Here is a 57,671-nt window from a genome sequence, read left to right as displayed (position 1 = left end):
GACGTGACGATACCGGCGAGCCACTTCGCCGTGTGCAGTACAGCGTTGAATGCGGGCGCAAACGTATTTGGGGAAAAGCCGATGGCCGAGACGATGGAAGCGGCGCGCGAGCTGATCGGGATCGCGGACCGGACGGGCGGGTCGTACGCCGTCATGCAGAACCGGCGCTACGATGCCAACATTCGCGCGCTGCGCGGACTCGTGCAGGGCGGCGCGATGGGCAAGACGGGATACGTCGGCGCGGACTTCTTTATCGGCGCGCACTTCGGCGGCTTCCGTGACGCGATGGACAGCCCGCTTATATTGGACATGGCGATCCATACGTTCGACCAGGCCCGGTTCATCACCGGCGCGGATCCGGTATCGGTCTACTGCCACGAATTCAATCCTCCGGGCTCCTGGTACGCGGGCAACGCGTCGGCGATCTGCGTGTTCGAGATGTCCGACGGCTCCACGTTCTGCTACAGAGGATCCTGGTGCGCGGAGGGCGCCCCGACCTCTTGGGAGTCCCAGTGGCGGATCGGCGGAGAGCGCGGCACGGCCATATGGGACGGCGCCGGGGCCCCCTATGCCGAAGTCGTCGCGGGCGGCGATCAATCGGATAAGTTTAACCGGGATTACGAGCGGGTCGAAGCGGTCTTCGATTGGCAGGGGCGGTCCGGACACCACGGCTGCCTCGACGAGATGTTCGCTTCCCTCGCGGAGGGACGCCGGGCGGAGACCGATTGCCGCGACAACGTCAAGAGCATGGCGATGGTGCTCGGCGCGATCGACAGCGCGCGGACGGGCGCGAAGGTGGACCTGCGCGGCTACTATTAAGCGCGGCGGCGCTTCTTGCGGCGAAGGCGGCAATCTTCTACTATGTAAAAGATAGAGGCTGATATCCGCAGGAGGCGAGAGAGTCGATGGCACTAATTCAATGCGGTTTTTTTGCGCAAACGCTCGGTCTGTCCATGAGCATGAACGTCGTGATTCCGGAGCGCAGCTACGGGATCGGCGTAGAGGCGAGCGGCGCGCCGGCGGGGGGCAAGTATCCGGTGCTGTACCTGCTGCACGGCCTGTCCGACGACCATTCGATCTGGCTGCGGCGCACGTCCGTAGAGCGCTATGCGGCGGAATACGGCATCGCCGTCGTCATGCCGGAGGTGCACAGAAGCTTTTACACGAATATGAAAAGCGGGCTTGACTACTGGACGTTCATCAGCGAGGAATTGCCGCACGTCGCGCAGTCGCTGTTCCCGATCTCGGGCAAGCGGGAGGACAGCTTCGCCGCGGGCCTCTCGATGGGCGGGTACGGCGCGATGAAGCTCGGGCTGCGCGCGCCCGATAAGTTCGCGGCCGTCGCGAGCCTGTCTGGCGCCATGGATATTCTGGCATTGAATTATGAAGGGGCCCCGCTTTCTCAGAAGGAATATAGCTGGATCTTCGGCAGCGTAGAGGAGGCGACCGGCTCCGACGACGACCTGTTAGCGCTCGCCGAGCGCGCCTTTTCGGCAGGCGTTACGCTGCCCAAGCTCTATCAGTGGTGCGGCACCGAGGATTTCCTGTACGCGGACAATATCCGGTTCCGCGATCATGTCCGCTCGCTGGGCATCGACCTCGATTACGAGGAAGGTCCGGGCGATCACGGCTGGGGCTACTGGGACACGTATATTCAGCGCGTGCTGGCCTGGCTGCCGCTGCAAGGCCGGGCCTGATCGCGGCGGAAAAGGATTGACGGAGTCGCCGAGCCGTGATAATTTAGACGTATATTCAAACGTTCGGCATGCGGAAGCACCGCTAATTTCGATGAGATTCATCGGAATTGGCGGTGCTTTTTTGTCGTTGCCGGCGAAGGGAGGATCAAGATCATGGGAAGACGTCTGGCGGTAGCGGCGCCGCAGCCGGGGTACGCGAGCCGGCTCGCGCTCTACCTGAAGGAGCGGGAGCCGGAGACGGAGGTCGCGGCGTTCACGCATGCGGACACGCTGACGCTTTATCTGCAGGACAGTCCGGGGGCCGACCTCCTCGTCGTCCAGCAGTCGATGCTGGACGACGTCAGGCGGGCGCTGCCGAGCGGTACGCGCATCGTCGTGCTGGTCGAAGGCGGCGCTTCGGGCGAGTATGAGGGATTGCCCGCCATCGGGCAGTACCAGCCGCTGCCGCGGCTTGCCGCCGAGATTCGCAGGTATACCGCGGCCGCTCCCGCAGTACAGAGGGAAGGCGCGGAGGTGTGGACGGTCTATTCGGCCGGCGGAGGCGCGGGCAAGACGACGCTCGCGCTGAATCTGGCCCGTCAAGCGGCCGAGCGCGGATACAGCGTCATGTATCTGAATCTTGAAGCGCTGAGCGGCGCGGGCTTACTGTTCGGCGCCGGCGAGACGGACGGGCTGTCCAGGCTGCTGTACGAGCTGACGGCGCATCCGGCTTCGGCGGAGACGCGCATACGCGGCCTTGGCGCCAGAAGCTCGGCGATCGGCGCCGGCTATCTCGACGCGGCCGACCATCCGGCGGAGCTGCTCGCGATGACGCCCGAGCGGCTCGAGGCGCTTATTGACGCGCTGCGCCGTCACGGCGGCTTCGATCTTATCGTCGCCGATCCCGACGGGGGCTTCGCCGGCTGGCAGCAGCGATTGCTCGAGCTCAGCGCCAGGATCTGCTGGATCGCGGCGGACGACGCCCAGCTGCTGCGCAAGACCGATCTCATGCTTCGCGAGTGGGACGGCAGGCTGACGGATCTGCCGGCCAGGTCGACGCTCGTGCTGAACAAGTCGCTCGCCGAGCCGTCCGCCGACGCGACGCGGCTCTCGGGCGGGGCGCCGTGGCATACGCTGCCCTTCGTTCCGCAGTGGAAGCGCGTCGCCGACATGAGCGCGCTGCTCGGGGCTCCCGCGTTCTCCGGCGGCGTGGACCGGCTGCTCGACCGGCTGGGCTATGCGCGGCCGGGGGAGCGGACAGAGCCCCGGAATCCGTCGCAGCGGGAGATCGGTTACCCCTCGAGCCGTTCCTCCGGGAGAAGCCCGGGGGACGGCGAGCTTCGCGAGCGTCCGATTGCCGCCGGAGGCGGCTATCGATGATCGGCGCGGAGCTTACGGCCGACGAGATCGCCGCGGTGCGCGAGCGCGTGAGGGCGAGACTGGATTGGGACTCCGCCGTGACGGACCCGGAGCTCAGAACGCTCATCGAGGCCGAGCTGTTCGCGGTTCCGCGCATGGGGCGAATGACGTCCGAGGAGCGGGGGGCGGCCGTGAGCAGGCTGTTCCACTCCTTCAGAGGGTTGGATGCGCTGCAGCCGCTGCTCGAGGATCCGGAGGTTACCGAGATCATGATCGTCGGGCACGAGCGTATCTTTATCGAAAAAAGCGGCAGGCTGCAGCTCGCTCCGCTTGGCTTCGAGAGCCGCGAACGGCTGGAGGACCTGATCCAATCCATCGTCGGCCAGGTCAACCGCATCGTGAATGAGGCGTCGCCGATCGTGGACGCCCGGCTCCCGGACGGCTCCCGCGTGCATGTGGTCCTGCCGCCCGTCGCGCTGCAGGGACCAACCGTCACGATCAGACGGTTTCCCGCGCGCCCGCTGGGAATGGACGACCTGGTGAAGCTGGGGGCGCTCGAACCGGAGGCCGCGCACTTGCTTAGGCGGCTCGTGCGGGCCAAGTACAACCTCTTCATCAGCGGCGGCACCGGTTCCGGCAAGACGACGTTCCTGAACGCGCTTGCCCAGTGGATTCCGTCCGACGAGCGGGTCATCACCATCGAGGACGCGGCCGAGCTGCAGATCCGGGGCATTCCGAACCTCGTGTCGCTGGAGACGCGCAATGCCAACACTGAAGGCAAAGGCCGGATCGGCATGCGCGACCTGATCCGCGCCTCGCTGAGAATGCGTCCCAACCGGATCATCGTCGGAGAGGTGCGGGGAGAGGAAGCGCTGGACATGCTGCAGGCGATGAACACCGGGCACGAGGGGAGCTTGTCCACAGGCCACAGCAACACCGCCCGCGACATGCTCTCCCGGCTGGAGACGATGGTGCTGGGAGGCTCGGACCTGCCGGTCGCGGTCGTAAGGCGGCAGATCGCTTCGGCGCTGGACGTCATCGTGCATCTGAGCCGTTACCGGGACGGCAGCAGGCGCGTCGTGGAGATCAGCGAGGTCGCGGGGCTTCGGGACGGCGAAGTGGATTTGCATCCGCTGTATCTCCGCGAGGGGGGAGGCGAGTCCGGAGGCGGGCTGCGCCGGGCAGGAGAATTGAGGGACTGCCGCAAGTGGGATGCGGCTGAGCCTGCGGGAGAGGAGGAAGATCGTCGATGATGGATTACCGCGTGTACGAGCTGGACCGGGCGCAGCGGATCTATGCGGCGGCCGGCGCCGCCTGCATCGGATTCGCCGCCGTATGGCTGCTGTACCGGCAGCCGCTGATCGCCCTGCTGGCGACGCCTCTCGGTTGGTACGGGCCCAAGTTTCTGGCGAGGTTCTTGCAGCGGCGCAGGCAGGAGCGGCTCCGGCTGCAGTTCAAGGAGATGCTGCAGACGCTGTCGTCGCTGCTCTCCGCCGGCCGCTCCGTGGAGACCGCGTTCGGCGCGCTCGAGGGGGATATGGCGATGCTCATCGGGGACCCCGAGGCGCCGCTGCTCCGGGAGATCCGCGCGGTCGTCAACCGGCTGCGCAACGGCGAGCCGCTGGAGGTATCGCTCAGCGATCTTGCCGTGCGGAGCGGCATCGAGGAGATCGGGAACTTCGCCGAGGCGTTCCGCATCTGCAAGCGCTCGGGCGGCGATCTCGTGGAGGTGATGCGGCGCACCTCGGGACTGATCGGGGAGAAGCTGGAGGTGGAGCTCGAGGTCGGCGTCATGATCGCCCAGAAGAAGTTCGAATCCAAACTGATGATGGTTATGCCATTCGGCTTCGTGGGCTTGCTCGGCTCCTTCGCGGCCGACTACATGCAGCCTCTGTATCGGGGCGGAGGGCTCCTCGTGCTGACCTTGTGCCTGGGTGCGCTGGCGGGCGTGTGTCTGTGGATGTCGCGGATCATGGACATTCGCTTATGATACGGATCGCGCTCGGATCGCTCGTAATGCTGCTGTTGGCCGGGTATGCCGTGTTGCTCGCGGAGACGTATCGAACCAAGGCTTGGGGCCGTCCCCGTCACGTCCTGCTGGACCCGATGTCCACGCTGCTCGGCCGCCGTTCCGTATGGACGAGGCTCGCCCCCAAGCTGCATCGGGAGCAGGCCGCGCTGTCCGTACTGTCCGGCGACAGGGACGTGCCGGCGCGTCTGCTGCGACACGCTGCGGAGTCTGCCGGCTACGCGTACTGCGCGCTGCTGGCCGGCTCGGCGCTGGGGTGGCTGTCCGGCAGCGGCGCGCTGACAGGGCTGGGCGCGCTAGTAGCGGCACTCTTGCCGCTCATGAAAAGAAAAGAGCTGTTCGGCAAGCTGGACGATCGCAGACATCGGATCGTGATGGAACTGCCCGAGCTGTTGAACCGCCTCCTGCTCATGGTCAACGCGGGCGAAAACGTGCTTCGCGCGTTAGAGCGCTGTCTGGATAGGCCCGCAGGGGGCAGGGACGTCGGCGGCCATCCGCTGTATGCGGAGCTCGAGGCGGCGGTGACGGCGGTGAAGAGAGGGGAATCGTTCGTCTTTGCCTGGGAGGAGTTCGGCCGCCGGTGCGCCGTGCCGGAAGCGAGGTTGTTCGCCACGACGCTGTTGATCAACGCCAGGCACGGGGGCGTTACGTTCGTAGCCGCGCTGCGCGAGCTGTCCCGCACGTTGTGGGAGAAGCGCAAGGCGGCAGCCAAGACGCTCGGCGAAAGGGCATCCTCGAGGCTCGCTTTTCCGCTGGCCGTCATTTTTCTGGTCATATTGGTGCTGGTGGGCACGCCGTCGATCTTGCTGATGGCAAACGGATAAATTTTAAGGGGGACTCATTAATGAACATTCAACGTCTTTATATCGGTTTTGGCAGGTTCGTTTCGATTAGGCTGACATCCGGCAGTTTGGCATCCAAGCTTACAGCTAAGCTAACCGCGTTTTGGAGAAATAAAGAAGGCCTCGGCACGCTGGAGATCGTACTCATCGCAGCCGTGATCATCGCGATCGCGGTGCTGTTCAGGGATTGGATTCTTGATTTTCTGGAGCGTCTGTTCGGCAAGGTGGAAGACAAATCCGACTCGTTCTTCGGTTAAGGCCAAATGGTCTATCTCTATCGTCGCGAAGCCCCTGCCGGCCCGGTTTCGTATCGCATTCGCGGCTGCTTCGTCGCTTTATGGCGGCAGCGGTCCGGATCTTATTCGCTCGAAGCGAGCATGCTGATGCCCATGCTGCTGATCGTGACGTTTTTGCTTCTCTTTTACGCGCTGTACACCGCTCAGAACGCGATCGTTCGTTACAAAGCCTCCGTGACGACCGAGCGCGCGGCGTTTAACTGGGGCCACGCGGGCAGCGAGTTCGGGACAGGCGCTTATGCGGACGGGCGGTATGACGGGTTGTATTGGCGCCTGACGGACGACGCGCTGCTCCAAGGCTTGTTCGGCTGGCAGGCAGACGAGTCCGCGGATACGCTCGGCTACCCCGATACGGAGGATCCGGGCGAACGACTGACGCTGCGCAAGCTGTATCCCGCGGCCGAGGCGCTCGGCACCAACTGGCGGGGCAGCATCGGCTACGAGCGGGGGGCATTGTCGCGGGAGATTCGGACATCCGCCGCGGATCCCGGCGAACTCAGTCCGCTGGCGTCGCTGCGGGGGTCCGCCGTAGCATCCGCGGAGGCATCGTCCCCGGTCACGGAGCCGGCCGAGTGGTTGCGTACCTTCGACCTCGCGCGTTATTACACGGCGAGGGCCGCAGGACAGAGCGGCGGATCGAAGCCGTATCTCGATAAGGCCGGCGCGATATTGAGCAGAAAAAGCGGCTGACGACTACGCCGCTATGCGGCAGGTTAGAGGAGGGTGGGGTGGTGAGCGGCATGCTCGGATCAATATATCGGCGCCTTGTCCGCGGATCCTCGGGGACCGTTACCATATACCTTGCGGCAGTGATGGCGGGGATGATTTTCCTCACAGGAACGCTTATCGACTTCGGCCGGATCGCGGCCTTCCGCAACCAGGCGGAGTTGGCAGTCAAAGCAGGTTCGAGAGCGGTGTTGTCGGCTTACGACCCGCTGCTGTACCAACGCTACGGCTTATTCGGGACGGGGGGCAGCACGTCCGAGGCCCTGCTCTCCGAAGTGCTGGCGGGACATACGGAGACCGAAGACGCGGACGCGCTGAGGCTGCTGGATACGGAATGGAGCGAGGCGGAGGTGCTGGAGAGCAGGCCGCTCGCCGCTCACGGTATTTTCAGGCGGCAGGTGCTCGAGGAAATGAAGTATAAGGCGCCGATCGATCTGACGATCGATTTGGCTTCCCGATTCAGAGGATTGCCCGCGTTGATGAAGGAGGCCCGCAAAACCTCGGATCTGCTGGAGGATATGCGAACGGCATACGAGAAGCGGGAGAAGGCTCTCGACCGTGCGCTTCGTCGCCAGAAGGAAGCGGGAGACAGCTTCGCCGGGAGCTTGCGGGGACTCGTCCCGCAGCCGCCTACATCGCTGACCGGCAGCAAGCAGGCAGGAGATGTTCGAGATACTGCGGACGCCGCCCTCATGTACGGGGATTATGCAGCGAAGCGGGCGGAGGACGCGGCCCGAGCGGAGGCGCGGCGCCTGCGGGAAGCGGAGTCGGCGCAGCATTCGCCCGCTCCGACCGCTTCGCCGCGGCCGCGGCCGAGTCCGACGCCCGAGCCCGACGACGGTCCGCGATACGGCGCTCAGATCGCCGCCTACGAACAAGGCGTCCAGCGCTTGTCGGGCCAGCTCTCGGCCAAGGCGTCGCAGGCGTCGGCCGCAATGGAAGAGGCGCTTGCAGCGGCCTTGCGCGACATCGAGGAAGCCGGGTCCGCGAACCGCGAGATGGCCCGGATCGCGGAGACTGCCGAAACGGCGGCGCAGACGCCGGCGGAATGGCCCGCGGAGACGGGAGCAGGCGGATTCGACGGCGGAGAAGCGGGTTCGCTACGCGAGCTCAGGCGTACGACGGCAGACATGGTGCTGACGGACGCTTACTGGACCCGTTACCGGGACGAGCTGGCCGGCCTGCGAGAGTCAGGCGGCGAATTAAAGGCAGCCGCGACGTCGTTCGCGGGCACGCTTGGCGCGGCGCCGGGATCGTCCGGCATGGACGGCGCGCTGCGCCAAGGCGCCGAACGCCTTCAATCGCTCCTCTCCGTCTTTTCGGGCAGGTACGGCGCCTCCGGAAGCGTCACCGCCGGGCGGATCGACGCGCTCCGTTCCCAGCGGGCGGGCGACGAGGAGCGCAAGGCGCTGGAGGAGCGTTCGAGGAGTGCCTGGTCCGGGGCTGCCGCCTTTTTAGGCACGCTGTCCGGTCTCCGTTCGTCGCCCGAGGAAAGGCAGGCGTTCGACAGGGTACGCGGTCTCTATGAACGCAACCTTTCCTGGAACAAAGTCCAGGTAGAAGCGGCTGCGTCGGCGCGGCTACCCGTCGATGCTTCGGAAGGGCGCAAGGCAGCGTTCTCGTCCGCCGACGGTTGGATGGATGCGTTGGGAGACGGCGTCGGCGGATTAAGAGACGCGGTCTATTTCGCCGAATACTCGTACGCGCGATTTACGATGGCCGAGCCGTCCGCTGTGAGGTCGATGCTCAACGGGGGCGGAGCAGGCCTGCTTATGCCGCATGCGCAGGAGAACGAATACATCTTGTACGGACTCGGCAATCCAGCGGCGAACATTTCGGCTGCGTACGGCGAGATATTCTCGCTGCGCCTTGCGGTCCGGACGATGGAGGGGCTTATTGAATGCCGTTCGTACGGTCATCCGCTGGTCGTATTGGCCGCAGCAGCTCTCTACGGCATTTCCGAGGCGGTCAAGGATATACAGGGGCTGCTCGATAAGGGCGTGATCCCGTTGTCCAAGTATGCGAAGATCGACACCTATTACAAAGATTACATCCGATTGTTTCTGCTGCTGCACGGCGGCTCGGACGCGCAGACGGCCCGGCGTATCGCCTTGATCGAGGACGGGCTGGACGTCGATCTTCAGGAGGCGTATACCTATGCGAGCGTGCGCGGCGTTTCCTCGATTCGCTTGTGGTTTCTGCCTGGCGCGGCCAGGCTGGCGGGGAAGACGGCATCGTGGAAAGGGACGGTGAAGGGAAGCCGTTATGAGGCGACGTATGCGGCGAATTATGGATACCAGTAGGCGGCGGTCCGGCAACGAAGGGAGCCTGACGCTTGAGGCCGCGCTCACCATGCCGATCGTCATGATATGCGTACTGTTTCTCATCTATCTGATTCACGCATCGATCGTCTCGATGGCCCTCCAGGGTGCGCTCTCCCAGACGGCAAGGCAGACGGCCGCAGTCTGGTATCCGTTGGCGGAGAGCATCGCCGAAGCGCAAGCTGCGACCGGCAGCGAACCCGGCTCGGCTTGGAAAGACAGGCTGGCGGGTACGCAGGAGACCGTCGGCAAGATCGCGCCCTATCTGCCCGAACCGCTTTCGACGTGGGCCGGCCATTTTGCGGACGGAAGCTGGTATCCGGACGCGCTGGCGGCCAAGCTGGCGCTGGAGCCTCGCGTTGCGGAACGACTGCGGAAGTCCATGGTGCAGCCGTCCAGGATGAAGTTGACGAAGGTCGAGCTGCCCGATGCGGAGGACAGTTCCCGGGCGTTTCTCGTGCTCGAGGCCGAGTACAGGCTGCCTTTCTCGTTTCCCTGGTCGGGCCGGCCGCTCATCCTCCGGGCGTCCGTCCGCGAGCGGGTATGGACCGGCGGCGAACGCTTGGCTTCCGCCGCTCCGACGGACGGTCAAGATTCGGGCTCGCTAGCCTTTGTCTCGCTCGAGCCGAGTCCCGTTCAGCGCGGACGCCGCATAACCTTGGTTCTGCGCGCGGAACCGGGCGCCTCGGTCGATCTTAAGGTGGTCTACAAGAGCGGCCTGAGCCAGGCGCGGCATTTGGGGACGGCCACGGCGGATGCCGCCGGAAACGTGTCCTGGACATGGCTCGTCTCCGGCAATACGACACCGGGGGAGTGGGCCTGGGTGGCCTCCTACGAAGGCGGGAGTCTGCAGCAGACGTTTCAAGTTCAATCTAAAACCGTAGGGAAAGGAGGCTAGCCGTGCATGCGTTCGTAACGACGGCGACGGCCGTACTGTTGCTCTGCGCTTGTTGGACCGATATTCGGCGCATGGAAATACCCAATATACTGTGCCTCGTATTTGCCGCCGGGGGCTTCGTCTTTCAGTTAGCCGCAGCCGGCTCGGGCGGCGTATGGTTTGCGTTGGGAGGCTTTGCCACGGGCTTGGTTCCGTTATGGCTGCTTCATGCCGCGAAGGGACTAGGCGCAGGCGACGTCAAATGGTTCGCCGCCTTTGGCGTCTGGGCCGGAGCATCCGCGGTCCTGCAGCTGGCGGCAGCGTCTATGCTGATCGCCGGAGCAATCGCGGTAGTCCTGCTGTCGTGCCGAATCCCCCTCGTCCGCCCTTGGGCCCTCAAGCTGAGATGGCCGTGGGGCATTCATCCGGCGCATGCCGGAAAAGGCGCGAAGTTCCCGTTCATGCTGGCGGTCGCGCCGGCGTACGCGCTGCTCGCGTGGAACGGCGGTTGAAAAGATGAGGCGGGGAAGCAGAATCGACAGCTCACGGACAAGTAAAGGAGGGATGACATGACGGAACTGAATACGAAATTCGAGCAAAGACGCGGCCTATGGATGGTTCTCCGGCGGCACTCGCCTTGGCGCCGGGAGGAGCTTGACCGGGTGCAGGTCGGCATGCTTCAGGCCTGCTCGATTCCCGGCATCCTGCCGATGGCCGTAGAGGAGCTTGACGGCGAGATTCGGCTGCGATACCGGCTCACGGGCTGCAAGATGCTCAGCCAAGCGCTGCGTACCGAACGTTGGACGATGACCGACGCGATGGCCGCGCTGTGCAAGCTGGCGGAGACCGCCGAGCAATGCCATGATCATATGCTGGATTTTAGAAGTCTTCTTCTCAAGGACGATTATATTTTCGTAGGGGACGGTTGGCACGATCTGCGCTTCGCGTACTTGCCAATCGCAGCCAGCGGGGAGGACGACGATGGAGCGGATATAGAACGATTGATCGTCCGGTGGCTGATGCGCACGGAAGATCCGGACGGCAAGACGATGCAACGATTGCTGGAGATGACGGCTTCCAAGAAATTCGTCCCTTCGGCACTGAGAGACTTCGCGCGCCGGTATTTATGCGAAAGGGCGGAGGAGCGTGCGGGCAGCATCGGCGCCATCACCCATCCGGGCATCGGATTCGGGCATTTGCGAGAATCGCAGGTGCCGGTCGCTTCCGCCATACATGCGAATAACGATCCGCGAGCAGATCAGCCCGGCATTAACCCGCGCGATTCATGGGCTGCTTCAAGTCCGGCAAAGCCGACGATTCGAAAAAGGGACGAAGCGGACGGTTCTTCCTGGCATCGTCTCGGCGCAGAGCCGGCTGCAAGCGTTCAGAGACAGGGAAGCAGCGACGCGGTACGGGAGGAGGAGCCCCGGCGAATCTATGGAATACCGGCAGGCATGAGCGTGGTTAGATGGCGGGTCTGGCTGGCCGCGCTGGCTGCCGTCGCGGCCGGCATCGCATGGAAGATTTTGTACGTCGACGCTTCCGGAACCCCAGGTCTGGCGCTATCCCTCGGCGCTACCGCAGCATGCGTCGGCTTGTGCTTGTATTTGTGGAACGGCTGGCCGCCTAAAGGGGGCGGGGAAGCAAAGCGCGATATGGAGATCCCGCCGGCAGTGCCTTCCGCGATTCAGGCTCCGGCGATATCCGCCCAGGACGAGCTCCCGGCTTGGCCGGTTCGTTTGAATCAAAGGGACGAGGGCGGGAGCGTAAGGGAAGCAGGCGCGTCGGCAAGATTCGAGCCTTTTGGTGGTACGGCGCGGCAGGATGGGGGGGACGAAGAAGCACAGATCGGGGAAGAGGGGGAACCTCGGCCGCAAACGGAGTGGCTGCCCGCGAGGCGGGACGCGACGGAGCTGCTCCAGGCCGCGATGCCGGCTAAACCCGTAGAGTGCTACCTCGAATGGGAATCCGCGGATCGTCCGTGCCGGGTCGCGCTTCAGGCCGACTCGGTGATCATCGGCCGTTCGCGCGAGGCGGCGCAGCACGTCGACGAATCCAGCGGCGTATCGCGTGCGCATCTGGAGATGCTCCGGCAGCAGGGAGGATGGGCGGCCAAGGACCTGGGCTCGCGCAACGGCAGTTGGTTGAACGGTCAACCAATGGCGCCCTACGAGGCCTATCCGCTCGCCGCCGGCGATTGTCTTCAAATGGCCGGATCGATCTACCGCTTCCACGCGTCCGGTTGAGTTAAGCTTGGCCTTCTATATCCCTAAGCGCCTCGGCGAGCCGAGGGAAACGAAATTCGTAGCCGTGCCCCAGCGCCTTGCGCGGCACCGCGAACTGTCCGGTGAGCAGCAGCGCGGACATCTCGCCGAGCGCGGCGCGGATCGCCCAGGCCGGCGCGTGAAGCCAATAAGGGCGGCGTAGGACCTTGGCTAAGACTCTGCCGAAGGCGTCATTATCGACCGTCTCCGGCGCGACCGCGTTGACAGGACCGGATATGGCTGGCGTATCCAGGCAGAGCAGGATGAGGCCGACGATGTCGTCGATATGAATCCAGGGCATGCCCTGCCTGCCTGAACCGAGCCGGCCGCCCGCGTACAGCTTGGTAGGCAGGCTGAGCATCGGGTAGGATCCGCCGCTTTTCCCCAAGGCGAGCCCGATTCGCAGCTTGACGATCCGGCCGACGGGGATGCGGTCGGCTGCATTTTCCCATTGCACGATCGTCTCGCTCAAAAAGTCGGAGCGGGACGCCGGTGCGCCCTCGTCCGATGGAGCCGGGTACCGTCCGCCGCTCGACTCTGCATGACCGTATACCGAGATGGCCGAGGCGTTGACGAGCGTTGCAGGAGCATGCTGCATGCGGCCGACGATGCCCGCGATGCGCGCGGCCGCATCCTGTCGGGAGGATACGATGCGCCGCTTGGCCTCGCGCGTCCATCTGCGGCCGATGCTCTCTCCGCTCAGGTTGACGATCGCGTCGAGCGGGCCCGTCAGATCCGGCGCGGCTTGCCACTCGTCCCAAGTCGCATAAAGCAAGCCTGCGGCAGGTGCCGCAGGCTTGCTCCGGGTAATGATCCATACTTCGTCTCCGCGCGCGGAGAGAGCTTCGGCCAACGCCGAACCGATAAATCCGGTGCCGCCGCAAAGCGCTGTTCGCATGGTCTCACCTCTTCATTAGGCTTATTGCTTGTCGATCGAGGTAATGACGTACTGCTCGATCGTCTCGTTATCGCCTTTGATCTCATTGATCTTGTACTTGAACTTTACCTTGATGCTGTCGTCCCAGGATGATAGCTTGTCCGATATCTCATCGTCGATCTGATACGCCCGCACGCCGTCGGCGCTCTCGATCTCGATCGAATGATTGTCGATCTGGCCGTTGTACGTGCCGGTCGACTCTTTTTCCTGCTGCTCTCCCGATGGAGTCGCCGTAGGCGATGCAGCCGCGCTGCCTTCAGGCTGTGCCGAAGAAGAGGGAGAGGCTTCGGGCGACGTTGATGGAGACGCAGAAGCCGATGCGGATACGCTGGACGCAGGGGAAGATTCGCTTCCGTTTTTGTCGTTGCTGCAGCCAGCGCCCGTGAGCAGCATGGCCAACACGGCGACGGCCCAGGCCGAATTTTTTCCGTATCGATTCAGTTGATTGAACATACCGAGACCACCTCCGAACTGAAGTGCGGCTCCCTGTCTGGAAGTTCCGCTACTTAGGTTAGACGACAGGAGGTGCCAAAGGTTTCGTTTTTTCCGTATCGAGCAGATGCTTGTAGGGCGCGTAATCGATGCCGTTGCTGTCCAGGAAGCTGATCAGAAAGGCGTGATCGCGCTTCGGCGTCGCCAAAATATAGCCTTTGATGCAGTGCTCCTGCGTCACTTTCCCTTCGCCGCTCTCGACGGCCAGCTGTCCGATCTTCGCCGCGATCGAATGCTTGGCGATATCGCGGAAGGCGTTCGGGACGGGAGAGGCAAGCTTGTCCAGCATCGCCTTGGATTCCTCGTTCCACAGCGGACGGCTGAGCTCCACCCAATGGTTCTGCCAGTCGAGCTTGGATTTGCCGTCCGCCTTGGGCAGCACCTTCAGAAACTTGCGAAACATGAAAAAGCCGCCGATGCTCATGAAAACGACCAGGACGATGCCCCAAAACGCAATAAAGTACATAAACCAATCGGGACTGGATTTCATCATAAAAGTCACCTCGCTTACGAAATTATATCGTATTTCCAGAAGTTTGTCCGCTTTTGCGAGATCGTTCCCTATCGGTTCGCTTTTACTATTATCGCCCGTTGCTGCGCGCTCGAGACGCACGCTTAGGCGGATTTTCCAACAGCGGCGGCGCACGGCCGGAGCCATTGTCCGCAACGCTCGCCCGCTCTATTTCCCGTCTCTCGTCTTCTAGATTTATTTCGAGGTTCGCGCTACAATAGGGTGTGATTTCAATGGACGGCCCCGGGCATCGCAGGGCGCCGCAGACGGAGAGGAGTAAGGCCATGCTGAAGATCGGTTCCCACGTGTCCTTTTCGGACAAGGGATTGCTGACGGCGACGGATGAAGCCAAGTCCTATGGCTCCAGCTCGTTCATGATCTACACCGGAGCCCCGCAGAATACGAGGCGCAAGCCCATCGAGAGCCTGTACATTCCCGAGGGAAGGGAAGCGATGGCGGAGGCCGGGATCGGCGAGATCGTCGTCCACGCGCCGTATATCGTCAACCTCGGTTCTTATAAGGAAGATACGTTCGAGCTGGCGGTAAACTTCCTTCAGGAGGAAGTGCGCCGCACGGACGCCATCGGCGTGAATAATATCGTGCTGCACCCGGGCGCGTACACGGAGAAGGATCCGGAGTACGGCATCGCCCGCATCGCCGAAGGGCTGAACGAGGTGCTGGACGCGACCAAGCACACGAACGTTAATATCGCGCTTGAGACGATGGCCGGCAAGGGGACCGAGATCGGCCGCAGCTTCGAGGAACTGGCCTCCATCATCGAAAAGGTGCATGACAACCATCGCCTTACGGTCTGCCTCGACACCTGCCACGTGCACGACGCTGGCTATGACATCGTGGACGACCTGGACGGCGTCCTGCAGTCGTTCGACCGCACGGTCGGGCTCGACCGCATCGCGGTCGTCCATCTCAACGACAGCAAAAACCCGCGCGGCGCGGGCAAAGACCGTCACACGCCGGTCGGCTCCGGCTGGATCGGTTACGATGCGATCAACAACGTCGTGAGCCATCCTGCCCTCGCCGCCAAGCCGTTCATTCTCGAAACGCCGTGGATCGGCAAAAAAGCCGGCAAGGAGCGCCCGATGTACGAGGCGGAGATCGCGCTGCTGCGCGGCGAGGTCGACCTGCGGTTCGGCGGCGAATTCCTCGAGGACGTGGAGCGTTTGCATCACTTCTTCTCCAAGCAGGATATCGACCACCGTTCCTTCGTGCTCAATACCTGGGAGCTGCTGAAGTCCGACGCCAAGGCGCGCAAGGCCGATCCGCGCGAGCCGCTGGAACGCCTGTACGATCTGGCCGCCGAGCATCGCGTGCTGTCCGGCGATTACAGCGAAGAAGCGATCAACCAACGTCTCACCGTGTATCTGGCGGGCAGGGAATGGTTGGCTAAAGTATAATGCAGAGAAGGATCTGGCAATTCGAGTCAGAACAGCGAAGTTTCCGATAGAGAGGCAGAGGAACCCGTCATGACCCAGAACGTCTATCAACCGCAGGACAGCAAGGGCCGCGAGGAGAACGCGAACCGCGCCCGGATGCTTATCTCCTGCCCCGACCGGCCGGGCATCGTCGCCGCAGTCTCGCAGTTCCTGTACGAGCAGGGCGCGAACATCCTGCAGTCGGACCAATACACGACCGATCCGGAGAGCGGCATGTTTTTCATGCGCATCGCCTTCGACCTTGCCGGCCTGGAGCAGAACCTGCCCGCGCTGCAAGAGGACTTCGCCCGGATCGCCGACCGCTTCGAGATGCGCTGGAGCGTGTATCGCGCCTTGCGGCGCAAGCGCCTCGCGATCTTCGTATCCCGCGAGGATCACTGCCTGCTCGAGCTGCTCTGGCAATGGCAGGCCGGCGATCTCGACGCCGAGATCAGCATGGTCGTCAGCAACCATAACGACATGCGCGGACTCGTCGAATCGTTCGGCATCCCGTTCCACCATATCCCGGTCACCGCCGAGACGAAGGCGGAGGCGGAGAAGCGTCAGCTGGAGCTGACCGCCGGCAAGGTGGACCTGGTTATTCTCGCCCGGTACATGCAGATCATCACGCCGAAGTTCATCGAGCACTTCACGAACCGGATCATCAATATCCACCATTCCTTCCTGCCGGCGTTCGTCGGCGGCAAGCCCTACCATCAAGCCTACGACCGCGGCGTCAAGCTGATCGGCGCGACGGCGCACTACGTGACGGCCGAGCTCGACGCGGGCCCGATCATCGAGCAGGACGTACAGCGGGTCAGCCACCGGAACAACGTCGAAGAGCTGAGGCGCATGGGAAGGCATATCGAGCGCATCGTGCTGGCCAGAGCCGTGAAGTGGCATATCGAGGACCGCTTGGTCGTCTACCAGAACAAGACCGTAGCCTTCATTTAAAAGCGTCTTGCGGAGCATGGATAATCTTGCGCAGAGCGGCGGACGATAAGCATCAAGCGCGGACAGCTTGTCCGTACAAGCAATCTGGCAAACGGACTACCCCCATGATACAATAGGCAAGGCCGAACTGCGCCGATTTAACGGATTAACGCATTTAACTCTTAATCACGCAACAACGCAGATAAAGGAGGTCGTTTTTTCATAATGACAGCAAACGCCAAGACGATTGATCAGCTCTCCGTGACGACGATCCGCACGCTCGCCATCGACGCGATCGAGAAGGCCAAGTCGGGACATCCGGGCATGCCGATGGGCGCCGCGCCGATGGGATACCAGCTCTTCGCGAAGTCGATGAAGCATAACCCTTCCCAACCGAGCTGGATCGACCGCGACCGCTTCGTCCTGTCCGCGGGACACGGCTCCATGCTCTTGTATTCACTGCTGCACCTCTCCGGCTACGATCTGCCGATCGAAGAGCTGCAGAACTTCCGCCAATGGGGCTCGAAGACGCCGGGGCATCCGGAATTCGGCCATACGGCGGGCGTCGACGCGACGACCGGTCCGCTCGGGCAAGGCATCGCGATGGCGGTCGGCATGGCGATGGCGGAAGCCCAGCTGTCGGCTACATACAACCGCGAAGGCTACGAACTGATCAACCACTTCACGTATTCGATCTGCGGCGACGGCGATCTGTCCGAGGGCATCTCCTCCGAATCCGCTTCGCTGGCGGGCCATCTGCAGCTGGGCAAGCTGGTCCTCCTGTACGATTCCAACGATATCTCGCTTGACGGCGAGCTGTCCCTGTCCTTCTCCGAGTCCGTGGCCAAGCGCTTCGACGGCTACGGCTGGCAGGTGCTGCGCGTGGAAGACGGCAACGACCTGGACGCGCTGAGCAAGGCGATCGCCGAGGCGCAGGCCGAGACGCGCAAGCCGACGCTGATCGAGGTGAAGACCGTCATCGGCTACGGCTCTCCGAACAAGGGCGGCAAGGGCGGCCATGCCGGCCCGCACGGTTCGCCGCTCGGCACGGAAGAAGCCAAGCTGACGAAGTCGTTTTACGATTGGGATCACCCGGAATTTTTCGTGCCCGACGAAGTGCGCGCGCACTTCGCCGAGGTCAAGAGCCGCGGCGAGCAGGCGTATGCCGCTTGGGAAGAGCTGTTCGGCAAGTATAAGGCGGCTTACCCCGAGCTGGCGCAACAGTTCGAGGACGCGCTGGCGCGCAAGCTGCCGGCAGGGTGGGACGCAGACCTGCCGAAGTACACGACCGAGGACAAGCCGGTCTCGACGCGCGTCGCTTCGGGCAACGCCCTGAACGGCCTCGCCAAAAACGTGCCGAACCTCGTGGGCGGCTCCGCCGACCTGGAGAGCTCCACGATGACGCACTTGAAGGGACTCCCGGTATATCATGCCGAAGACTACAGCGGCCGCAACATCTACTTCGGCGTGCGCGAATTCGGCATGGCCGCTGCGATGAACGGCATCTCGCTGCACGGCGGCTTGCGCGTATACGGCGGCACGTTTTTCGTCTTCACGGACTATCTGCGTCCGGCCGTGCGCCTCGCGTCGATCATGGGACAGCCGGTCGTCTACGTCCTGACCCACGATTCGATCGCGGTCGGCGAAGACGGACCGACGCACGAGCCGATCGAGCAGCTCGCTTCGATCCGCGTCATTCCCGGCCTGACCGTGCTGCGTCCGGCCGACGGCAACGAGACCTCCGCCGCATGGGCTTACGCGCTTGAGAATACCGGCAACCCGGTAGCCCTCGTCCTGACGCGTCAGAACCTGCCGATCCTCGAGGGCTCGGCCGAGCTCGCCCGGGAGGGTATCAAAAAGGGCGGTTACGTGCTGTCCGAGGCTGCCGGCGAAGAGCAGGGCATCCTGATCGCCACGGGCTCCGAGGTCCAGCTCGCTGTCGCCTCCCAGAAGGCGCTCGCCGAGCAAGGCATCCACGTCCGCGTCGTGAGCCTGCCGAGCTGGGATCTGTTCGAAGCCCAATCCGCCGAATACCGCGAGAGCGTGCTGCCGAAGGGCGTCAAGGCGCGTCTTGCCATCGAGATGGCATCGCCGTTCGGCTGGGAGCGCTACGTCGGCGACGGCGGCGCGGTGCTGGGCATCTCCACGTTCGGGGCTTCCGCGCCGGGCGACCGCGTGATCAAGGAATACGGCTTTACGGTCGAGAACGTGGTGGAGAAGTTCCGCAAGTTGATCTGATGTAACATGCGGATTTGCGCAGGAGAGCCGGCCCCGAGACGGCGGCCGGCTTTCCTGCGGCATGGACGCGTTAACGCTTTGCATAATAGAAGCATCGCATTCGATGCAGGAGGCTATCATTCATGTCCCAATTCGATCAAGTCAGCGTCGTCAAGCAAGCCAACATTTATTTCGACGGCAAGGTGACGAGCCGCACCGTGAAGTTCGCGGACGGCACGCGCAAGACGCTCGGCATCATGCTGCCGGGCGAATACGAGTTCGGCACGGACCAGAAGGAAGTCATGGAGATTCTGGCGGGCGAACTGACCGTTCAGCTGCCGGGCAGCGACGAATGGATCTCGATCTCGGGCACCGGCGAGTTCACCGTGCCCGCGAACGCCAAGTTCAAGCTCAAGGTGACGCAGGTCGCGGATTATGTCTGCTCGTACCTGGACGCCTAATCGCACGATGCAAAAAAAGCCTTCGATGCCGCGATATGCGGCTCGAAGGCTTTTTTATGCAGTCCGTCGACGAGCCTAATTCGGCTCAGCCGTGCGATTCGATGTATTCCTTGAGCTGCAGGCGCTGGTACAGGGCCAGTCCCGACAGCAGGCAGCCGTAGTGGAAGAGCCCTTCCTTGCGCTCGATCCGGATGATGCGGGCCGTCATCGGAGGCAGGCTGGTCTCCTGCTGGAAATGGATGACGACGAACATGTCCTTCTCGAGCGGTATCGACGAGGCGATCTGCAAGCCGTCCTCGGAGACGTCGCTGAGCACCGCCTCCACGCTCTGGCCGGCGAAGGAGCCTGCCTCCTGCCACTGATAGATCGAGATCATCAGCGGGATATTCAAGGCGACGCGCTTCTGCTTGCGGCGGTCGGACTCCGACTCCGCGGCGGCCGTCGTCTCGGCTGCCGCGGAGGTCTCTGCTTCGGCGCGCGAATCTGCGCCGATCCGGCCGCCGATCCACTGCTCGTACAGCTTGGCGAGCGCGGCCAGATCCTCTTCGCCGTAGCCCGCGGCGGCGCCCGCCTGGAACAGGCTCTTGGACGCCTCGAGCATCGGCGTCGGCACGCCCAAGCCGTCGGTCAGCACGGACGACAGCTTGAGATCCTTGAGCATCAGGGCCAGCGAGAACTGGACGCTGAAGTCGTGCTCGATGATCTTGCGGCCCTTGAGCTCCGCCTGCTTGCTCGCCGCGCCACCGCCCTGGACGACGCGCAGGAACGAGGACGCGTCGATCCCTGCTTTTGCCGCGATCGCCATCCCTTCGACCAAGCCTGCGGCATTGATGCCTACGATCGTATTGTGCGCGAGCTTGGCCGCAGCGCCGCTGCCGCTCGGCCCCATGTACAGCACCTCGCGTCCCATGGACAGCAGCAGCGGCTTCTGATCCTCGACGATCTGCGCGTCGCCGCCGGCCATGAACAGGAGGGTGCCGTCGATCGCGGCCGGCTTGCTCCCCGTCACCGGCGCGTCGAGGAAATCGCAGAACGCGTCGGCAGCATCGCGCGCGAGCCTGCGCGCCAGCGCGGGAGAGATGGTGCTGCTGTCGATCAGCACCGTGCCGGGCTTGAGGCCGGCGAACACGCCCTCCGAGCCGTAATACACTTCTTCAACGGCCGCATCGTTGCTGATCATCGTCACGACGACGTCCGCGTTCCGGGCCGCTGCGAGCGGCGTGTCGGCTTCCTCGGCCCCGAGCTCGAGCAGTTCTCCTGCCTTGCCCGGCGAACGGTTGTATACGACGACGGCGTAGGACTTGCGCAGCAAGTTGGCGGCCATCGGCAATCCCATCGTGCCCAGACCGATAAACGCGATCGTTGGCATCCGTATTTCCCTCCCATAATTCGATTCAATTCCTTCATTATAGGAGAAGTGGCGTCCCGTGAAAAGCGGCGGCGGGACAGATTGCGCGGCAACAACCCCTAGGTCACATAAAAACATATAAAAGTGTCTTTATTCCATGTATCCGCGCACCCGATTCCGGTATGCTATCTGGATAGAATCATTCCATTAAAGGAGGCCCCCCATGGCCATTTCATTCGACAGGGAGCATCAGACCTTCCATCTGCAAACGCCGAATACAAGCTACATATTTACTATAGTGGAGGGTCTTTATCCCGCACACGTCTATTGGGGTCCCAGGCTCAGGAACGCATCTTGGCCGGGCAGCCTGACGCTGCGCGAGCGCTCGAGCTTCAGCCCGACGGTGAATCCGGACAAGCCGATCCTGTCGCTGGACTCGCTGACCCAGGAATATCCGGGGTACGGTTCGGGCGATTTCCGCAACCCGGCATACCAATTCGCGCTCTCGGACGGTACGACCGTCGCGGAGCTGGTCTATCGCGACCACCGCATTTTCGCCGGCAAACCGCAGCTTGAAGGACTGCCCGCAACCTACGCGGAATCCGACGAAGAAGCGGAGACCCTGGAGCTGACGCTTGCGGATCGCCACTCGGGCATGCTCGCGATTCTGAGCTACACGGCGTTCCGCGATTCGGACGCGATCGCCCGCTCGGTTCGCTACGTCAACGAGAGCGCGGAACCTGTCCGCATCTTGAAGTCGCTGAGCGCCAGCGTCGACTTCAAGCATGCGGACTTCGAGCTGGTCCACCTGAACGGCGCCTGGGCGAACGAGCGCAACATCTCCCGCCGGGCCATCGTACAGGGGCAGCAGGGCATCGAGAGCCGGCGCGGCTCCAGCTCGCATCAGCACAACCCATTCCTCGCGCTGCTGTCGCCGGATGCCGGCGAGGAGCGCGGCGACGTCTACGGCTTCAGCCTCGTGTACAGCGGCAGCTTCGCGGCATCCGCCGAGGTGGATCAGTTCCGCACGACGCGCGTATCGATCGGTATCAACCCGTTCGACTTCGAATGGCTGCTAGCGCCCGGCCAATCGTTCCAGACGCCAGAGGCCGTGCTCGTATACTCAAACGAAGGCTTGGGCGGCATGAGCAGAGTCTACCACCGGCTGTACCGCAGCCGCCTGTGCCGCGGCGAATTCCGCGACCGCTCGCGTCCTGTCCTGGTGAACAACTGGGAGGCGACCTACTTCGACTTTACCGCGGACAAGATCGCCGCGATCGCGGAGGAGGGCAGCCGGCTCGGCATCGAACTGTTCGTGCTCGACGACGGCTGGTTTGGCTACCGCAACGACGACACGACCTCGCTGGGCGACTGGAAGGTCGACCTGAAGAAGCTGCCGCAGGGACTGGACGATCTGGCGAAAAGGGTGAACGGGCACGGCCTGCAGTTCGGCCTCTGGTTCGAACCGGAGATGATCTCGCCGGACAGCGACCTGTACCGTGCGCATCCGGAATGGTGCCTGCACGTCGAAGGCCGCAGAAGATCCCAGGGCCGCCGCCAGCTGATCCTCGATCTGTCGCGCGACGACGTCTGCGACTATATTATCGATACGATAGGCGGCGTACTGGCTTCCGCGCCGATCGCCTACGTGAAGTGGGACATGAACCGCAACATGACCGAGATCGGCTCAGCGCTGCTGCCGCCCGAGCGTCAGCGCGAGACCGCGCACCGTTATATGCTCGGCCTGTACCGCGTGCTCGAGACGATTACTTCCCGGTTCCCGCACATTCTGTTCGAGAGCTGCTCCGGCGGCGGCGGAAGGTTCGATCCGGGGATGCTCCATTACATGCCGCAGACCTGGACGAGCGACAACTCGGACGCCGTATGCCGGCTCAAGATTCAATACGGGACGAGCCTCGTCTATCCGATCAGCTCGATGGGCGCGCACGTATCGGCCGTACCGAACCATCAGGTGCACCGGGTGACGTCGCTCAAGATGCGCGGGGACGTGGCGATGTCGGGGAACTTCGGCTACGAGCTCGACCTGACCAAGTTCACGCCGGATGAAAAAGAAGAGGTAAAAGCGCAGGTCGAAGCATATAAGGAGCTGCGCGAGCTCGTGCAGTTCGGCGACCTGTATCGCCTCAGGAGTCCGTTCGAAGGCAACGACACGGCGTGGATGATCGTATCCGCCGACAAGTCCGAGGCGTTCGTCGCGTTCTTCCGCGTGCTCGCCCAGCCGAACGCGCCGATCGACTGGCTCCGCCTTGCCGGACTCGACCCGAATGCAGACTATGAGGTCGCGGGCAGCGGTGAGCGGTTCGGCGGCGATCAACTGATGCATGCGGGTCTCCCGGTGCCGCAGCTGGAGGGCGACTTCCAGAGCGCGACCTGGCGCATCAAGCGCGTATAAGTTTAACGGGTTACGACCTAACAAAGGCCGCATCGCAAGGTTATCCTTGCCGATGCGGCCTTCGTCATTTTCTCCGATGCCCTCGTTCATACGTCGGACACGCCGCCCGACGGCAGCCGCACGACGACCTGCGTGCCGATGCCGAGGCGACTATAGATCGAGACGCCGTATTCAGCGCCGAACGCGAGCTTGATCCGCTGGTCGACGTTGGAGATGCCGTAGCCGAGCTCCTGCAGCGAGGCGCTGCAGGCGAGCTTGTCCTGCGGCATGCCCATGCCGTCGTCGATGACCTCGAGGTAGATATCGTCGTCTCTCCGGTATGCCTTGATCACGATGCCGATCCCGTAGTCGTCGTCCCACAGTCCGTGGCGGATGCTGTTCTCGATAAAGGGCTGCAGGGTGAGCTTCACGGTCGGGAAGCTGCGGACATCATCCTCTATACGGTAGTGGATGTGGATGAGATCCTCGTAGCGAATCTGCTGAATGGCGATATAATTATGCGTCAGCTTGAGCTCCTCGCTCAGCGAGATGATGCTCTTCCCTTTGTTCAGGGAGATACGATAGAACTTGGCCAAGTGGGAGACCATGTCCTGCGTGCGGCGGTCGTGGTTTTTCATGGCGAGCGCGGAGATCGAGGCCAGCGTGTTGTACAGGAAATGGGGATTGATCTGCGCCTGCAGCATCCCAAGCTCGGCCTCTTGCCTGGAAATTTCCTTCTTGTATACCTCGTTGATCAGGTTTTTGAAGCGGGCGGCCATTTTGTGCAGCGCAAAAGACATTTGTCCGATCTCGTCATGTCCCATTTTCATGGAGACGAGATCGAAGTCCTCCCGCTCGAGCCGCCGGATATTTTTGAGCAGCGTCTCGATGCGCTTGGTCGAGAGCCGCGCGACCGCATAGATGAGCACCATGCAGAGCAGCAGGCAGACGGACGCGATGAGGAGGAGACGGTGCGTCGACCGGTTCGCGGCTTCCATGAACCCGCTGTAAGGGATGATCGAGATCGTCTTCCAGCCGCTGCGGATCGCGTTGTACACGACCAGCACCTTTTCCCCCTCGTATTCGGCCTCGAACCTGCCCGAGCCGTCCGTCTGCACCGGAAGGGCGAGCCACTCCCCGATATTCGCGTTCAGCCTCGATTTGTCCTTGCCGGACACGATCGTTCCCTGCTCGTCGACTATATAGATGTCCTTGTCCTTGTCCTCCTTGTCGATGAGCGCGTACAGCTCGGATTCCTGAATGTCGATCGTCAGGATGCCGTACGGAAAGTTCAGGCTGTTGTAATTCAAGTAGCGGACGAGCGTGAACATCGGCGGCGTCGCCTTGCGCGGCGGATCGGCCGGCTGAGCGGGCGTGATGGTAAAGATGACGTTGCCGTACGTATTCTGCACCTTGTGGAACCACGGCTTCCGCTCGATGACTTCGGTCATCGGCTTGATGAACGTATCGTCGATATGCATGGAGGCGTTGGTCGTGTAGATCGCGATGCCGAATACCTCCGGATTGGTCGTGAGCACGTTGTTCATGACATTGTCGATGTAGCGGTAGGCGTCGAGAAATTCCGCGTCTTCCCGATAGGACTTGACCAGATAATCCTGCAGCGTCTCGTCCAGATAGAGGGAGGCCGATATTTTATTGTAATTGTCCAGCTTGTTCTCCAGATTGCTGTTGATCTGAGACGTCATGAGCGCCGCGCTTGAGAACGTCTGCTCGATCAGCTGGCTCTTGACGGTATGGTAGGAATAATAGACGAAAGACAGCAGCGGAATGAAGGCGACAAGCAGGAACAACGAGAACAGCTTGCCCCGCATGCTCAGATTCAAAAAAGGCGATGTCAGGTTACGGTTCAGGAATCTGCGCATGGGGCTCCTTCCTTAAAGCAGTTTTTTGCGGTAATCGTTAGGCGTGACGCCACGGTGCTTCTGGAACAGCGCGCAAAAGTACGAAACGTTCTCGTAGCCGACCGCCTTGGAAATCTCGTGGATCCGCAGCGACTTGTCCTTGAGCAGCTCGGCAGCGCTTTTAATCCGCACCCTGGTCAAATACTCCAGGATCGTCTCCCCGGTCTTTTCCTTGAACAGCGTGCGAATATAGTTGGGGGATAGATACACCTCGGCGGCCAGCTGCTCGACGGTGAGCGCCTGACTGTAGCGGACGTCGATCGCCTCCATGACGCGCTGCACGATCGGCATGTTCTTGTCTTTGTCCCGAGCCTCGATCATGCCGGCGAGCGTCCGGCACCAAGCGGCCAGCTGAGCGCGCAGCTCCTCCAGGGAATCCGGCTCCATGATCTTTTTCCAATTCTCCTCCTGCCGTTCGCGGGCGCCCTCGGTCGCTTCGAGCAGCGGCGCGTACTGCCGCTCGAGCTCGGACAGCAGGTGCGCGGCCTCGGAGACGATAATCTCCCGGGGCGTCCGGTTCGCCGCGTACGGCGCCAGGAAGCCGGCGACCTGCCGATCGATCTCGTCCGTCCTCGCATGGGAGATCGCCGATCCGATGCCGGCCGCGGCGGCGGCCAGATCGACCGTCGGCATCCGCGGGGATTCGAACGGGCTGTAGGCGCGTATCGCGAGGTCGCCGTCGTAGAAGCGCGAAGCGTGCGCGAGCTTGGCTTCCTCGAAGCGGTCGTGCAGGTCGATCAGATGCCGTCCTTCTCCCGAGAGACCGACGGATAACGCGGCGCCGCGGGACTCGAACTCGCCGCGCAGCGCCTTCCAGAAATCCGCCGTCTCGCCGTCATTATCGGCTTCATCCGCTTGCGCCGGCGGCCGCAGGTAATAAATCGCGCAAAACCGTTCCTCGTCCAGGTACCACGCGTAGTGATGCTCGCCCCGGCGTTCGAGCGCGCGCTGAATGTCGGCGAACAGCTCGGCCGGCCGCACGCCGGGCGACCCCGCGTGGATGCTCGCGTATGCGATCTTGTATCTTCCCGACAAGGGAAGCGGGCGGGGCAGTCTCTCGATTTTCTGAATCCAGTTCCTGCGTTCGTCCGGATCCGTCTCGAACGCGAGCGAGCGGACGAGCCTTTCCTTCAACCCTTCGGCCGAGCCGAGAAGCTGCTTGTCCTCCTCGCACTTGCGGATCACCCGCTGCATGACCCCGGCCAGTTCCTCGTGATCGACCGGCTTTAGCAGATAGCCCACCGCCTCGACGGACAAGGCGGCCTTGATATATTGAAATTCGTCGTGTCCGCTCAGGAACACGAGTTTGACGTGTTTGTCGACCTGCTTGGCCTTCCGCGCGAACTCCAATCCGTCCATGACGGGCATGCGCACGTCCGTGAGGATGATGTCGGGTTTGCATTGGCTCATTTTCTGAAGCGCTTCCCGGCCGTTCTTGGCTGTATCCGCCACGGCGATGCCCATGTCCTCCCACCGGACATATTGTGCAATCGCTTCCAGTTCCAGCTTTTCGTCGTCCACCAGCAATATTTTATACATGTCCGGCGCCTCCGCATTCAGACTCCCGATGCAGGTCTTATTTTAAAAGGTATGCTCCGATTCAACAATGGCCTAACCGTAAAATCCGTTATTTAGCGTTGCGTTTCCGTAAATCGGGTTATGGAAACGGTCTCAATCGCGTTCCTATAATGAATGAAACGCAGACCGCGTTGACGATGGTCATGACCGAAAATACGGAGGGGGAAGATGATGTTGATGCGCTTATGGAGAAAAGGCTTGCTGCTGCTCTTGCTCGTCTGTCTCGCTGCAGGCGGCGGAGGAAGCCTCGCCCCGCGCGCGTTCGCGGATACGGCGAACGTCTACGAGGCGGAGTCGCCGGCGAATGCGCTGACCGGGAACGCGGCGGTCGCGGACAACGAAGCCGCGTCAGGCGGCAAGAAGGTGGGCAACCTGTATCAAGGCAGCTCCGTTCAGTTCAACGGCGTCGAAGTCGACGCGGACGGCAATTACAAGATCACCGTGTACTACATCTCGGGCGATCAGCGGTCGTTCAACGTTAGCGCGAACGGCGGCGATAAACAATACGAAGACCCGCCGAAAACGACGGATTGGGACACCGTCGGCAGCTACGAGCTGACGCTCCCGCTGCAGGCAGGCATCAATACGATTCTCATCGACGACAACAACTGGTACGCGCCCGACATCGACCGGATCGTCGTGGGCGAACGGGTGGAGGATCAGGATCCCGGCTCGGAAGAACCGGACGACGACTGGCTGAAGGAGCTGACCGGTACGACGTTCGAAGCGGAAGCGCCGGGCAACGCGCTGACGGGGCATGCCTCCGTCTCGGACAGTCCGATCAGCTCGGGCGGCAAGAAGGTGGGCGATTTGTACCAAGGCAGCTCGCTGACGTTCAAGGACGTCGACGTGTCCGCGGCAGGCGTCTATCTCATCCGGCTCTATTACATCTCGGGCGATCAGCGTCCGGTGTACATGAAGGTCAACGACGGCGCGGACAACATGCTGGACCTGCCGAAGACGGCCGACTGGAACACTGTCGGGACCTACGATGCCTCGGTGGAGCTGCGCAAGGGCGCCAATGAGATCGTCTTCTCCGATCACGACTGGTACTCGCCCGATATCGACCGCATCGAGGTCATTCCCTTCACGGTCGGCTACGAGGCGGAAGACGAGACGAACGTATTAAGCGGCAACGCGGGCGTCTCGGACAGTCCGGCGGCGTCGGGAGGCAAGAAGGTTGGCGGCCTGTACCAGGGCAGCTCGATCGTCTTCACCGGTATTGCCGCTCCGATGAGCGGCGATTATAAGGTCACCGTCGCTTATATATCAGGCGATCCGCGCGGCTTCTATATCCGTGCGAACGAGGGCGCGGACGAGTACTTCGAGCCGCCCAAGACGCCGGACTGGGACACGGTCGGCACCTACGACGTGACGCTGCGTCTTGCGGCGGGCGCGAATACGATCGCGATCTCGGACGGCGACGGCTACGCGCCGGACATCGACCGGATCGTCGTCGAGCCAGCCAAGGCGTCGGAGACGGACACGCCGGACGAAGAGCTCGGCACGCTGGGCGATCCGGGCGCGACGGCCGATTACGGCGCGATCTCCGTGACGCAGTATACGTACGGGCTGATGGTCTCGAACGGCGCTTACGACATCAGCCTCAACGACAAGTCCGGCTATGCCGGCTACGACTGGCGGCTCGGCCAGCATATGACGGGCGTATACGGCGCCCTGAAGCTGGGCGAAGAGCTGCTGGAAACGAAGGCTTACGCGCATCACGAGATCGCCGGGGCGCCGAAGCCGATCGAGGACGGCTTCGGCAAGGGCGTAGAGATTGCGCTCGTGCACACGACTCCCGGCAAACCCGAGCTCAAGCAAATTTATAAGATTTACGAGAATAAAGCGTACTTCCTCGTACGGCTGGACGCGGCGGGAGACGCGGCGCTGACCTCGAACTACATGGCGCCGATCGCCCTGAAACGCAAAAGCGGCGTCGATATTGGCGTCAGCGCGGACAATCGCGTGCTGACCGTGCCGTTCGACAACGATGCCTGGGTGCGGTACAAGTCGCAGCCGATGAACCGGACCGACACGAGCTACGAGGCCACGGCGATCTACAACGCGTCGACGAGGGCGGGGCTCGTGATCGGGTCCGTCACGCACGACGTCTGGAAGACGGGCATCGACTGGACGGGCGCCGTGGACCGGCTGAACGCCCTAACGGTGTACGGCGGCGCGGCGACGCCCGCGACACGCGACTCGCAGCCGCACGGCAGCGTCTCGGGCAGCGAGATCTCGTCGCCTACCGTGATGGTCGGCGCCTATGAAGACTACCGGACGGGCCTGACCGCTTACGGCGAAGCCAACGCGGTCGTCGCGCCGAAGCTTGCGCTGAGCCCGGACTTGCCGGACGGGGTGCCCGTCGGCTGGAACAGCTGGGGCGCCTATGGCAGCTCGCTCTCCCTGCAGAACGTGCTGGACGTCTCGGATTACTTCAAGAACACGCTGACCGAATTCAACAACGACGGCAACGTCTATATCAACATGGACTCCTATTGGGACAATCTGAACGACGGGCAGCTCGCCCAGGCGGTGTCGAAGATCAAGTCCAACGGCCAGCAGGCGGGCATCTACTGGGCGCCCTTCGTCTACTGGGGCAGCAATATGAGCCAGCCGGTCGAGGGCACGGACGGACAGTATACGTACGGGGACATCGTGCTCAAGGACGCCTCCGGGCAGCCGCTGCCGACGCTCGACGGCGCTTATCCGCTCGACGTGACGCATCCGGGCGCCAAGCTGCGCATGGATTACTACCTGAACAAATTCAAGTCGCTCGGCTTCACGTACATCAAGCTGGATTTTCTCACGCACGGCTCGCTTGAAGGACAGCACTACGACCCCGCCGTCACGACCGGCATCCAGGCGTACAACCAGGGCATGGCCTATGTGAACCAGGTGCTGGACGGCAAGATGTTCATCAGCGAATCGATCGCGCCGATCTTCCCGAGCCAGTACGCGCACGCCAGGCGCATCTCCTGCGATACGTACGGGAAGATCAACGAGACCGAATACGAGCTCAACTCGCTCACGTACGGCTTCTGGCAGAACGGCACGATCTACGGGTACACGGACCCCGACCACTTGGCGCTCTCGCGCGCCGACAGTCTGGAGGAGGCGCGCAGCCGCGTCAATTCGGGCGTCATCTCGGGTACCGTGCTGCTGGACTCCGACGATGTCAACGATCCGAAGGCCAGAACCTATATGGAGGCGCTGTACGGCAACCGCGACGTCATCGGCCTGGCGTTGAAGGGCCGCGCGTTCATGCCGCTCGAGGGCAATACGGGCGCGAACGCGGCCGACGTCTTCGTTCTGAAGGACGGCGAGGATTATTATCTGGCGGTGTTCAACTATAACGCGAAGGATGCGGCCGACAAGACGATCGATCTCGGCCGCGCAGGTCTCGACGCCTCGCGGAAGTATGCGGCGAAGGACCTGTGGACGGGCGAGGCGACCGACGTGACCGGCACGCTGCACCTGACGCTGGAGCCGGCCGCCTCCAAGCTGCTTCGGCTGACGGCACCGGGGCAGCCTGGACAGCCGGGACAGCCAGGACAGCCGGGACAGCCAGGACAGCCAGGACAGCCAGGACAGCCAGGACAGCCAGGACAGCCAGGACAGCCTGGAGAACAACCGGGTAACCAGCCGGGCAATCCGCCGGGCGTTCCCGGGACCGCGACGGACGGGAAGGTCGTCCTGACCGAGGCGATGCTCGGACAGAACGGCGAGCAGGGTCCCGCTACCGTCCAGGTCAAGGACGACGCGCGAGAGATCGCGCTGTCCGGCAAGCTGGCCGCGGCGATCGCCGGGCGGGGGCTGTCCGTCCGCGCAGGCGCGCTCTCGCTGGATCTGCCGGCCGCTGTCCTGAAGCAGCTGCTCGACAGACTGCCGGCTGCTCAACGCGACGGCGGCGAGATCGCCGTCGTCCTGAATCCGGTCGAGAGCTCGCAGGCGACTGGCCTGGCCGGGCAGGCGGGCTCGGCGACCGGTTCGAAGGCAGCGTTGAAGGGCGCGGTATACACGCTGAAGCTGACGGTCGCGCCGGCCGGCGGCACGGCCGAGACGGTGCCCGAGTTCGCCGCGCCGGTCGCGCTGACGCTTGGGACGGAGCCGGGCTTCGAGTTCTCGCGGGGCGGTATCTATCGCTTGGGCGAGCAGGGCAAGCCCGCGTACGTCCCCGGCAAGTTTGCCGAGGGCGCCGTGACGGCCGACATCCGCAGTCCCGGCGTATATGCCGTGCTGGAGCTTGACCGCGCGTTCGCCGATGTGCCGGCCAGCCACTGGGCGGCAGGCGTCATCCGCGAGATGGCGGCGAAGCTGTACGTGGAAGGCGCGGGCAACGGCGCCTTTCTCCCGGGCGCCGCGGTCACGCGCGCCGAATTCGCCGCCCTGCTGGCCCGCGGACTGGGCCTGGCTCCGCTGGCCGCGCAAGACCGCTTCGCGGACGTCGATCCGGCGTCCTGGTACGCTGGATACGTGGCAACCGCGGCGGAGCAGGGGCTCGTCTCTGGCCGGAGCGCCGACGCGTTCGCCCCGGGTGCGCCGATCTCCCGGGAGGAGATCGCAGTGATGCTAATGCGCGCCTATGCCTGGCAGAGTGAGCGCGATGCGGCAGGCGGCGCCTCTGCCGGCACGTCGCCCGATTCGTCCGCTGGGACATCGGCAGGGACGTTCGCGGATGCGGGCGACATATCCTCCTGGTCCGCTTCGGCTGTGGAGGAGGCAGCCGGGCTCGACCTCCTGCAAGGCCGGGGCGGCGGCACGTTTGCGCCGAAAGCGCCTGCCACGCGCGCGGAAGCGGCGCAGCTGCTGTACGCGCTGATTCGCCCATAGGCGTAAGGCCACTGCCCGTTGCACGAATCTTACGGGCCGACGCAAAAAATCACTTCGTCTAGGCTGCATGCGCGATCTCGCGAAGAGGCTCTATATAGAGCCTCTTTTCCATGTAAAGCGGGGCTGACCCGCAAAGAGACTCTACATAGAGCTACTTCGCCTCGGTTGACGACGCTGACCCGCAAAGAGACTCTGCATAGAGCTACTTCGCCTCGATTGACGGCGCCCACCCGCAAAGAGACTCTACATAGAGCTACTTCGCCTCGGTTGACGGCGCTGACCCGCAAAGAGACTCTACATAGAGCTACTTCGCCTCGGTTGACGGCGCTGACCCGCAAAGAGACTCTACATAGAGCTACTTTGCCTCGGTTGACGGCGCCCACCCGCATAGTGGATCCATCTAGAATCTCTTGCGCCTCGGCTGGCGGCTCGTTCTCGCGCAGAGCTCTCGTCAATGCCTTTTTTATGCCCCAAAACAACGATCCGGTGCCGGAAGAAGTGTGTTATTTAGCGTTGCGTTTCCGCAGATCGAGTTATAGAAACCGCTTCCTGCGCAACTCTATAATGAACCTATGAATCAAGCGACTGTATGAATCACGCAAGGGTCATGCCGCATCGCCAGAGGGAGGGACTTATGGAAGCCTACTTGGAGAAGCCGCAACCGCCGGCGATCGCAACAAGCCGCAAGACGGGGAAATGGAAAAAAATCAAGCAGCAAAAGATTTTGTACCTGATGATTTTGCCGGCATTCCTGTGCACGCTCGTCTTCGCGTACGGGCCGATGTTCGGGCTTTATATGGCCTTCACGAACTATTCGCCGGGCGGGGGCTCGTTTTTCGAATCGTTTTTCCGCAGCGAGTTCGTCGGCACGCAGTGGTTCCGTTACTTTTTCGACAACGGCGATTTTTACAAGATCATGCGCAACACGCTCGCCCAGAGCCTGCTGTCGCTGCTCATCGGATTCCCGGCGCCGATCCTGCTCGCGCTCCTGATCAACGAGGTTAGCGGCGGATTGTTCAAACGGTTCGTGCAGACGGTGAGCTACCTGCCGCACTTTATCTCCTGGGTCATCGCGGCCAACATCATCGTGACGCTGCTGTCGTCCCAGGGCGCGATCAACGAGCTGCTGATGGCGCTCCATCTCATCGATAAGCCGATACAGTTTCTGCAGAACGGCCATGCCTTCTGGGGCATCATCGCCGTATCCAATACATGGAAGGACATGGGCTTCAACGCAATCATCTATCTCGCGGCGATCGCGGGCATTAACCCCGAGCTGTACGAGGCGGCCCGCGTGGACGGGGCGAGCCGTTGGCGCCAGATGTGGAACATCACGCTGCCATCGCTCAAGCCGACCATCGTCATCCTCTCGATTCTCGCCGTCGGCAACGTGCTGAACGCGGGCTTCGATCAACAATACTTGCTGCAGAACACGACGGTACTCGAATATTCGGACGTCATCGATACGTACACGTACCGGTACGGGCTTCAGAACGGAATGTTTTCGTACGGCGCAGCAGTCGGATTATTCAAGTCCGTCATCGCGTTCATCCTTGTCGTCGCCGTCAACGCCTGGTCGCGGAAGGTGAATCAACAATCACTTTATTAATTCACTGTAATAATTCGCTTTATTGATTCGCTGTAATGATTCACTCTATTGATTCGCTCTATCGATTCGTCCATTCACGCCATCGATTCGCACCGGAAGGGAGGCGCGCGCCGTGTCGCTCGTCAGAAGGTCGGAAGACCGCATATTCATGGCTTTTGTGTACGCGTTTCTCGTGTTCGTGTTCCTCATTACGTTCTACCCGTTCTGGAATATCCTCGTGCTCTCGCTGAACAGCGCGGATGATGCGGTAAAAGGCGGTCTGTATTTGTGGCCGAGATCGTTCAGCCTGCAGAGCTATCAGGAGATTCTGAAGGATCAGGAGATTCTTAACGGCATCAAGGTGACGCTCATGCGCACCGCGATCGGCGCGCCGCTCACCGTGCTCGTGATCAGCCTGCTGGCCTTTGCGCTCAGTAAAAAGGATCTCGTCGGCAACAAACTCATCTCGCTGTTCTTCATCTTTACGATGTACTTCGGCGGCGGCCTCATTCCCTACTACATGATCCTGAAAAGCGTGCACCTGATCGACACGTTCGCCGTCTACATCTTCCCCAATCTGATGAACGTCTTCTTCGTCATCATCGTCCGGTCGTTCATGCAGGAGCTGCCCGCCGAGGTGGAGGAGTCGGCCAAGATCGACGGCGCCAACGACTTTCAGATCTACGCCCGCGTCGTGCTGCCGATCTGCGTCCCGGTGCTCGTGACGATCGGCTTGTTCTCCGCAATCAATCAATGGAACGCATGGTTCGACTCCTACGTGTTCACCTACAAGTCCGAGCTGAAGACGCTGCAGGCGGTGCTGGTCAAGATTCTGAACCAGTATCAGACGCAGGACTTCACCTCTTCGTCGGGACAGCTGGCGGACTCCGCGAAGCGGATGGCGGTATCCTCCGAGACGATCCGCATGGCGGCGACGATGGTCGCTACGCTGCCGATCGTCCTGGTCTATCCTTTCCTTCAGCGTTACTTCGTCAAAGGGATGACGCTCGGCGCGGTCAAGAGCTGATGCGAATCCGGACTTTGAGAGGAGGTGAGGCGGCTTCGCGGAGACGGACCGGCGTGCCAAACGATCCAAACGGTGTTATGCTTTAGCATCCAACTATCATTCGGGGGGAAATACCATGACCAGCCTGAAAAAATCGGTCGCTTACGCTGCGGGCTTCACGCTGCTCGCGACCATGCTAGGCGCCTGCGGCAATAATAACAATAGCGATTCTTCCGCGAGTCCGGCCGCAAGCGGAAGCGCGCCGGCGTCGGCCGGCGCCGCCCAGAGCCCTTCCGCCAGCGCGGACGAGAAGCCGATCACGCTCACCTTCTTCGACAAAAACACGGGCGATGCCTTCAATAACGAAGTGGCGAAGGAGATTACGAAGCGGACCGGCGTTACCATCGAGATCCAGCAGCCCACAGGGAATCCGGCGGAGAAGCTGAACCTGATGCTGGCGAGCAGCGATCTGCCGGATATCGTGCTGATGGACCGCGGCGGCGACATCGTGAACAAATATATCGCGGCCGGCGCGCTCATCCCGCTGGACGAACTGATCGAGAAGTACGGTCCGGACGTCAAGAGCATGTACGGCGACATGCTGAACAAGACCCGGTTCAAGGACGGCAAAAACTATTATCTGTCCAACTGGTACGGATTCGAGAAGGACGAGCCGAACGGCGGCTTTAACATTCGCATGGATCTGCTGAAGGAGCTGGCGCCGGACAAGGCGGAGGGCGGCAAGCCGTTCACGGCAGCCGAGTTCGAAGCGCTGCTCAGAAGCTTTAAGGAGAAGTATCCGAACGTGAACGGCAAGCCTTCGATTCCGCTGACGATGGACGGCTCCAACATGGGCGCGACGCTCGGGACCTTCAAGGGCATGTTCGGGTTGAAGTCCTACTACGAGCAAGACGGGAAGCTGCAGTTCGACGTGGCGGACCCCAAGTATCGCGAGATGCTGCTCTATATGAACAAGCTGTACCGCGACGGCCTGATCGACGTGGACTGGGCCATTAACAAGAAGGAGTCCTGGCTGCAAAAGCTTTCGTCCGGAGCCGTGCTGGCCTCCACTGGCGCTTACTGGGACCTCGGTGACGCCAACGGCGCGCTGAAAAAGGACGGAGGCGTCGAGAAGGAGTTTTATGCGTATAAGGTCGTGGCGGACGGCGTCGACCCGTCCAAGACGACTTACAGCCCGAAGAGCTCGCTCGGATGGGACGCGATCGGCATCACGAAGGCGAACAAGGATCCGGAGCGCACGATGAAGTTCATCAACTTCCTGGCGAGCGAAGAAGGCCAGTACCTGCTGATGTGGGGAATCGAGGGCAAAGACTGGGATATGAAGGACGGCAAGCACGTACCCCGGCCCGAGACGCTGCAAGGCTTCAAGGACGATTGGAGCGGCTTCGTGAAGCAGACGGGCATCCGCAAATGGACCTGGTTCATCAAGAACGGCAAAGGCGCGGACGGCACGCCTTACGATCTGGCCGGACGCTACGACCGCAACGAGGTCGACAAGATGGCGATCAAAAATCTGGCGGACTCCGTCTACGACAACGACGCCTACGAGAATCTGGGTCCGCAGGGCGGCACGCCCGAGGCGCTCACCATGCAGAAGGTGCAGGACCTGATGACGCAGTCCGTCACCAAGGTCATCATCGCGAAGAGCGAAGCGGACGCGAACGCCACGTACGACAAGATGCTCGCGGACATGAAGTCGGCCGGCAGCGAGAAGGTCGAGAAAGTAATTAACGACAACTACCAGCAGCGCCTGTCGCTCTGGAAATAAGCAGGAGGGTAGAGGGGCCGCAGCGATGCCGCTCCTCTTCTTCGTCCGGACGGAGGAACGATCATGAAAAGCTGGATCATCGAGAACGACGGCGCGCGGTTCGTCGCCGACAACGGCATCATGCGGATCGAAAACGATCTTGTGCGCGGGACGACCGCTTATAAATGGAAGGACGGCGCGGGCGTTCTGGATACGCACGCCGAGACGCTGTACCGCGATAGGACGTGGCGCACGACGCATTGCGCGAGCCATATCCTGCTGCCGGCTTCCGTGTCCGCAGACTTGCGGGAGACGGGCGGAGGCACGCTGGCCTGGACGATCGAGCATCGCGGCGCGGACGCAGACGCGCCCGTGCTGAGGCAGCGCTTCGTCCTGACGGAGGGACGGTCCTACGCGCTGACCGAGCTGGCCGCTTCGCGCGACGCGTCCTGGTCGACGCGGGAGATCAGCCCGCTGTGCGCGCTGCGCAACGACGGCTCCGTGCTGTCGTTCGGAGAAGCGGCCGAATCCCGCGCCGAAGACAAGGAGCTGCGGGTGCTGTTCGTGCCGTTCGACAACGATAAATGGGTCCGGTACGCGGCGCATCCGATCCCCTGCGACGTGGAGAGCTACGAGGTCACCTCGGTTTACCATCCCGCCAGCCGTCATGGATTCGTCTTCGGCTCGGTCGCCCACGACCGGTGGAAGACCGGCATCCAGGCTTCGGGGACGTTCGCCGGCGAGCTGGCCCGTCTGCGGGTCTACGGCGGGGCGGCCGGGCTGCATACCCGCGATACGCTGAAGCATGGCGCAGTCACGGGGCGCGAGATCCGCTCGCCGCTCGTCTTCGTCGGCAAGTTCGACGATTACCGGGAAGGACTCGAGGCGTACGGACGGGCGAACGCGGAGATCGCGCCCGCGCTGCCTTGGGAGGGCGGCGTCCCCTTCGGGTGGAACAGCTGGTCCGCCGTCATGGACAAGCTGGACGCCGACGTCTACATGCGCGTCTCCGACTTCATCGGCGAGGCGCTTCAGCAGGGCGGCGCGCTGCGCGAGGACGACGCCGTGTTCGTGAACTTCGACGCATTCTGGAATCATCTGACCGAAGCGGAATTGCAGGCTTGCGTCGAGCGCGTCCTCGCGAACGGGCAGCGTCCCGGCATTTACGCGACGCCGTTCGCGTACTGGGGCCGCGATCCGGAGAAGCCCGTCGAGGGCTTCGATGGCGTCGTCTACCGGGAGCTGCTGCTTAAGGACGAGGCGGGGGCGCTCCTGCCGACGCTCGACGGCGCCTACGCGATGGACCCGACCCATCCGCTCGTCGTGGAGTCGATCCGCAAGCAGCTGGCGCGGTTCGTCGCCGCCGGCTTTAGCTACGTCAAACTCGATTTCCTGACGCATGGCGCGATGGAGGGCAAGCATTATTTGGACGAAATCGAGACCGGCATCCAGGCGTACAATTACGGCATGTCCGTCGTACGGGACGCGCTCGACCCGGCGCGGATCGGACGCCCGTTCTTCATCAACCTGTCGATCGCGCCGCTGTTCCCGCATGGTTACGCGCATAGCCGGCGGATTTCCTGCGACGCGTTCGGCCTGATCGGCGACACGGAATACATGCTGAACGCGCTTACGTCGGCTTGGTGGGTCAACGATACGCTGTACACGTTCAACGACCCCGACCATACCGTGCTCTACAAGAGCCACAATCAGCGAGAGACGTCCGAGAACGAGGGACGGAGCCGGCTGCACGCCTCGGTCATCGCGGGCACCTCGCTGCTGCTCGGAGACGACTACCGCATTCCCGAAGCGGCCGCCAGGGCCCGGGACTGGCTTGCCGGGGGCGGCGCCGTCGCGCTGGCGCGCAAGGGCAGGACGTTCGTGCCGGTGGACGGCACGGCAGGCTCCGGCGCGGCGGACGTATTCACGCTGCGGACCGACGAAGGGCTCTGGGTCGCCTGCTTTAATTATGACGCAGAGCGCTCCGCGAAGCGGACGATCGGCTGGAACCGGCTGTCCCTGGGCCGCGCCGACGTATCGCGCGCGCTTAATCTGGAAGGCGCCGAAGCCTCCGGCGTCAAGCTCGGGGAGGACGCGATCGAGCTCGAGCTTGGCGCAGCCGCGTCAGCCGTGTTCCTGCTCGCAGCGAATCCCTGATCGTTTACGGATTCTCCCCGCCTGGGTAGATTGTAACCATCATCGGTTAATCGCTTAGGTTAAAATCCAACAGCGAAGGAGAATGAACGTGAGCAAACGCGAGCTGCTTCTCGACAGCTATGATCATGGTTACGACCAGGAGGACTGGTTTCCGCCGCTTAAGGATGCGCTGGACGGCGTATCGGAGGCGCAAGCGGACTGGAAGCCCGAAGGCGCCGCAGTGAATTCGATCCGCCAGAACGCGCATCATATACTCTTCTATAAGCTGAGGCTGCTCCGCGCGCTCCGCGGAGAGCCTCAGCCGCCGGCCGAAGAGAAGCTGAGCAACGACGATACGTTCGAAGCCGCCGCGCTGGGAGATCCCTCCTGGGCGGACGCGGTACGGCGGCTCGCGGAGGCGCATGCCGCCGTACGCGAGGAGCTGGCACGCCGCGACGACATGGCGCTCGAGCAGCCCATTCCAGAATCGAAGGCCTGGTCCTATGCCAACAGCATTATCCGCCACGATGCCTACCATCTCGGCCAGATCATCCAGTTGCGCAAGCTGCAGGGCTCCTGGCCGGCGCGGCGGTCGTTCGAATAGCCGCGCATGATCGCGTATGGCCCCTTTTCGGCCCGGGTCCGTTTGCTTGTACCGAAGGCGAAATTTGGTTATTCTAAAGCTACGTGCCTACCGGACGCGAACCAAGGAACCTGAAAGGGGCAATACGCAATGGCCAAAAACATTTCCCTCGACTACTCCAAAGCGCTGCAGTTCATCGGGCAGCACGAGATCGACTATCTGGCGCCGGCGGTGAAGCTCGCGCACGAGCAGCTGCACAACGGCACGGGTACGGGCTCCGACTACTTGGGTTGGATCAACCTTCCCTTCGACTACGACAAGGCGGAATTCGCCCGCATCCAGGCCGCGGCCAAGCAGATTCAATCCGACTCCGAGGCGCTCGTCGTCATCGGCATCGGCGGCTCTTACCTGGGCGCCCGCGCGGCGATCGAGATGCTCTCGCATTCCTTTTACAACACGTTGTCCAAAGATCAGCGCAAGACGCCGCAGATCTTCTTCGCGGGCAACAACATCAGCTCGACGTACGTGACGCACCTGCTGCAGGCGCTGGAGGGCAAGGACTGGTCGATCAACGTCATCTCCAAGTCGGGCACGACGACCGAGCCGGCGATCGCCTTCCGCATCTTCCGCGAAGCGCTCGAGGCCAAGTACGGCAAGGAAGCCGCCAAGAAGCGCATCTATGCCACGACGGACAAGGCGCGCGGCGCGCTCAAGACGCTGGCCAACGCCGAAGGCTACGAGTCCTTCGTCATCCCCGACGACGTCGGCGGGCGCTACTCCGTATTGACCGCAGTCGGCTTGCTGCCGATCGCGGCGGCCGGCATCGACATCGAGTCGATCATGAAGGGCGCGCAGGACGCGGCCACGGCGCTGAACAATCCGAATCTCGCGGAGAATCCGGCGTACCAGTACGCCGCTATTCGCAACGCGCTGTACCGCAAGGGCAAGACGGTCGAGATTCTCGTCAATTACGAGCCGAGCCTGCACTTCGTATCGGAGTGGTGGAAGCAGCTGTACGGCGAGAGCGAGGGCAAGGATTACAAGGGCATCTACCCGGCCTCCGTCGACTTCTCCACGGATCTCCACTCGATGGGGCAGTTCATTCAGGAAGGCAACCGGATCATCTTCGAAACCGTGCTGCAGGTCGGAGAAGTGTCCGAACAGATCGAGATCAAGAGCGACGCGGACAACCTGGACGGTCTCAACTTCCTGACGGGCAAGACGCTCGACTTCGTCAACAAAAAGGCGTTCGAAGGCACGATCCTGGCGCATACGGACGGCCACGTGCCGAACCTCGTCGTCCAGCTGCCGGACCTGACGCCGCACAGCTTCGGCCAGCTCGTCTACTTCTTCGAGATCGCCTGCGGCGTCAGCGGCTACCTGCTCGGCGTCAATCCGTTCGACCAGCCGGGCGTCGAGGCGTACAAGGTCAACATGTTCGCGCTGCTCGGCAAACCCGGCTTCGAGGAGAAGAAAAAAGAGCTCGAAGCCCGGCTGTAAGCGCAATTCAGCATCGCGATATAGCTAAATTTGAATGTGGAGCCATCCCGAAGGCCGTATCGCCGGCCTCGGGGTGGCTTCTTCACGTTGGCGGCGCCCGGCAGCGGCCAAGTGCTGTCGAGCGACAGCACTTTGTGCACAGCGGCGCCCGGCAGCGGCCAAGTGCTGTCGAGCGACAGCACTTTGTGCACAGCGGCGCCCGGCGCCAGCCAAGTGCTGTCGAGAGACAGCACTTTGTGCACAGCGGCGCCCGGCAGCGGCCAAGTGCTGTCGAGCGACAGCACTTTGTGCACAGCGGCGCCCGGCAACGGCCAAGTGCTATCGAGCGACAGCACTTTGTGCACAGCGGCGCCCGGCAACGGCCAAGTGCTATCGAGCGACAGCACTTTGTGCACAGCGGCGCCCAGCGCCCGGCAACTAAGATGAGCGAGGATTACCACGCCTCATTAAGGTTCTCTTTGAATCGCCTTCGGATCGCTACCCGGAGGCGGTTTTTCGTTGTCATTTTCGCGTGTTAAACTAGATGGAAGAATTCGAGGAGAAGCAGAAGGGAAGGCAAATGATGCTCGCGCGATACGCTACCGTTGCCGGCTACGGCGAACAAGAGATCGTGATCAAAAAATCGCGCTTCATCGGCCATGCCAGGCCGGCGGAGAGCGAGGAAGAGGCGGTCGCCTTCATCGAGGAGATCAAGAAGCGGCACTGGAACGCGACGCACAACTGCTCCGCGTATTCGATCGGGGAGCGCGACCAGTATCAAAAGGCGTTGGACGACGGCGAGCCGAGCGGCACGGCGGGCCGGCCGATCCTGGAGGTCATCAAAAACCGCGGGATGAAAAACACGGTGGTCGTGGTTACGCGTTACTTCGGCGGCATCATGCTGGGAGCGGGCGGCCTCGTCCGCGCCTATACGGACGGCGCCGTGGCAGGCATCGACGCGGCCGGACCGATCGTGCGCGTGCTTCATCGGGAGATCGCGGTCGACGTCGATTATACCTGGTACGGGAAACTGGAGAACGAGCTTCGCGGACGCGGCGTCCGGGTAGGCGACGTCGCGTTCACGGACCGGGTGCGCGTGCTCTGCCTGCCCGAGGAGCCGGAGGCGGAGCGGTTCGAGGCCTGGATGACCGATCTGACTCAGGGCCAAGGCGTCGTGACGCGCGGCGAAGCGCGCTATTTTACGGCTGCCCAAGCTTGAGCGGGCGGGACGAGACGGCCCGTCGCGTCAGCCTTCGACGACTTTGACGTAGTATTCGCGGTCCCGCGGTCCGTCGAATTCGCAGAAGTAGACGCCTTGCCAGCGTCCGAGCAGCAGCTTGCCGCCGCTCACGACGATCGTCTGCGACGTCCCCGTAGTGATCGCCTTGAGGTGGGACGCCGTGTTGCCCTCGCCATGGCGATATTTCGGGTGGGTCCACGGGTAGACTTCGTCCAGCCTCATTAATACGTCCCGCTTCACATCGGGATCCGCGTTCTCGTTGATGGCGATGCCCGCGGTCGTATGCGGGCAATATACGATCGCCAAGCCTTCCTGGACGCCGGAACGGGCGATCAGGGCGGCCGTCTGCCGGGTGATATCGACGATCTCGTCCCGCGCGGACGTACGGAGTTTTTCATTATACAGCATGCATGAATGCCTCCTTTTCGTAAGCGATGCGGTTACCGCTCTCTATCTGAAAAAATACCGAATTGTCGTTGACGAATCAAGGGCCGATCTGCTACATTAGCAATACCAACTAATTTAATAGGAATTGTGGAGAGGCATCGATGCCCATCCTGGAGGTTCGCATACGTGACCAACATGCTGCAGAGCCGATGGTGGAGCTGGGGATTTCGCAGCACCGTCATGCTTTATTTTGTCGTTCTTATCGTTTGTCCCATCGCGGGCATCTACGTCCAGTCGTTCTCGGGCGGCATTCAGGCCTTCGCGGATAACATCGGAGAGGCGCTCGCCTGGAAGTCGGTCCTGCTCACCGTCAAGCTGGCGCTGATCTCTACCGCGATCAACGCCGCAATCGGCACGATGTCGGCTTGGGTGCTGGTCAGATACCGCTTTCCCGGCCGCAGCTTGCTCAACAGCCTGGTCGATCTGCCGTTCGCGCTGCCGACCGCCGTCATCGGCCTGATGATCCTGCTGCTGCTCGGACCGCGCAGCTGGATCGGCAGCGGCGCCGAGTCGCTGGGCACGACGATTCTGTTCCATGAGCCGGCGATCGTCGTCGCGATGGTATTCGTCACGTTCCCGTTCGTCATCCGCGCCGTTCAGCCGCTGCTCGAGGAGCTCGACGCCTCCGAGGAGGAGGCTGCCTACACGATGGGTGCCTCCCGGAAGCGGACGTTCATGCGCGTCATCCTGCCCTGCATGATGCCGGGCATCGTGAGCGGCGCCATGCTGGCATTCTCCCGGGCGCTCGCCGAGTTCGGCGCCGTCGTCCTCGTAGCGGGCAATATTCCCGGCCGCACGCTGGTCGCCTCCGTCTACATTTTCGGCGAGATCGAGAGCGACAATCCGGCGGGCGCCGCCGCCGTATCGGTGCTGCTGCTGACCCTGTCCTTGCTCATTCTCTGGACGGTTAATCTCGTTCGGAGGAGGCGGGCAAGATGACGATGAGGAGATTATGGATCGGTCTGACGACGCTAGTCTTCGCGGTGCTGCTCGTCGTACCTCTTCTGCGGATCGTGCAGGGCGCTTTCGACCAAGGCTGGGACGGATTTTCAGCGGGCGTGACGCGGCCCGAGGCGCTGCACGCGCTGATGATGACGGGTATTATCGCCGTCTCGGTCACGATCGTGAATACGATTTTCGGCGTATTGCTGTCGTTGTATCTGGTCCGCGCGAGCTGGCTCGGCAAGCGGGTCAAGGCCGTCATGAACGGCATCGTGGATCTGCCGTTCGCCGTCTCGCCCGTCATCGGCGGCCTGATGATCGTCCTGCTGCTGGGACCGGACAGCGCAGCCGGCGCGCTGCTCGGCCGGGCGGGCGTCGACATCGTCTACGCGCTCCCGGGCATGATCCTCGCCACGCTGTTCGTCACGTTTCCGATCGTGATCCGCGAGGTCATGCCGGTCCTGCAGGAGGTCGGCAGCCAGCAAGAGGAGGCCGCCCACATGATGGGGGCGTACGCCTGGACGACATTCTGGCGCGTCACATGGCCGCTGATCCGCTGGAGCGTCGTCTACGGCGTGATTCTGACGGGCGCGCGCTGCCTGGGCGAATTCGGCGCCGTACTGGTCGTGTCGGGCAATATCATCAACAAGACCCAGACCGCGACGACGCTGGTATATCAGGACGTCGAGAACTTCGATCTCACGGCAGCCAACTCGGTCGCGCTGGTGCTCGCCGCCGCATCCGTCTTGCTGCTGCTCGTGATGGAATGGTCCAAATCCCGAAAGGAAGTGCATTGACATGCATGTGGAAGTACGGGGATTAAATAAATCGTTCGGCAGCTTTCAAGCGGTCAAGGACGTGGAATTTAACGTAGCCAAAGGACAGCTTATCGGCTTGCTCGGACCGAGCGGCGGCGGTAAAACATCGATTCTGCGGATGCTCGCGGGTCTTGAGACGCCGGACTCGGGAGATATCGTATTCCACGGACAGCGGGTCAACGACCTGCCGCCGCAGGAGCGGGGCATCGGCTTCGTCTTCCAGAACTATGCGCTGTTCAAGCATATGACGGTCAGCGAGAACATCGCCTTCGGCCTCGAGGTCAAGAAATGGAACAAGGCCAAGATCAAGGAACGCGTCGCAGACTTGACCGAGCTGACCGGTCTCAAGGGCTTCGAATCCCGCTACCCGCACCAGCTGTCCGGCGGCCAGCGCCAGCGCGTGGCGTTCGCGCGGGCGCTCGCGCCGGAGCCGCAGCTGCTGCTGCTCGACGAGCCGTTCGCCGCGATCGATGCCAAGATCAGGCACGAGCTGCGCTCCTGGCTGCGCGAGATGATCGACCGTCTCGGCATTACTTCGATCTTCGTCACGCACGACCAGGACGAGGCGATCGAGGTCGCGGACGAGATCATGATCATCAACAAAGGCAATCTCGAGCAGAAGGGATCGCCTTGGGAGATCTACAAAGACCCGAAGACGCCTTTCGTCGCGGGCTTCATCGGAGAGTCGCGGATCGTGGACAACATCGCGGCGCTGCGCGGCTTCGGAGACGCGGCCGTAGCCGCGGGCACCAAGGGCTTGATCCGGCCGGAATATATCGAGATCGGCCGGAAGGAGGAATTCACCCAGCTGCTGTCGGCCACCGAGACCGGGCGCGTCAGCCACATCCACTTCAGGGGGAGCGAATGGCTCGTCGAGGTGGAGGTCGGAGGCATTAAGCTGGTGACCTACCGTTCGCTGGAGAAGGAAGTGCTGCATCCCGGCGACGAGGTGCAGGTATTGGTACACCGGGCTTACTTGTTCAACGACAGCCAGAGCTGGGTCATGGAGAACAAGCTGAAGGCGGACCCGATGTTCGTATATATCTGAAGCAGGCGCCGGCAGTCCGCGAGGACTGCCGCTCGCTTGCATAAGCGGGAGCCTGCGGAGGCACCGCCGGGAGGTTGGCGAACTTGAACAGCAACAGGTTGAACGGGCGGCGCGGCAGGGTCCGCCTGCTGAGCGGATGGCTGCTGGCCGCTGCGCTCGGCGTCTCGATGGCAGGCTGCGGAGGCGCGCCGTCGGCTAACGGTCCGGCAGACGGGGGAGGGACCGCATCGCAGGAATCGGGGACGGCCACGCTGGTCGTCGGCGCTTACTCGGTCGCGAAGGATGCGCTGCAGGAGATTCTGCCGTCCTTTGCCAAGGCGTGGGAGGCCAAGACGGGGCAGAAGCTTCGCTTCCAGGAGTCCTACGAGGCGTCCGGCACGCAGGCGAGATCGATCGTCGGCGGCTTCAAGGCCGACGTCGCCGTCCTCTCGCTCGAAGGCGACATGGACAAGATCGTCAAGGCCGGGCTCATGAGCGAGGATTGGAAGAAGACGGAGACCGGCGGCATGATCACGCGTTCGGTCGTCGTGCTGGGCACGCGGGAAGGCAATCCGCTCGGCATCGCCGGGTTCGCGGATCTGGCCAGACCGGGCGTGAGGGTCTTGTTCCCCAATCCCAAGGTATCGGGCGGCGCGCAGTGGGACATCAACGCGATCTACGGCGCGGGGTTGAAGCAGTCCGAGCGCGAGTCGGGGCAGCCGGATCCGGCCGCGGCCAAGGCCTTCCTCGCGGACGTATACAAAAACGTCGAGTCGATGGACAAGAGCGGCCGCGCCTCGATGGCGGCGTTCGAATACGGCGTCGGCGACGTGATCGTCACGTACGAGAACGAGCTGCTCGCGCGCGTGGCGCAGGGCGTGCGCTATGAGATCGTGACGCCGGACGACACCATCCTGATCGAGAATCCGGCGGGCGTCGTCGGCGTCAATGCGGACGCGCACGGCGTACGCGAAGCCGCCGACGCGCTGGTGTCGTATATGAGCGGGGCGGAGGCGCAGGCGGTGTTCGCCGAGCATGGGTTCAGGCCCGTGAGCGAAGAGGTGGCAGGCCGTTATGAGGACCGGTACCGGACGCCGTCCGGGCTGTTCGACATCGGCTACCTCGGCGGATGGGACCGGGTTCGCAGCGAGCTCTACGGCAAACGCGGCGTGTGGTACCAAGTGCTGGCCGGCAAATGAAAATAAAATGAAGTGGTCGAAGGCGCTGATCGCCTTCGACCTCTTTGGGCTAAGGTAGCCCGAATACGCATCCTATCCATCAACCGTGAGGGCACCGGCCCTGACGGTTTATTGTTGTCCTATTCCCCTTCTTCGCGCTCGCGGTCCCGCTCCGCTCTTCGCTTGACGCGCTCGCTGCGCACGAGAAATCCCACCAGCACGAGTATGACCGATAGGCTGACGATCCAATAATACAAAGGGTAAGGCTGATCATGAATAAAAATGAACGTTCCCTCCATTGAAGTAACTTCATATAACGTTTTTATATTAAATAAAAAATGTCAAAATTGCAAGTTAAAACTTGATTTATATGCAAGTTAGGCCGGCGCCCATTTCAAATCTCTTATACTGAAGCAAAAAGCGCGGGGTGTAACCGTTGACATTCGGCAAACGCTTGAAGCTAGCCAGACAAGAAAAGCACATGACGCAAAACGAAGTCGCCGGCGCGCTGGGCGTGGACTTCACGACGATCTCCAAATACGAGAATAACCGGTCGCAGCCGGATAACGAGATATTGAGGGAGCTTGCGAGCATCTACGAAGTAACGCTGGATTGGCTGCTGACGGGCGTCGACAAGGAACAGCCGTCCGCGGAGCCGAACCGGTTCGTCATTCAGGGCGCAGAAGAGGCGCTCACGGAGGATGAAGCCGTTTATCTGCAGGAGCAGCTCGAGATGTACCGGCTGCTGCAGGAGAAACGAAAAAGAGAAAAGGACGCCGATCGGCGCAAAACGTAAAAGGCTTCCGCCTCGCTCAGTAAACGAGCTTGCGGAAGCCTTTTGCATGTCCAAACGAATAACGGCGAGCGTGGCGCAGCGTGGAACTTAGGCGTTCAAAATAAACTGATCGACGACTTGCTTCACGCCGTCCTCGTTGTTGCTGGCGGTGATGTAGTCGGCGATCTCGCGCAGCGCCGGAACGGCATTCGCCATGGCGACGCCGAGTCCCGCGGCCTCGATCATCTCGCGGTCGTTCCAGGAGTCGCCGATCGCGATGGTCTCCTCCATCGCGAGCCCGTAATGCTCCGCCAAAAAACGAAGCGCGTGGCCCTTGGTGCCCTCCCGGTGCGTGAATTCCAGGTAGTGCGGCTTGGACTTGGTGATATGAACCTCGGGACCGAGGAGGGCGTGCAGCTCGGGCGCCAGCTCGTCCAGCAGAGCCGGCTCGTCGATGATGAGCAGCTTGGTATGGTTGCCGTCCGGCAGCGCCGACAGATCCGGTTCGACGATATACGGAATATTGGACTGCTTGGCGTAGGCCGCCAGCCTGTCGCCGTTGTCGAAGGAATAGAGCTTGTCGCCGATATAGGTCTGCAGGTGCAACCCGCGCTCGCGCGTGAAGTCGTACAGCTTGCGGACCGCTTCAAGATCGACGGCGCGTTCGTACAGCGTGCGCTCGTCCAGCAGGTTGCGGACCAGGGAGCCTTGATAGGTAATTAACGGCACGTTCAGACCGACCTGCGCGGCCGTCTGCTTGGCGGAGGCGAACATGCGGCCTGTGGCCAGCGTTACGTGCACGCCGCGCGATACGGCCTCGGCCAGCGCGCTTCGCGTCGCCTCCGTCACCTCGAGTTCGTCGTTCAGCAGCGTATCGTCGAGGTCGATCGCGATGAGCCTGTAAGAAGGCATAGCTATTTCTCTCCTTTTGTATGGGCGGACATCATTCCTCGATTGTAACGCATTTGGACGAATCCCTACAATAAGCGACAGAATCGGAAGCCCGTCTCGAATGTATAAAATACCCTCTCCGTGGAACCATTTCCGGGATTGTAGCGTCTAAAAATCGAAGGCTTGCGTGGATTGTTGGGGAATAAACGAACATAAGACCAGACCTTAAGGAGGGATAAGATCCGATGAATGTGACGACGAAACACGGGACGCTGAAAACGGGCAAGCGGCTGGCTGCGTTAGGCGTCGCGCTGCTCTTGGCGGCAGGTCTCACAGCATGCAGCGGCGGCGCGAACGACGGCAAGGCTGGCCCTTCCGCTTCAGCCTCTGAATCCGCCTCGGCCTCCGCTTCGGCGCCGGCACCGTCCGCTAGTGCCGGCGCGAGCGCGACCGCGCCGCCTGCCGGAAGCGGCCCATCCGATCCGGAAGCCGATGCCGCGCTGCTGAAGGCATTCGAAGAGCAGGCCCACTCCGATATGTCCGCCGCCGAGCTGAGCGGCGTGCTGGACGACAAGCTGAAGCAGGCGCAGCCGGAGACAGGCGACGCGCTCGTGCGGACGATGCTCGATTATTACGACCGCAGCCTGCCCGGCATACAGGCAAAGTTTGAGCCCCAGAACGTCCAGGAGGCGCTGCGGAAGCTCGATTGGCCGCCGACGGACGACGGGATCGGCAAGATTGGGGACGAGCAAGTCCGGACGCTCGTTCAAGAAGCGGTAAGCGGCGGCTATAAGCTGGAGACGGCGGAGGGCATGTTTTTTCCGGTCGTAGATTACGGGAAGCTGAAGCGTGCGGACGCGCATGTCACCGCTTCGATGAAGGATTATATCGCGCTGCTGGCCGTCGAATCCGACCAGAAGTCGGCTTCGGACGGGGGACTCGTCATCGAGCGGTCCGAAGTGGCCGCGCGCGCCGCGCAAGCGGAGGCATACGTGGCGAAGCATCCGTCGTCGCCCGAGCGCGATCGGGCCGAGGATTTGTTCGCGACGCGGTATATTCCTTTTCTGCTGATGGGTCTGAGCAATACGCCCGTATTCGACTACGATACGTTTAAGATCGACCCGGAAGCCAAGGCCGCGCAGCAGCGGGCGATCGCCGATCATCCGGGCACCGTCACGGCGAGGCTGACGCAGGAATTCCTCGACCTGATGAATAAGACGGGCGGCGCGGTATACAAAAAGGGCTCAGGCGGGGAGCAGATCGACATTCCCGAGGTCAAGTCGTTCTACGACGGCCTGGAGAACCATGCGCGCGAACTGCTGAATGAGGCCAATCCGAATAAATAAGCGCCAATATCGCACAGCATAGCGTATGGGCGTTAGCCGCGTTTTTCGTATAAAATAGAGATGGAAAACGTTTTACATGACGCGAACGAACGCAGTGCGAATATGAAGCGCGGAGGGTTAGGGCATGGCTTCGATTCAATTTCCGAAGGACTTCGTCTGGGGAACGGCTACGGCTTCCTATCAGATCGAAGGGGCTTATAACGAAGACGGACGGGGAATGTCGATCTGGGACACGTTCTCCCGCACGCCGGGCAAGGTCGTAAACGGAGACACGGGCGACGTAGCTTGCGACAGCTACCATCGTTACGAGGAAGACATCGAGCTGCTCAAAAATCTGGGCGTCAAGGCTTACCGCTTCTCGATCGCTTGGCCGCGCATTTATCCGGACGGGGACGGCGAGCTGAACCAGCAGGGGCTCGATTACTACGCGAAGGTCATCGACGGCTTGCTGGCAGCCGGCATCGAGCCCTGCGTGACGCTGTACCACTGGGACCTGCCGCAGGCGCTACAGGACAAGGGCGGCTGGGATAACCGCGATACGATCGGGGCGTTCGTCCGATACGCGGAGACGGCCTTCAAGGCTTTCGGCGGCAAGGTCAAGCAGTGGATCACGTTCAACGAAACGTGGTGCGTGTCGTTCCTGTCCAACTATATCGGGGCGCACGCCCCAGGCAACACGGACCTGCAGCTCGCGGTCAACGTCGCGCACAACTGCATGGTCGCGCACGGCGAAGCGGTCAAGACGTTCCGCGCGCTCGGCATTTCCGGCGAGATCGGCACGACGCACAACCTGTACTGGTTCGAGCCGTATACGACCAAGCCGGAGGACGTCGCGGCCGCGCACCGCAATCGCGCGTACAATAACGAATGGTTCATGGACCCGACCTTCAAGGGCGAGTACCCGCAGTTCATGGTCGACTGGTTCAAGGGCAAAGGCGTCGAGGTGCCGATCCGCCCGGGCGATATGGAGACGATCGCGCAGCCGATCGACTTCATCGGCGTTAACTTCTACAGCGGCGGCTTCGGACGATATAAGGAAGGCGAAGGCCTGTTCGACTGCGAGGAAGTGCAGGTCGGCTTCGACAAGACTTATATGGACTGGAACGTGTATCCGGACGGTCTGTACAAAGTGCTGTCGTGGGTGCACGACGAATATGGCGACGTTCCGATCTACATTACCGAGAACGGCGCCTGCTACGAAGACGCGCTGACGCCGGAAGGCAAGGTGCACGACGCGGGGCGCGCCGACTATTTCAAGAAGCATTTTATCCAGTGCCACCGTCTCATCGAGTCCGGCGTGCCGCTCAAGGGGTACTTCGCATGGTCGCTGCTCGACAACTTCGAGTGGGCGGAAGGCTATGCCAAGCGCTTCGGCATCGTATATACCGACTACGAGACCTTGAAGCGTTATCCCAAGGACAGCTACCGTTTCATTCAGGGCGTCATCGCGAACGACGGGTTCGAGGCTTAATCGATCAGCATGCCATGCAAAAGCGGCAGTCCGGGTTGTCCGGGCTGCCGTTTGCATTTACGAGCAGCCGGAAACCGCGATTGCAGCGGCATGGAACATGCCCTCTTTTACACGGCAACGCCAATCCCTTACAATGGAGAGCAGAAGTCAGATCGTAAAAGTGAGGGACAAGCATGAAAGTCGTCCTCGCGACGCTGAACGCCAAATACATCCATACGTCGCTCGCCCTGCGCTGCCTCAAGGCATACAGCCAGGAAGAGTTCCCGATGGACATCGCTGAATATACGATCAAGGACCCGCCGATGGTCATCGCGTCGGATCTGTTCGCACGGAATCCCGACGTCATCGGCTTTTCCTGTTATATCTGGAATATCGAAGAGACGATCACCGTCATTGACATGCTGCGCAAGATCCTGCCGAACGTCACGATCGTCCTGGGCGGGCCAGAGGTCTCCTACGATACGGAGCAGTGGATGCGGCGCCTGCCGGCCGTCGACCATATCATCATGGGCGAAGGCGAGGAGACGCTGCGCGACCTGCTGCGGGAGCTGTCCGGCAGCCGCAAGTTTCACTTCGTCTTCGGGCTCGCGTACCGCAAGGGGGAGGAGATCGTCGTCAACCCCGGCCGCCCGAAGCTGGATCTGGCGACGCTGCCTTCGCCCTACAGGTTCGAGGAGGACGTGCCGAGCCTGGCCAATCGCGTCGTCTACTTCGAGACGAGCCGCGGTTGTCCGTTCAGCTGCCAGTTCTGCCTGTCGAGCATCGAGGTCGGCGTCCGCTACTTCGACATGGACCGGGTGAAGGCCGACATCCTGTACCTCATCGACAGCGGGGCCAAGCTGATCAAGTTCGTGGACCGTACCTTTAACATCAAGCGGGATTACGCGCTCGAGATGTTCCGCTTTTTGATCGAGAACCACCGGGGCTGCGTGTTCCAATTCGAGATCACGGCGGACATTATGCGGCCCGAGGTGCTCGATTATCTGGCGGAGCATGCGCCGGCCGGCGTTTTCCGATTCGAGATCGGCGTCCAGTCGACCAACGACGTGACCAACCTCGCGGTACAGCGGCGCCAGAACTGGAGCAAGCTTGTGCGTACGGTCACGAAGGTCAAGGAGAGCGGCAAGATCGACCAGCATCTCGACCTGATCGCCGGCCTTCCGCATGAGGACTACGACACGTTCCGCAAAACCTTTAACGATGTATTCGAGCTTCGTCCCGAAGAGCTGCAGCTCGGCTTCCTGAAGATGCTGCGGGGGACGGGACTCAGGCAGGATGCCCACAAGTTCGGATACATCTATATGGACAGGGCGCCCTACGAGATGCTCGGCAACGATCTCATGCCGTTCGCGGACATCGTCCGCATCAAGCGCGTGGAGGACGTGCTGGAGAAGTATTGGAACGCGCACCGGATGGACCGGACGATTGAATATTTGGTGCATAAGGCATATCCGTCCCCGTTTGACTTCTTCCAGCGTTTCGGCGACTATTGGGAGGCGCGCGGCTGGCAGCGGATCGGACATCAGCTGGAGGACCTGTTCGTCCGGCTGTGGGCGTTCCTGAAGGACGACGGTCATCCGGCGCTCGACGCCGACGTGACGCTCGGCCTGCTCAAGATCGACTTTTTCCTGCAGCACAAGTACAAGCCACGCAAGATCTGGTGGGAAGACCGGCTGGACAAGGGCGACTGGTCTGCGCGCTTCAAGCGGGCCGCATCCGAGCTGGGCATCGAGGAGCGCGAGCTGGTCAAAAAAGCGGCGCTTGACCGCGTCCCGTTCGATTATGCGGCATGGGAGCGCGAAGGCCGTATCGACCGCTCGCGGGAGACGACGCTCGTCTTCCTGTACGGCGGCGAGGAAGCGCCTGCTCGGCTCGTAACCCTCGGCGGACAGGAACGCATCGCCGCCGGCGGCTAATCATTCATTTGCAGAGGAGCATGGTAACAAATGACGATCTATCAAGCAAGCGACAAGCGCTACGAGACGATGAAGTACAACCGGACCGGACGCAGCGGGCTGAAGCTGCCCGCGATCTCGCTCGGCCTGTGGCACAACTTCGGCAGCGTGGACGCTTACGAGAACGGCCGCGCGATCGCGCGCCGGGCCTTCGACCTGGGCATTACGCACTTCGACCTCGCCAATAATTACGGTCCCGTACCCGGCTCCGCCGAGGAGAACTTCGGCCGGATGCTGGCCTCCGACTTCAAGCCGTACCGCGACGAACTCATCATCTCGTCCAAGGCCGGGTATTACATGTGGCCGGGTCCCTACGGGGAATGGGGCTCTCGCAAATATATCGTGTCCAGTCTCGATCAGAGCCTGAAGCGGATGGGGCTCGAATACGTCGATATCTTCTATCACCACCGTCCGGATCCGGATACGCCGCTCGAAGAGACGATGGGCGCGCTCGACCATCTCGTGCGCTCCGGCAAGGCGCTGTACGTCGGCATCTCCAACTATCGTGCGCCCGAGGCCGCAGAGGCCATTCGTATCCTGAAGGGGCTGGGCACGCCGCTGCTCATCCACCAGCCGCGCTACAGCATGTTCGACCGCTGGGTCGAGGACGGCTTGCTCGATCTGCTGCAGGAGGAGGGCGTCGGTTCCATCGCTTTCTCGCCGCTGGAGCAGGGGCTGCTCACGAACAAGTACCTGGGCGGCATCCCCTCGGACTCTCGCGCCGCTGGCGCCTCCGTGTTCCTGAACGAAGGAAGCATTACCGAGGAACGCATCGCCAAGGTGAAGCAGCTGAACGAGATCGCGTCGTCCCGCGGACAGAGCCTGGCCCAGCTGGCGCTTGCCTGGGTGCTTCGCGGCGGCCGCGTGACGACCGTGCTGATCGGCGCGAGCAAGGTGAGCCAGATCGACGACAACGTGGCGACCGTGAACAATCTCGACTTTTCGGAGGAAGAGTTGAATCGGATCGAAGCCATTCTAAAGGGTTAACGCGATAGTTGCCGGCTGCGTCCAGGAAGGATAGAAGGACTGCTTCGCTTCGCGCGAGGCAGTCCTTCTTTTTTGTTTTATGCGCCGCTATCGTCGATGCTTCTCGCCGAATTCTGCGCGTCCGTCCCGGCGGACTTTAGCGATTGGCGGTTGAAGATCGCCGGATTGAGCAGCTCGCCGATGTAGCGGTCCATCGTCTCCGCGGGCACGTCCGAGCCGTGCTGTACCCACCAGGCGCCGAGGCTCGTGATCGCGCCCGTGTAGAACTCGGCGATAATCTCCGCGGGCACGGGAAACGGGCCGTCCTTGCGCTCGAGCGCCAGCAGATCGTTCTTCATATTGCCCGAGCCGATGCGATGCATGAGACTCTTGACCGAGGTAGACTCCTGATCGGACTTCATCATCGTGCGGAACTGCCGCTGATGGCCGATCCGTTCGAGCAGCTGCATCGGGCGGATCATCCGTTCCTCGACGTCCATCGCCGCCAGCTCCTTGTTCAGCTCCTCGAAGCCTGCGCACAGCAGATGGTACTTATCCTCGAAATGCTTGTAGAACGTGGTCCGGTGCACCATGGCACGCTCGCAGATCTCAGCGACGGTGAGCGATTCGAACGTGCGGCCGGATTGCCCCAGCAGCGCCATCAGCGCGTCCCACAGCAGCTTGCGCGTGCGCCTTACTCGGAGATCGGTCGACCCTTCGCTTTTCATATACATTAAGGCCTCCATTGTAGATTAGACTACAAATATCGCGAAATGGTTCTTGACCGCGGACGGCGAACGCATTGTATAGTAAAGACTAACACTTGTATAAATAAACATACAAGTGTAGACAAAGAGGAACGGATAGGAGGCTTTATCCATGAACGGGGCAACACCGTCGTCCGGAGGGGCGACAATCGATTTAAGCAAGATTCGCAGGGGCCCGATCGTCTTCTCGCTCATTATCGGCGCATTCGTGGCGATACTTAACGAGACGCTGCTGGGGAACGCGCTGCCGGATTTGATGAAGGAGTTCGACGTCGGCGCAACGACGATCCAGTGGCTCAGCACCGCCTACATGCTCGTCATCGGCGTGCTGGTGCCGATCACGGCGCTGCTCCAGCAATGGTTCACGACGAGACAGATGTTCTTGTCCGCCATGACCTTATTTTTCATAGGCACGGCGATCTCGGCCTTCGCGCCGGAATTCGGCGTTTTGCTCTGCGGACGCGTCGTACAAGCTATGGGGACGGGGCTCATGCTTCCCGTGCTCATGAACACCATTCTCGTGATTTTCCCGATCGAAAAGCGGGGGGCCGCGATGGGCCTGATCGGCCTTGTCATCATGTTCGCGCCAGCCATCGGACCGACGCTGTCCGGTCTCATCATAGATGCGCTCGACTGGCGCTGGCTGTTTTATCTGGTGCTTCCGCTCGCGGCGTTCTCCATTATTTTCGCGGCGGCGTTTCTGCGCAACGTAACGGATCTAACTAAGCCTAAGGTCGATATCGTCTCCATCCTGCTGTCGACGCTCGGCTTCGGCGGCATCGTATATGGCTTCAGCAAAGCGGGCGAGAGCGGCTGGGGAGACACCGAGGTCGTCTGGTCGCTCGCCGTCGGCGGAATTTCCCTGCTGCTGTTCATCTGGCGGCAGCTCGTCGTGAAGGAGCCGATTCTGGACCTTCGCGCCTTCAAATACCCGATGTTCAGCCTGGTCACCGTGCTGCTGTTCGTCGTCATGATGACGATGTTTTCCACGATGACCATCCTGCCGATGTTCCTGCAGAGCGCGCTCTTGCTGACCGCCTTCAAGTCGGGCCTGCTGATGCTGCCGGGCAGCATTATCAACGGCATCATGGCGCCGGTATCCGGCAAGCTGTTCGACAAGTTCGGACCGCGCGTGCTCGTCATTCCCGGCTTGGCGCTCACGGCCCTGTCCGTATGGATGTTCACCGGCATCGATACCGACGTCTCCAACGGTTACGTCATCTTCATCCACATCGTCATGCTGATCGGCATCTCGATGGTCATGATGCCGGCGCAGACGACGGGGCTCAACCAGCTGCCGCGTCATCTGTACCCGCACGGCACCGCGATTCTGAACACGCTGCAGCAGGTGTCCGGAGCGATCGGCACGGCGCTGTTCATTAGCATCATGTCCACGGGCTCCAAGGACTACCTCGCGGGCTCGAGCGATCCTACGGCGCCGGCCGAGCAGGTCGCCGGACTGATGGCAGGCCTGCACGACGCCTTCTGGATCGGGTTCATCGTCGCGCTGGTCGCGCTGGTCGTCGGCTTGTTCATCCGCCGCACCAAGCCGCCGGAGGCGCAGGAGACCAAGCAAGTCGCTTAAGTTCTTACAGTCGCTTAAGTTTTTAAATGAAAAAGCATTGCCGTTCGCCGAGTCAAGGCGGAGCGGCAATGCTTTTTTCGTTGTGCGATGTGCGATGTGCGATGTGCGTTAGGGAACCTGTAGGTCGCCGATCAACGCCTTATTTCGGATCGTCCTTGTAAATCTCTCGCATCACGTGTCCAAGCTCCGGCAGGATAAGCCGGGTCATCGCGAGACGCACGGCGCCGGTCGAGCCCGGCATGGAGAATACCGCCGTGCGGCCGATCGTGCCGGCGATGGCCCTGGACAGGATCGCGGCCGTGCCGATGTCCTCCGTGAAGCTCAGCATGCGGAAGATCTCGCCGAAGCCCGGCATTTCCTTGCTCAGCATGCCGGCTACGGCTTCGTACGTCGTATCGCGCGCAGCGATGCCCGTGCCGCCGTTCAGCAGCACCGCCTCGACCGCCGGGTCTTCGGCGGCCGATCGGAGCAGCTCGCGGATGCGATCGTACTCGTCGGCAACGATGCGCGCGGACCGGACTTCATGGCCCCGGCCCTCCAGCAGTTCCCGGATGAGCTGCCCGCTCTTGTCGGTCTCGGACGTGCGCGTGTCCGAGACGGTAATGATCATGCAGGCGACGGAGGCGGGTGCCTCGCGCCGGTGCTGCTCGCTTGGCGTCAAGGGTTCGATGGGATGCAGCCTCCTTTGCGGCGGATAAAAAAACGGCGAACCCGATCGTCGGATGATGGATCCGTTCTATCGGGTTCGCCCTAGCTTGCGGAACATGTTATTCCGGGCGATAAGCCGCCGGATCTTCAGGCGCCTGCAGTCCGTCATCCAAGGCGCGTTCGCGATCGGCGCCGCCCGGTCCGGTGCGGATAAGCCGATCCGCGATGGCCGGCAGCAGGAGGAACAGGGCATAAGCCAGCGTCATCCATACCGTAAACGTGTGGTACTGCCCTTGGTCCAGATCGTACAGCACCTCGTCCCTGTAGAGAAGGACGAAGGCGTCGAGCAGCAGGCCGGTCGCCGCGCCGATGAAGCCGAAGCGGGTGGCAGAGCCGGGGGTTCTGAACAGCCGGAGCCGCACGACGAGCGCCACGCCGAGGATCACGAGCGCCGTCAGCGCCTCCAGGAGGAACAGCGAGGCGCCGAACTGCCGGTCCTCGGCAGCGACGAGCACCCAGTCGCCGAACAGCATGAAAAACAACGTCCCGAGCGCCCACATCGCAACGCCCATCCCGGTCAATATCAGCATTTGTCTCAGCATGCCAAGGATCTTTCCTTTCGCGTCCGCTCGGGGACGCGGGAGTGGTCGGGCAAAGGCCGCAGCACCCACCGTGCGGCGGCTCCATACTAAGCCATGCCGCTTAAGGCAGCTGACTCCGCAGCACGGTCATATCGCCGTCGAGACGGTACGCGCCAAGGCTGGCGGGGAGGAGGAGGCAATCGCCGGCTTTGATGTCCAGGCTGCCGCCGTCCCAGCCGATGGAGCCTTGGCCCTGCACGGCGATCAGGATCACGAAGCTGTCGGACGGCGTGGCCAGTTCCCAGTCGCCTTGGACGACGCCCTTGTCGGTCTCGAAGTACGGCGAGGAGGCGAGTCGCAGCCACTCGCCGGCAGGCGTGCCGGCCGTGGACATGCGGCTTGCGCCGGCGCCCTCGTAATCGGTCACGTTGAGCGAATCCTTGACGTGGAGCTCGCGGGGCTTGCCGTCGAGACCTGGACGGTCGTAGTCGTAGAGACGATAGGTCGTATCCGAGTTCTGCTGGATCTCGGCCACCAGGACGCCCGCGCAGAGGGCGTGGACCGTGCCTGCCGGGATGTAGAACGTATCGCCTGCCTTAACGGACACCACCTGCAGCGTATCCATGATCTTGCCTTCCTCGATCGCCTGGGCCAGCTTCTCGCGCGTCGCGCCCGGCTTGAGGCCGTAGATGATCTTGGCGTCGGGCGCGGCATCGATGACGTACCACATCTCGGTCTTGCCGAGCTCGCCCTTGGGGAGTCCGGCGTAGTGGTCGTTAGGATGCACCTGGACCGAGAGGTCGTCGTTGCAGTCGAGGAGCTTGATCAGCAGCGGGAAGCGGCCGAGTCCCGCGACGGCGCCTTTCGCGCCGAACCACTGCGCGCCGAAACGCTCGCGGATCTCGTCGAGGCCGAGTCCGGCCAGCTCGCCGTTCTGCACGTGCGACACGCCGTTGGGATGGTCGGCGATCATCCAGCCTTCGCCGATATGCCCCGGGGGCACATCGAAGCCGAACTGCTCGAG

48 protein-coding genes and 1 pseudogene (2 of these 49 only partly in view) are annotated in these 57,671 nt (G+C 62.1%); 35 read left to right on the top strand and 14 right to left on the bottom strand.

Annotated elements, in window-relative coordinates; genetic code table 11:
* The 12 genes from PQG80_RS13680 to PQG80_RS13625 all read left to right on the top strand — a co-directional run.
* A protein-coding gene (locus PQG80_RS13680; protein WP_271751914.1) for a Gfo/Idh/MocA family protein crosses the window boundary here: on the top strand, window positions 1-819 show its 3' portion. The gene continues 213 nt to the left of window position 1, outside the view; only the last 819 of its 1,032 coding nucleotides appear in the window; its start codon lies beyond the left edge, outside the window; its stop codon occupies window positions 817-819.
* Between the two features lie 86 nt (window positions 820-905).
* The gene (locus tag PQG80_RS13675; protein WP_271751913.1) at window positions 906-1,697 is read left to right on the top strand and encodes an alpha/beta hydrolase; all 792 of its coding nucleotides are present in this window, start codon (window positions 906-908) and stop codon (window positions 1,695-1,697) included.
* 153 nt (window positions 1,698-1,850) lie between these two features.
* Complete coding sequence (locus tag PQG80_RS13670) at window positions 1,851-3,056, top strand: nucleotide-binding protein (RefSeq protein WP_271751912.1); 1,206 nt, start codon at window positions 1,851-1,853, stop codon at window positions 3,054-3,056.
* Window positions 3,053-4,288: a TadA family conjugal transfer-associated ATPase gene (locus PQG80_RS13665; RefSeq protein ID WP_271751911.1), complete on the top strand. Its 1,236-nt coding sequence runs from the start codon at window positions 3,053-3,055 to the stop codon at window positions 4,286-4,288. Before PQG80_RS13670 ends, PQG80_RS13665 begins: the two co-directional genes overlap by 4 nt.
* Complete coding sequence (locus PQG80_RS13660; RefSeq protein ID WP_271751910.1) at window positions 4,285-5,025, top strand: type II secretion system F family protein; 741 nt, start codon at window positions 4,285-4,287, stop codon at window positions 5,023-5,025. The genes PQG80_RS13665 and PQG80_RS13660 overlap by 4 nt, the downstream gene beginning before the upstream one ends.
* Window positions 5,022-5,888 (top strand): type II secretion system F family protein, encoded by an 867-nt coding sequence (locus tag PQG80_RS13655; protein WP_271751909.1) that lies wholly within the window; start codon window positions 5,022-5,024, stop codon window positions 5,886-5,888. The genes PQG80_RS13660 and PQG80_RS13655 overlap by 4 nt, the downstream gene beginning before the upstream one ends.
* A gap of 20 nt (window positions 5,889-5,908) precedes the next feature.
* Complete coding sequence (locus tag PQG80_RS13650; RefSeq protein WP_271751908.1) at window positions 5,909-6,163, top strand: Flp1 family type IVb pilin; 255 nt, start codon at window positions 5,909-5,911, stop codon at window positions 6,161-6,163.
* A gap of 120 nt (window positions 6,164-6,283) precedes the next feature.
* Window positions 6,284-6,892: a hypothetical protein gene (locus tag PQG80_RS13645; RefSeq protein ID WP_271751907.1), complete on the top strand. Its 609-nt coding sequence runs from the start codon at window positions 6,284-6,286 to the stop codon at window positions 6,890-6,892.
* A gap of 41 nt (window positions 6,893-6,933) precedes the next feature.
* Window positions 6,934-9,231 (top strand): TadE/TadG family type IV pilus assembly protein, encoded by a 2,298-nt coding sequence (locus tag PQG80_RS13640; RefSeq protein WP_271751906.1) that lies wholly within the window; start codon window positions 6,934-6,936, stop codon window positions 9,229-9,231.
* Entirely contained in the window at window positions 9,218-10,147 is a 930-nt protein-coding gene (locus tag PQG80_RS13635; RefSeq protein ID WP_271751905.1) for a TadE family protein, read from the top strand. The genes PQG80_RS13640 and PQG80_RS13635 overlap by 14 nt, the downstream gene beginning before the upstream one ends.
* A gap of 2 nt (window positions 10,148-10,149) precedes the next feature.
* Window positions 10,150-10,638: an A24 family peptidase gene (locus PQG80_RS13630; protein ID WP_271751904.1), complete on the top strand. Its 489-nt coding sequence runs from the start codon at window positions 10,150-10,152 to the stop codon at window positions 10,636-10,638.
* Window positions 10,639-10,695: 57 nt separating this feature from the next.
* Window positions 10,696-12,372 carry a DUF6382 domain-containing protein gene (locus tag PQG80_RS13625; RefSeq protein WP_271751903.1) on the top strand — a complete coding sequence of 559 codons (1,677 nt, stop codon included), beginning with the start codon at window positions 10,696-10,698 and terminating at the stop codon, window positions 12,370-12,372.
* Between the two features lies 1 nt (window position 12,373).
* Here the strand turns inward: PQG80_RS13625 and PQG80_RS13620 are convergent, their stop codons facing one another.
* The 3 genes from PQG80_RS13620 to PQG80_RS13610 are packed head-to-tail and all read right to left on the bottom strand — an operon-like array spanning window position 12,374 to window position 14,309.
* On the bottom strand, window positions 12,374-13,288 hold the full coding sequence (locus tag PQG80_RS13620; RefSeq protein ID WP_271751902.1) for a TIGR01777 family oxidoreductase: 915 nt from the start codon (window positions 13,286-13,288) through the stop codon (window positions 12,374-12,376).
* Window positions 13,289-13,309: 21 nt separating this feature from the next.
* Window positions 13,310-13,780, bottom strand: a complete 471-nt coding sequence (locus PQG80_RS13615; protein WP_271751901.1) for a hypothetical protein — start codon at window positions 13,778-13,780, stop codon at window positions 13,310-13,312.
* A 58-nt stretch (window positions 13,781-13,838) separates the two neighbouring features.
* Window positions 13,839-14,309, bottom strand: a complete 471-nt coding sequence (locus PQG80_RS13610; protein ID WP_271751943.1) for a DUF2621 domain-containing protein — start codon at window positions 14,307-14,309, stop codon at window positions 13,839-13,841.
* A 305-nt stretch (window positions 14,310-14,614) separates the two neighbouring features.
* Here PQG80_RS13610 and PQG80_RS13605 point away from each other — a divergent pair, with 305 nt between their 5' ends.
* The 4 genes from PQG80_RS13605 (at window position 14,615) to ppnP (ending at window position 19,374) form a co-directional block, all read left to right on the top strand.
* On the top strand, window positions 14,615-15,745 hold the full coding sequence (locus PQG80_RS13605) for a deoxyribonuclease IV (RefSeq protein ID WP_271751900.1): 1,131 nt from the start codon (window positions 14,615-14,617) through the stop codon (window positions 15,743-15,745).
* Window positions 15,746-15,814: 69 nt separating this feature from the next.
* A complete protein-coding gene (gene purU, locus PQG80_RS13600; RefSeq protein WP_271751899.1) occupies window positions 15,815-16,717 on the top strand; it encodes a formyltetrahydrofolate deformylase in 903 nt (300 codons plus the stop codon).
* A gap of 204 nt (window positions 16,718-16,921) precedes the next feature.
* Entirely contained in the window at window positions 16,922-18,934 is a 2,013-nt protein-coding gene (gene tkt, locus PQG80_RS13595; RefSeq protein WP_271751898.1) for a transketolase, read from the top strand.
* 122 nt (window positions 18,935-19,056) lie between these two features.
* Window positions 19,057-19,374 carry a pyrimidine/purine nucleoside phosphorylase gene (gene ppnP / locus PQG80_RS13590; RefSeq protein ID WP_271751897.1) on the top strand — a complete coding sequence of 106 codons (318 nt, stop codon included), beginning with the start codon at window positions 19,057-19,059 and terminating at the stop codon, window positions 19,372-19,374.
* Window positions 19,375-19,459: 85 nt separating this feature from the next.
* Here the strand turns inward: ppnP and PQG80_RS13585 are convergent, their stop codons facing one another.
* On the bottom strand, window positions 19,460-19,867 hold the full coding sequence (locus tag PQG80_RS13585; protein ID WP_271751942.1) for a PilZ domain-containing protein: 408 nt from the start codon (window positions 19,865-19,867) through the stop codon (window positions 19,460-19,462).
* A pseudogene (locus PQG80_RS13580) lies at window positions 19,862-20,743 on the bottom strand (NAD(P)-dependent oxidoreductase); the annotation flags it as partial. The gene PQG80_RS13585 and the pseudogene PQG80_RS13580, both read right to left, overlap by 6 nt.
* Window positions 20,744-20,945: 202 nt before the next feature.
* Here PQG80_RS13580 and PQG80_RS13575 point away from each other — a divergent pair.
* Complete coding sequence (locus tag PQG80_RS13575) at window positions 20,946-23,135, top strand: alpha-galactosidase (RefSeq protein WP_271751896.1); 2,190 nt, start codon at window positions 20,946-20,948, stop codon at window positions 23,133-23,135.
* A gap of 86 nt (window positions 23,136-23,221) precedes the next feature.
* Here PQG80_RS13575 and PQG80_RS13570 read toward each other — a convergent pair whose 3' ends face one another.
* Entirely contained in the window at window positions 23,222-24,997 is a 1,776-nt protein-coding gene (locus PQG80_RS13570; protein WP_271751895.1) for a cache domain-containing sensor histidine kinase, read from the bottom strand.
* Window positions 24,998-25,009: 12 nt separating this feature from the next.
* Window positions 25,010-26,575 carry a response regulator gene (locus PQG80_RS13565; protein ID WP_271751894.1) on the bottom strand — a complete coding sequence of 522 codons (1,566 nt, stop codon included), beginning with the start codon at window positions 26,573-26,575 and terminating at the stop codon, window positions 25,010-25,012.
* A gap of 210 nt (window positions 26,576-26,785) precedes the next feature.
* On the opposite strand from PQG80_RS13565, the gene PQG80_RS13560 reads away from it, so the two are divergent.
* The 8 genes from PQG80_RS13560 (at window position 26,786) to PQG80_RS13525 (ending at window position 41,229) form a co-directional block, all read left to right on the top strand.
* The gene (locus PQG80_RS13560) at window positions 26,786-31,450 is read left to right on the top strand and encodes an S-layer homology domain-containing protein (RefSeq protein ID WP_271751893.1); all 4,665 of its coding nucleotides are present in this window, start codon (window positions 26,786-26,788) and stop codon (window positions 31,448-31,450) included.
* Between the two features lie 634 nt (window positions 31,451-32,084).
* Window positions 32,085-33,059: an ABC transporter permease gene (locus tag PQG80_RS13555; RefSeq protein ID WP_271751892.1), complete on the top strand. Its 975-nt coding sequence runs from the start codon at window positions 32,085-32,087 to the stop codon at window positions 33,057-33,059.
* A gap of 148 nt (window positions 33,060-33,207) precedes the next feature.
* Entirely contained in the window at window positions 33,208-34,065 is an 858-nt protein-coding gene (locus PQG80_RS13550; RefSeq protein WP_271751941.1) for a carbohydrate ABC transporter permease, read from the top strand.
* A 115-nt stretch (window positions 34,066-34,180) separates the two neighbouring features.
* Window positions 34,181-35,833 (top strand): ABC transporter substrate-binding protein, encoded by a 1,653-nt coding sequence (locus PQG80_RS13545; protein ID WP_271751891.1) that lies wholly within the window; start codon window positions 34,181-34,183, stop codon window positions 35,831-35,833.
* A 63-nt stretch (window positions 35,834-35,896) separates the two neighbouring features.
* The gene (locus PQG80_RS13540; protein ID WP_271751890.1) at window positions 35,897-37,969 is read left to right on the top strand and encodes an alpha-amylase family protein; all 2,073 of its coding nucleotides are present in this window, start codon (window positions 35,897-35,899) and stop codon (window positions 37,967-37,969) included.
* 88 nt (window positions 37,970-38,057) lie between these two features.
* Window positions 38,058-38,552, top strand: coding sequence for a DinB family protein (locus tag PQG80_RS13535; protein WP_271751889.1), 495 nt, complete (start codon window positions 38,058-38,060; stop codon window positions 38,550-38,552).
* A 129-nt stretch (window positions 38,553-38,681) separates the two neighbouring features.
* Window positions 38,682-40,031 carry a glucose-6-phosphate isomerase gene (locus tag PQG80_RS13530; protein WP_271751888.1) on the top strand — a complete coding sequence of 450 codons (1,350 nt, stop codon included), beginning with the start codon at window positions 38,682-38,684 and terminating at the stop codon, window positions 40,029-40,031.
* A 562-nt stretch (window positions 40,032-40,593) separates the two neighbouring features.
* The gene (locus PQG80_RS13525; protein ID WP_271751940.1) at window positions 40,594-41,229 is read left to right on the top strand and encodes a YigZ family protein; all 636 of its coding nucleotides are present in this window, start codon (window positions 40,594-40,596) and stop codon (window positions 41,227-41,229) included.
* A 27-nt stretch (window positions 41,230-41,256) separates the two neighbouring features.
* On the opposite strand, the gene PQG80_RS13520 is transcribed toward PQG80_RS13525, so the two are convergent.
* Window positions 41,257-41,658, bottom strand: coding sequence for a secondary thiamine-phosphate synthase enzyme YjbQ (locus PQG80_RS13520; RefSeq protein ID WP_271751887.1), 402 nt, complete (start codon window positions 41,656-41,658; stop codon window positions 41,257-41,259).
* Between the two features lie 174 nt (window positions 41,659-41,832).
* Between PQG80_RS13520 and cysT the strand changes: the two genes are divergently transcribed.
* The 4 genes from cysT (at window position 41,833) to PQG80_RS13500 (ending at window position 45,683) form a co-directional block, all read left to right on the top strand.
* Window positions 41,833-42,636 carry a sulfate ABC transporter permease subunit CysT gene (gene cysT / locus PQG80_RS13515; protein WP_432432754.1) on the top strand — a complete coding sequence of 268 codons (804 nt, stop codon included), beginning with the start codon at window positions 41,833-41,835 and terminating at the stop codon, window positions 42,634-42,636.
* Window positions 42,637-42,638: 2 nt separating this feature from the next.
* The gene (locus tag PQG80_RS13510; protein ID WP_271751939.1) at window positions 42,639-43,436 is read left to right on the top strand and encodes a sulfate ABC transporter permease subunit; all 798 of its coding nucleotides are present in this window, start codon (window positions 42,639-42,641) and stop codon (window positions 43,434-43,436) included.
* A gap of 1 nt (window position 43,437) precedes the next feature.
* A complete protein-coding gene (locus PQG80_RS13505) occupies window positions 43,438-44,505 on the top strand; it encodes a sulfate/molybdate ABC transporter ATP-binding protein (RefSeq protein ID WP_271751885.1) in 1,068 nt (355 codons plus the stop codon).
* Between the two features lie 167 nt (window positions 44,506-44,672).
* Window positions 44,673-45,683: a sulfate ABC transporter substrate-binding protein gene (locus tag PQG80_RS13500; protein WP_271751938.1), complete on the top strand. Its 1,011-nt coding sequence runs from the start codon at window positions 44,673-44,675 to the stop codon at window positions 45,681-45,683.
* A gap of 119 nt (window positions 45,684-45,802) precedes the next feature.
* Here PQG80_RS13500 and PQG80_RS13495 read toward each other — a convergent pair whose 3' ends face one another.
* The gene (locus PQG80_RS13495) at window positions 45,803-45,961 is read right to left on the bottom strand and encodes a hypothetical protein (RefSeq protein WP_271751884.1); all 159 of its coding nucleotides are present in this window, start codon (window positions 45,959-45,961) and stop codon (window positions 45,803-45,805) included.
* 137 nt (window positions 45,962-46,098) lie between these two features.
* On the opposite strand from PQG80_RS13495, the gene PQG80_RS13490 reads away from it, so the two are divergent.
* The gene (locus PQG80_RS13490; protein ID WP_334219820.1) at window positions 46,099-46,458 is read left to right on the top strand and encodes a helix-turn-helix domain-containing protein; all 360 of its coding nucleotides are present in this window, start codon (window positions 46,099-46,101) and stop codon (window positions 46,456-46,458) included.
* Window positions 46,459-46,545: 87 nt separating this feature from the next.
* Here the strand turns inward: PQG80_RS13490 and PQG80_RS13485 are convergent, their stop codons facing one another.
* Entirely contained in the window at window positions 46,546-47,349 is an 804-nt protein-coding gene (locus tag PQG80_RS13485) for a Cof-type HAD-IIB family hydrolase (RefSeq protein ID WP_271751883.1), read from the bottom strand.
* Between the two features lie 224 nt (window positions 47,350-47,573).
* Here PQG80_RS13485 and PQG80_RS13480 point away from each other — a divergent pair, with 224 nt between their 5' ends.
* From PQG80_RS13480 to mgrA, 4 genes are all read left to right on the top strand, one after another.
* Entirely contained in the window at window positions 47,574-48,674 is a 1,101-nt protein-coding gene (locus PQG80_RS13480; RefSeq protein ID WP_271751882.1) for a hypothetical protein, read from the top strand.
* Between the two features lie 124 nt (window positions 48,675-48,798).
* Window positions 48,799-50,145 (top strand): GH1 family beta-glucosidase, encoded by a 1,347-nt coding sequence (locus PQG80_RS13475; protein WP_271751881.1) that lies wholly within the window; start codon window positions 48,799-48,801, stop codon window positions 50,143-50,145.
* 173 nt (window positions 50,146-50,318) lie between these two features.
* Window positions 50,319-52,061, top strand: a complete 1,743-nt coding sequence (locus tag PQG80_RS13470; protein ID WP_271751880.1) for a B12-binding domain-containing radical SAM protein — start codon at window positions 50,319-50,321, stop codon at window positions 52,059-52,061.
* A 30-nt stretch (window positions 52,062-52,091) separates the two neighbouring features.
* Window positions 52,092-53,087 (top strand): L-glyceraldehyde 3-phosphate reductase, encoded by a 996-nt coding sequence (gene mgrA, locus PQG80_RS13465; protein ID WP_271751879.1) that lies wholly within the window; start codon window positions 52,092-52,094, stop codon window positions 53,085-53,087.
* A 77-nt stretch (window positions 53,088-53,164) separates the two neighbouring features.
* On the opposite strand, the gene PQG80_RS13460 is transcribed toward mgrA, so the two are convergent.
* A complete protein-coding gene (locus PQG80_RS13460; protein ID WP_271751878.1) occupies window positions 53,165-53,794 on the bottom strand; it encodes a TetR/AcrR family transcriptional regulator in 630 nt (209 codons plus the stop codon).
* A 151-nt stretch (window positions 53,795-53,945) separates the two neighbouring features.
* Between PQG80_RS13460 and PQG80_RS13455 the strand changes: the two genes are divergently transcribed.
* Window positions 53,946-55,418 carry an MDR family MFS transporter gene (locus tag PQG80_RS13455; RefSeq protein ID WP_271751877.1) on the top strand — a complete coding sequence of 491 codons (1,473 nt, stop codon included), beginning with the start codon at window positions 53,946-53,948 and terminating at the stop codon, window positions 55,416-55,418.
* A 139-nt stretch (window positions 55,419-55,557) separates the two neighbouring features.
* Here PQG80_RS13455 and PQG80_RS13450 read toward each other — a convergent pair whose 3' ends face one another.
* From PQG80_RS13450 to PQG80_RS13440, 3 genes are all read right to left on the bottom strand, one after another.
* Window positions 55,558-56,028 carry a MogA/MoaB family molybdenum cofactor biosynthesis protein gene (locus PQG80_RS13450; protein ID WP_271751936.1) on the bottom strand — a complete coding sequence of 157 codons (471 nt, stop codon included), beginning with the start codon at window positions 56,026-56,028 and terminating at the stop codon, window positions 55,558-55,560.
* A gap of 157 nt (window positions 56,029-56,185) precedes the next feature.
* A complete protein-coding gene (locus PQG80_RS13445; RefSeq protein ID WP_271751876.1) occupies window positions 56,186-56,668 on the bottom strand; it encodes a hypothetical protein in 483 nt (160 codons plus the stop codon).
* A 100-nt stretch (window positions 56,669-56,768) separates the two neighbouring features.
* A protein-coding gene (locus tag PQG80_RS13440; RefSeq protein WP_271751875.1) for a type I phosphomannose isomerase catalytic subunit crosses the window boundary here: on the bottom strand, window positions 56,769-57,671 show its 3' portion. The gene runs 75 nt beyond the window's last position; the window shows 903 of its 978 coding nt (coding positions 76-978); its start codon lies off the right edge, out of view — the gene reads right to left on this strand; its stop codon occupies window positions 56,769-56,771.

The organism is Cohnella rhizoplanae (genome assembly GCF_948329515.1).
Lineage (GTDB): Bacteria > Bacillota > Bacilli > Paenibacillales > Paenibacillaceae > Cohnella > Cohnella rhizoplanae.
Note: the sequence above shows the minus strand (reverse complement) of the source record. Positions and strands in the feature narration are given on the sequence as shown.

Excerpts from the sequence above, each read along its gene's own strand:
- PQG80_RS13560 (WP_271751893.1), top strand. The coding sequence starts at position 26,786 with ATGTTGATGCGCTTATGGAGAAAAGGCTTGCTGCTGCTCTTGCTCGTC.
- PQG80_RS13500 (WP_271751938.1), top strand. The coding sequence starts at position 44,673 with ATGGCAGGCTGCGGAGGCGCGCCGTCGGCTAACGGTCCGGCAGACGGG.
- PQG80_RS13475 (WP_271751881.1), top strand. The coding sequence starts at position 48,799 with ATGGCTTCGATTCAATTTCCGAAGGACTTCGTCTGGGGAACGGCTACG.
- PQG80_RS13530 (WP_271751888.1), top strand. The coding sequence starts at position 38,682 with ATGGCCAAAAACATTTCCCTCGACTACTCCAAAGCGCTGCAGTTCATC.
- PQG80_RS13655 (WP_271751909.1), top strand. The coding sequence starts at position 5,022 with ATGATACGGATCGCGCTCGGATCGCTCGTAATGCTGCTGTTGGCCGGG.
- PQG80_RS13645 (WP_271751907.1), top strand. The coding sequence starts at position 6,284 with ATGCTGATGCCCATGCTGCTGATCGTGACGTTTTTGCTTCTCTTTTAC.
- PQG80_RS13460 (WP_271751878.1), bottom strand. The coding sequence starts at position 53,794 with ATGAAAAGCGAAGGGTCGACCGATCTCCGAGTAAGGCGCACGCGCAAG.
- PQG80_RS13660 (WP_271751910.1), top strand. The coding sequence starts at position 4,285 with ATGATGGATTACCGCGTGTACGAGCTGGACCGGGCGCAGCGGATCTAT.
- PQG80_RS13520 (WP_271751887.1), bottom strand. The coding sequence starts at position 41,658 with ATGCTGTATAATGAAAAACTCCGTACGTCCGCGCGGGACGAGATCGTC.
- PQG80_RS13445 (WP_271751876.1), bottom strand. The coding sequence starts at position 56,668 with ATGCTGAGACAAATGCTGATATTGACCGGGATGGGCGTTGCGATGTGG.
- PQG80_RS13505 (WP_271751885.1), top strand. The coding sequence starts at position 43,438 with ATGCATGTGGAAGTACGGGGATTAAATAAATCGTTCGGCAGCTTTCAA.
- tkt (WP_271751898.1), top strand. The coding sequence starts at position 16,922 with ATGACAGCAAACGCCAAGACGATTGATCAGCTCTCCGTGACGACGATC.
- PQG80_RS13675 (WP_271751913.1), top strand. The coding sequence starts at position 906 with ATGGCACTAATTCAATGCGGTTTTTTTGCGCAAACGCTCGGTCTGTCC.
- PQG80_RS13555 (WP_271751892.1), top strand. The coding sequence starts at position 32,085 with ATGGAAGCCTACTTGGAGAAGCCGCAACCGCCGGCGATCGCAACAAGC.
- PQG80_RS13635 (WP_271751905.1), top strand. The coding sequence starts at position 9,218 with ATGGATACCAGTAGGCGGCGGTCCGGCAACGAAGGGAGCCTGACGCTT.
- PQG80_RS13625 (WP_271751903.1), top strand. The coding sequence starts at position 10,696 with ATGACGGAACTGAATACGAAATTCGAGCAAAGACGCGGCCTATGGATG.
- PQG80_RS13455 (WP_271751877.1), top strand. The coding sequence starts at position 53,946 with ATGAACGGGGCAACACCGTCGTCCGGAGGGGCGACAATCGATTTAAGC.
- PQG80_RS13570 (WP_271751895.1), bottom strand. The coding sequence starts at position 24,997 with ATGCGCAGATTCCTGAACCGTAACCTGACATCGCCTTTTTTGAATCTG.
- PQG80_RS13650 (WP_271751908.1), top strand. The coding sequence starts at position 5,909 with ATGAACATTCAACGTCTTTATATCGGTTTTGGCAGGTTCGTTTCGATT.
- PQG80_RS13575 (WP_271751896.1), top strand. The coding sequence starts at position 20,946 with ATGGCCATTTCATTCGACAGGGAGCATCAGACCTTCCATCTGCAAACG.
- PQG80_RS13605 (WP_271751900.1), top strand. The coding sequence starts at position 14,615 with ATGCTGAAGATCGGTTCCCACGTGTCCTTTTCGGACAAGGGATTGCTG.
- mgrA (WP_271751879.1), top strand. The coding sequence starts at position 52,092 with ATGACGATCTATCAAGCAAGCGACAAGCGCTACGAGACGATGAAGTAC.
- PQG80_RS13470 (WP_271751880.1), top strand. The coding sequence starts at position 50,319 with ATGAAAGTCGTCCTCGCGACGCTGAACGCCAAATACATCCATACGTCG.
- PQG80_RS13540 (WP_271751890.1), top strand. The coding sequence starts at position 35,897 with ATGAAAAGCTGGATCATCGAGAACGACGGCGCGCGGTTCGTCGCCGAC.
- PQG80_RS13480 (WP_271751882.1), top strand. The coding sequence starts at position 47,574 with ATGAATGTGACGACGAAACACGGGACGCTGAAAACGGGCAAGCGGCTG.
- ppnP (WP_271751897.1), top strand. The coding sequence starts at position 19,057 with ATGTCCCAATTCGATCAAGTCAGCGTCGTCAAGCAAGCCAACATTTAT.
- cysT (WP_432432754.1), top strand. The coding sequence starts at position 41,833 with ATGCTGCAGAGCCGATGGTGGAGCTGGGGATTTCGCAGCACCGTCATG.
- PQG80_RS13485 (WP_271751883.1), bottom strand. The coding sequence starts at position 47,349 with ATGCCTTCTTACAGGCTCATCGCGATCGACCTCGACGATACGCTGCTG.
- PQG80_RS13665 (WP_271751911.1), top strand. The coding sequence starts at position 3,053 with ATGATCGGCGCGGAGCTTACGGCCGACGAGATCGCCGCGGTGCGCGAG.
- PQG80_RS13545 (WP_271751891.1), top strand. The coding sequence starts at position 34,181 with ATGACCAGCCTGAAAAAATCGGTCGCTTACGCTGCGGGCTTCACGCTG.
- PQG80_RS13610 (WP_271751943.1), bottom strand. The coding sequence starts at position 14,309 with ATGAAATCCAGTCCCGATTGGTTTATGTACTTTATTGCGTTTTGGGGC.
- PQG80_RS13525 (WP_271751940.1), top strand. The coding sequence starts at position 40,594 with ATGCTCGCGCGATACGCTACCGTTGCCGGCTACGGCGAACAAGAGATC.
- PQG80_RS13450 (WP_271751936.1), bottom strand. The coding sequence starts at position 56,028 with ATGATCATTACCGTCTCGGACACGCGCACGTCCGAGACCGACAAGAGC.
- PQG80_RS13670 (WP_271751912.1), top strand. The coding sequence starts at position 1,851 with ATGGGAAGACGTCTGGCGGTAGCGGCGCCGCAGCCGGGGTACGCGAGC.
- PQG80_RS13565 (WP_271751894.1), bottom strand. The coding sequence starts at position 26,575 with ATGTATAAAATATTGCTGGTGGACGACGAAAAGCTGGAACTGGAAGCG.
- PQG80_RS13615 (WP_271751901.1), bottom strand. The coding sequence starts at position 13,780 with ATGTTCAATCAACTGAATCGATACGGAAAAAATTCGGCCTGGGCCGTC.
- PQG80_RS13620 (WP_271751902.1), bottom strand. The coding sequence starts at position 13,288 with ATGCGAACAGCGCTTTGCGGCGGCACCGGATTTATCGGTTCGGCGTTG.
- purU (WP_271751899.1), top strand. The coding sequence starts at position 15,815 with ATGACCCAGAACGTCTATCAACCGCAGGACAGCAAGGGCCGCGAGGAG.
- PQG80_RS13495 (WP_271751884.1), bottom strand. The coding sequence starts at position 45,961 with ATGGAGGGAACGTTCATTTTTATTCATGATCAGCCTTACCCTTTGTAT.
- PQG80_RS13550 (WP_271751941.1), top strand. The coding sequence starts at position 33,208 with ATGGCTTTTGTGTACGCGTTTCTCGTGTTCGTGTTCCTCATTACGTTC.
- PQG80_RS13510 (WP_271751939.1), top strand. The coding sequence starts at position 42,639 with ATGAGGAGATTATGGATCGGTCTGACGACGCTAGTCTTCGCGGTGCTG.